The following is a 56,888-nucleotide window of genomic DNA, read 5'->3' on the forward strand; positions in this document are numbered from 1 at the left end:
AGCATCGTGATGTCGATCGTCCGCTGACGTTGGACGGCATCGTGCTCGCGCGCGATGCCTTCGATGAGGTCTGCGGGAAAGAGGAAGTCAACCGACGGCGTATGAGTGTTGGAGAGAGTTCAGGTATCACAACCTCTCTCTACGCGGTTTCTGAAGATAACTTCATCATGACGCTGGCGTCTGTCGGTTTCGCTCCTTAACCGAACACAGATGGTCGTTCGAGAATCAAAGATTCTCGTGATCACGGAAATCTATGATTCCCGGACGACCCCGAGGCACTCGCCTTGTTCATCTGTAGACCGCCCATCGTTCGATCAGCATGAGTAGTGGGCGTCGGACCCGCCCTAATAAACCACTCAGTACAGCGGAACGAAATACTACGTCAAACACCAATATACTGTCGGATTCTCACCTAACTTATCAATAAAATACACGCTCTTCCGTAGCATCAAAATACGGGGGTTACTGGACGAAGCCTTCTTATTGGTTGATCCTGTCCTATCTTAGGATGAGTCACGAGTCAAATCGGAGCCACCAGCAGGAATTTCGGACAGAAGGCGGCACCCATGATTCGTTAACGGTCGAAAGCGGCCTCGAAGCACTGCAGTCAAATTCGGAGTTTCACGGCACGGTCGAACCACTCGACGGACTCGAGGAACTCGAAACCTGTGAACACATCGCGTTATTCCACAAGACCCGCGAAGAACGCTTCGCAACGGTTGCGCCATTCATTCGGCAAGGGATCGAGCAGGGCGAGCGAGTCATGTATGTCATCGATGATCTTCCGAAGTCCGTAATTCTCGGAGAACTTCGCGGCGGTGATGTCAATATTGATGCCGCCCTCGAATCGGGCCAGTTGACGTTTCACTCACTCGAGGAAACCTATCTCCGGTCCGGACGCTTCGATCCCGATGATATGATCGACGTCTATGCTGAGGCGATCGACGAAGCGAAAGCAGAGTATCCGGGGCTTCGCGTGACTGCGAGCACGAATTTCATCCTCGACGAGCAGGCGACGATCGCGGATTTTATGGCCTACGAGAGCCGGGTGAACAAACTCTTCCAGGGTGAGGACTGTATCGCCCTCTGCCATTACGACTGTAATGCGATTCCGGCAGAGACGCTCGTGGACGTCATCCGAACACATCCCCACATCGTATACGACGATACGGTCTGTCACAACTTCTATTACACACCGCCGGAGGAATTCTTCGAACCCGATGAATCGATCCGAGACGTCGAACGAATGCTGAATACGCTGGTCGATCACTCCGAAGCACGGACCGAACTCAACGAAACGATCGAGGAACTGGAGGAATCGAACGAACGACTCAGGCGATTCGCCTACGTCGCTTCGCACGACTTACAGGAACCGTTACGGATGATCTCGAGCTATCTCCAGTTGCTCGAGTCCCGGTATGCGGACGAACTCGACGAGGAAGCACGCGAGTACATCGACTTCGCCGTGAACGGCTCCGATCGCATGCGGGAGATGGTCGAAGGGTTACTCGCGTATTCACGCATCGATATGGATGATGCGGAGTTCGAACCGGTCACGTGTGAAAATGTCGTTGAGGACGTGCTGACCGATCTGCAAGTACAGATTGACGAAACGGATGCCACGATTCTCGTCGGATCGTTACCCACCGTCGTCGGCAACGCCCAACAGCTCGAACAACTCTTCTCGAATCTGATCTCAAACGCAATCAAGTACAGTGGCGATCAGCCGCCGCACGTCGAAATTTCCGCCGAGCAGCAGGGCGACCGTTGCGTGTTTTCGGTCGCCGATAACGGAATCGGTATCGACCCGGAGTATGTCGATCAGATCTTCGAGATTTTCAACCGACTGCACTCGAACGACGAGTTCCAGGGAACTGGCATCGGCCTCTCACTGTGTCGAAAGATTGTCAACAGTCATGACGGCGACATTTGGGTCGATACGGAACCAGGGGACGGAACGACGTTTTACTTCACCCTTCCCACGGCCAGATAGAGGCCCCATTCAACGCACATGGTCACGGAACCGTTAAACGGGTTGGTGGTCGAGGATAATCCTGGCGATATTCGGCTTATCAAAGCCGGATTCGACGAGAGTAGTGTCGACGGTTCGCTTACCGTCGTCACCGATGGAGAAGAAGCGCTCGACTATCTCTATCAGCGAAACGGGTACAGATCCACGGGAAAACCGGATTTTCTGTTCTTAGACCTGAACGTCCCCAAAAAGACCGGTAGTGACATCCTTGAACGAATAGACGGTGATATTGATCTTCGCTCGATCCCAATACTCGTTCTCACAGGCTCGCGGGCCGATAACCACGTCCTTGAAACGTATCGGATGGGGGCAGACGGATATTTCGTGAAACCAGTCGACCCGAACGAGTTCATGTCGCTTGTGGAAACAGTGGTGGATACCGTTAGCTCCTCGGGAGCGCTCCCTCCGGGCGAATTTGCAGGTATTGATCACGGTAAGTAAACAGATAGCGTTATCGCCTTCGAAAGGCGTTGCAGCCGCTGTAAACGGTGCCTATCGATTCGTAAGGACCTCGGTATAATTGTTCTGCCAGTGTAACTTCTCCGTACGTTCTCTATTACAAATACTAGATATCGGGACGGAATACGCAGAGTAACAGCTGATGCACGATCTAACTGGATTTCAGCGAGACCTGCTGTACGTAATCGCCGGCACCGACGAGCCGTCTGGACAGGACGTAAAGACGGAGGTCGGGTCGTACTATAGCTCCGATATCAATCACGGGCGACTGTACCCGAATCTGGATACCCTCGTCAACAAAGATCTGGTTGAGAAGGGTGAACTGGACCGACGGACCAACTACTATGAAATCACCGAAACGGGCCGCCAACAGATTCAGGAACGCCGCGAGTGGGAAGCACAGTACAGGTGACGAAATCGTCGGAAACGGGTGTGGCGAGTACCGTCCTGCGAGATGGCGCCACGGAGAGGGATTCGTGGACGCTCACGCGAGCGACGTGACGGAGCGAGTTTCTGGCCACCCGGACGTCGGGCGCACGACCGCTCGGAATCGAGTGCTCGAGCGCACTCCGCAGGCGACCGCGGAAAGTAGCGGTTGGGTTCCACTCCTGTACGTCGTTCAGTCCGGACTCCGCGTAGCGCTCCAGTAGGGGCCCACTACGCGTCGTTACTCCCTTCCTTGGGACGTATCACGAAGCTGCGTTCAGTCAGCGGTTTGGGTCTCGAGCCACGATTCGAACCGCTCGACGGCCGCCGTGGCGATCGCGTCGCCGATTCGGTCCGGTGAGTCGGTCAGGTCCCAGACGTAGGTGCCGTCTCGAGTAACCGTTACCCAGTCGACGTACTCGCCGCGATCCAGTTCGAGCAACAGCTCTTCGAGCGTGTCGTCGTCGAGGCTGCAGCCGAGTGCGTCCTCGATGCGGGCGGTGAGTTGGGGCGTCGTTGCCAGAACGCGCCCGTCGCTACTGTTGGTCGGTGGTCCGGACGTCGGTGTCGGCGGGGAGGGCGGCCGATCGGTCATCGTCGAGACACTGGTTGTTCTTCGAGTACTATTAATACTGGTGGTAGTCACGAGACCCTGATTGTGTCGTCGTCAGACGGTAGTTAGAAAGATGACACATCCGTTGCCGATGCTCGAGGAGTTCGTCGCCCGAATATTCGACTGAGAGCGACGATCCCGTAGCCGCCACCCTGAAGCGTTAGTACGTGGCGACCGTCTGGGCCAGCATGCCGACTGTCTACGCTGCACTCCGGGACCGCCTCCTCGTCTGTACGAGCGACGACACCGACGCGACGGCGTGGACGACGACCCCTCGGCTCGAGGGCCACGACCTCGAGTGCGTGGCGGCCTCGCCCGCCGAACCGGATCGAGCCTTCGTCGGAACGTTCGAGGACGGTCTCTTTCGTTCGCGGCCAACAGACTCGGACGAACACGCCTCCGAGTTCGAACGCCTCGAGACCGATTTCGTCAGCGACGCCGTGATGTCGCTCGCGATCAGCCCCCACGATCCGGACGTCGTCTACGCGGGCACCGAACCGAGTCGCGTCTATCGCTCGACGGACGGCGGCGACTCCTGGACTCACCTGCCGGGACTGACTGACCTCCCCTCCGAAGACGAGTGGTACTTCCCCCCGCGACCGCACACCCACCACGTGCGCTGGCTCGAGGTCGATCCGTTCGATCCCGAGCGGCTCTACGTCGGGGTCGAGGCCGGCGCGTTCGTCCTGAGCACGGACGGCGGCGAGACGTGGCGGGAACGACCCGACGGCTCGCGCCGAGACAATCACACGCTGGCGACCCACGCCGACCGAGAGGGCCGCGTCTACACGGCGGCCGGCGACGGGTACGCGGAGAGCGACGACGGCGGCGAGTCCTGGAGCCGTCCCCACGACGGCCTCGAGCACACCTACTGCTGGGGGCTCGCCACCGACCCCGGCGACCAGGACTCGGTCATCGTCTCGAGTGCCCACGGCGCCTCGAGCGCCCATACCGCGGACTCTGCCGACTCGTACGTCTACCCCCGTACCGACGGCGATCCCTGGGAACGTCTAGATGACTGCGGGCTGCCGATGGGTGACGGCGTCGTCCGTGCCGTGTTCGAGACGACCGACGAGGACGGCGTCGTCTACGCGGTGAACAACAAGGGACTGTTCGTCTCAGAGGACTTCGGCGGTCGCTGGGAGCGACTCGATATCGACTGGGACGAGGGACTCGAGACGCAGGCGCCTCGAGGGCTGGCCGTGCTCGACACCTAACGGTTGATCGATGTCGCGAACCGGTCCTCGTGGCGCCGGTGTTCGAACAGCGAGGCGATCGCGACGGCGTGAACCGGAGCGACGAGCGCGCTGGTCAGGAACGCGCCTGCGACAGGAACGCTGGCGAGGAGCCACGCGCTGGTCCCGAAGATGACGACCAGGGCGAAGACCGACCAGCCGTCGCCACGAACCCAGACACCGCCATCCCGGATCGCTGTCCAGGGGGATGCGCCAGCGGCAATAAGTCCGGGTGTTGGAAAGAGCAACACCATCGCGGCGAGCAGTAGTGCCAGCGGAACGAGTCCGAACAGCCCCGTGCCCTGGGGGACGATCGAGTCGAGAAGCCGGTGGGCGAAATCGACCGTGACTACGAACCCGAGATACGACGGAAGCGGTCCGAACTGCGCCTCACCGTCCAGTAACCGTGTCAGCGTGAGCGCGCCTGCAAGCGCGACCACGAGCAACGACAGAACGTGCAGTCCGAGTCCCCAGACGAGGTACGGCAGTTCGAGACCGATAAACGACTCGAGGGACACCGACATCCGGTTCACGCCGGTCGGGTAGCCGACGTACTCGAGTGAGAGCGTCGCTTTGTCGAGTCCCGCGTACTCGAGAGCCGGGATCGGATCGCGCAGTCGGAGCGCGTCGATGGTGGCGAGAACGAGCCCCGCGACGGCGAACGGGGCGAATAGGCTCGGATTGCGGAGCAGCCGGTCGATGGCTGCTGAGAGGACGTGTGGAACGGACCACGCTCGACGGTCGTACTCCTCACCTCGGTCGCGCGCCACGATTAGGTCGCCTCCTCGAGGGCTAGCAGTCCCTCGTCAACGACGACGTACAACACGCCGTCGCCGACGATCGGTTGCCTGAAGTAGGTCGCATCCTCGTAGGTCCATCGCCGGTTGCCAGTCTGGGCATCGATCGCGACCAGTTCTGTGGCTTGGTTTCCGAGGTAGACGACGCCGTCGGCGACGACCGGGTCTGTGCCATGGCTGTGATCGACAGTCCACTCTTGCTCGCCGTGCTCGAGGTCAATCGCGTGCAGCGATCCCCTGCCGTCGGTGACAAACACCGTGCCGTCGGCGACGGCGGCGCTGCCGTCGATAGCGTTCCCGTCGTGGGTGTACTCCCACCGAACGCTTCCGTCGGTTCGGTCGAGCAACACGACACCCTCTCGATCGGGAACGACGAGCCCCGCTTCCGTCACCGTCGGCGGACGGAAGTTACGGTAGTTCAAGGCACTTTTTGCGTGAGGTTCGGGGGTAACACTCCAGTGTCGGTCGCCCGTCTCGGCATCGAACGCGACGACATCGCCGGGCCGACTCGAGACGTAGACGGTTTCGTCGCGGACTGCCGGCCGGTGGGAACCGGTCGACCGCGGTTTGCCGACCGTCTGCTCCCACCGGATTCGGCCACTGCTCGCGTCTAACGCGGCGACACGGTCGCTGTCGGGGACGACCGCGTACACCGACTCGTTTGTCGCGACCGGCGATGGACCCTGTGGCGGGAAACCGGACCAGCGCTGCCCCTCCTGCCCGTGGCTGTGCCACCGCTCGGTACCGATCGACCATCCCAGGGCCTCGTAGCCGCCGCTGGCACTCAGCCCGTAGATACCTTCTCGGCCGGTGACGGCGAGCGTATCGCTCCGGTAGGCCCTTGCCGTGGCTCGAGCCGGCGACGACCAGTAGTGCCCGTCTCGTCCGAATCGAATCTCGCCGATGTCGCGATCGAACGCGACGACTGACTGGTGGCCCACGGCGTACAGTGTCTCGCCAACGAGGATCGGTGCTGTCTGCCTGTGCATGCGCATACTCGAGTTCGTCTCTTGCCACGCAACCTCGACATCGTCTCTCGGACCCGACGCGTCGGGACTGTGGCCAGTCCCCGCCGGGTCGTACCGCGCCATCGGCCACTCGAGTCGATCGGCGTTCGTCGCGCCAAGCGTTACGTGGGTCCCGGTCAGGGCGACGGCCGTTGCACCGACTCCAGCGAGAAGTCGTCTTCTGGAGGGCATTGCTGCCGTTGGCTTGAGATAGTTAGCACATGTGTTTTTCGAACGATCAATACAGGACAGAAACGAATAGCACTTGTTCCGCGTCACCACCCCGTGTTCGATTCGGGAGATGTCTATCGGCCGCTTCGAAATCCTTTTAGGCGCTACACGGGGATAGTAGAGTAACTGAGTGATATCATGGACGTCGACATCATCTCCGAAACGGAGAACCCCATGTTGCATCGAACCGACGTGACCTTCGAACTGACCCACGAGGACGCGACGCCCTCGCGCCTGCAGGTTCGCGACAGTCTCGCGGCCAAACTGAACAAGGACGCCGACGAGGTCGTCATCCGCAAACTCGACACCAAGTTCGGGATGCGAAAGACGGTCGGACAGGCCAAAGTCTACGACACGGCCGACTACGCCCGTGACGTCGAGCAGGACCACATGCTCGAGCGCAACAAGATCGGCGCCGAGGATGCTGACGCTGACGCCGAAGCGGAAGCGGAGGAGGCCTAAAATGGCTCGTCACGAAATCTATAACGACGACGGTACCACGGAGCGCGAACAGTGCCCCCGCTGTGGGGACGCCTTCCTCGCCGATCACGGTGACCGCACCCACTGCGGTAAGTGCGGTTACACCGAGTGGGAGTAAGGCGATCTGCTGAGCACAAGTAACGCATATCGGAAACGCGAACGGGGAACGAACTGAGTCGTGAGCGGGCGACCTGCCGAGCGGAGTACAACGACCCGCGAGCACGTTCCGGCCGTTTCTCCGCCGACAACCGATCGCACAGTGAGACCAAACCGTGAGTTCTGACACCCGTATCCTCGGAATCGAAGGCACCGCCTGGGCGGCCAGCGCGGCGGTGTACGATTCCACAGCCGACGACGTGTTCATCGAGAGCGACGCCTACGAACCCGAAAGCGGTGGGATCCACCCCCGTGAGGCCGCCGAGCACATGCACGACGCGATCCCGCGCGTCGTTGAGTCGGCGCTCAAGTACGCTCGGGAAACTGCCGACCGCCCGGCCGGCGACCCCCAAGTAGACGCCGTCGCCTTCTCGCAGGGCCCCGGTCTCGGCCCCTGTCTGCGCATCGTCGGTACGGCCGCGCGCGCGCTAAGTCAGGCTCTCGACGTGCCCCTCGTCGGAGTCAATCACATGGTCGCCCACCTCGAGATCGGCCGACACAGCTCCGGCTTCGATTCGCCGGTCTGTCTGAACGCGAGCGGGGCGAACGCACACCTGCTGGCCTACCGGAACGGTCGCTATCGCGTGCTCGGCGAGACGATGGACACCGGCGTCGGCAACGCGATCGACAAGTTCACCCGTCACGTCGGCTGGTCTCACCCCGGCGGCCCGAAAGTCGAGGCGGCCGCCGAAGACGGCGAGTACGTCGATCTTCCCTACGTCGTCAAGGGGATGGACTTCTCGTTTTCGGGGATCATGAGCGCGGCGAAGCAGGCACACGACGAGGGCGTCCCCGTCGAGGACATCTGTTTTTCCCTTCAGGAGAACATCTTCGGGATGCTCACCGAGGTCGCCGAGCGCGCGCTCTCGCTGACCGGCAGCAACGAACTCGTACTGGGCGGGGGCGTCGGGCAGAACGACCGTCTGCGCGAGATGCTCGCGGAGATGTGCGCCCAACGCGGTGCGGACTTTCACGCTCCAGAGCCCCGATTTCTGCGGGACAATGCGGGCATGATCGCCGTGCTAGGCGCGAAGATGTACGACGCCGGCGACACGCTCGACCTCGAGGAATCCCGCGTCGATCCGAACTATCGACCCGATCAGGTGCCGGTCACGTGGCGTGCGAGATCTGAGCGAAGCGAAGATCTCGAAGATGCGAGCGGTAACGCGAGGAACCGCGAGCAGAGCGACGAGCCCGAACTCGCAACCGGTCGTGGCGCCGAAGCCGCCGAAACACGGGTCCGCGGCGCGGAGGCAGTCGTCGACCTCGAGGCTGACGCGGGTCGCGTCACGAAACAACGAGAGCCGAAGACCTACCGACATCCGGAACTCGACGACCGACTCCGCCGGGAACGGACGACTCTCGAGGCCCGCCTGACCAGTCTCGCCCGCCGGCACGGGGTCCCGACGCCGGTTCTTTCCGACGTCGACCCGCTCGAGGCGCGTCTCGAACTCGAGTACGTCGGCGAGACCGATCTCCGCGAGAGGCTGACCCGCGAGCGCGTTCGCGATGTCGGCCGGCATCTTGCGCGACTCCATCGGGCGGGGTTCGTCCACGGCGATCCGACGACGCGAAACGTCCGCGTCGGGCGCAGTGGAGCTCCGCCGAACGAGCGAACGGGCGAAGCCCGCGAGCAGACTGACGGTCGAACCTACCTCATCGACTTCGGCCTCGGCTACCACACCGACCACGTCGAGGACTACGCGATGGACATCCACGTCTTCGACCAGAGCCTCGTCGGCACCGCGGACGATCCCGCGGAACTGCGTGAGGCCGTCCGCGAGGGGTACCGCGAGGTCGGCGACGAGCGGGTGCTCGAGCGCCTGCGGGACGTCGAGGGGCGCGGTCGGTACGTGAACGCACACGACGAGAAAGCGGACTCGGCGGAGTGAACCGTCCCACGTTCGTCGGAGTCGGAATCAAAATCGGAATCGGGAACGTTCTTGCCGCGCCGATTCGAGTAGTCGCTAATGAGCGACATTCTCCTCGCCGGATACGAACCGTTCGGCGAATTCGAGCGAAACCCGGCACGACAGCTCGCGATCCGACTCGACGGCGACAGGATCGGCGACGCAACCGTCATCGGTCGGGAGTTCCCGGTCGTATTCGATCGGCTCCGTCCGGAACTCGAGGCCGCCGTCGACGAACACGACCCCGAAATCGTCTGCGGGCTCGGACTGGCCGCCGGCCGGAACGCACTCTCGCTCGAGCGCGTCGGAATCAACCTCCGGGATACCGGCGGAATTCCGGACAACGACGATCGAGAACCGGTCGACCAGCCGGCCGTCCACGACGGGCCGAACGCGTACTTCACGACGCTCCCGGTTCGATCGATGAAAGAGGCCATGCTCGAGGCGGGTGTGCCCACAACGCTGTCGACCGACGCCGGAACGCACGCCTGTAACAACTTCCTGTATCTCACGCGGCATCTCGCCGAAACCAGCGACCGAGCGTTTCGGGCGGGGTTCGTCCACGTGCCGTTCTCGCACGAGCAGGCGGCTGCACGCGACGACGGCGAGCCGAGTCTGGCGCTCGAGGCGATGCGGGATGGACTTCTCGCCGGGCTCGAGGAGGCGGTTGGAACTCCTTGACGCCGTCTGGGCTGGCTTCATCAGGTCTCGGCGTTGATTCCAGAGATGGAGACGAGCACCCAATACTCATATTAGGGGACACCGTACGTTCGTCCATGGCAGACAAACCGACTTCCGGAGAGATTCTCGGGGTACCGTACAACTTCGAACGACCCAGCATGGGCCGCATGATCTCGTCGTACTGGCAGCCAGGCGAAGGGATGCTCGTCGAGAAACCCTTCGGCGTCGGCTACACGTTGAACCTCGCCAACTGGCGCTCGTGGATCGTCGTGCTCGTCGCCGGTGCCCTCCTCTGGCAGCAAGAACAGGGGACGGCCGAACAGAGCCAGGAGACGGAAGACGAACCCGTCGAAGTCATCGTCGACGACGACGAATCGGGCGACTAGCGCTTCGTTCTTCGCTTCACCGCGTTTTCATCCAGTAGCGCCCGCTCACCCATGCGTGTGCGCGGATCTACCTCGAGGCTGGCACAGAGCGGCGGAACGCAACCGACGACGCTTTCCCCTCCCCGAAACGTCCCACGCGTATGGCCATTCGATTCGTCACGGGCAACGAGGGCAAGGTCCGCGAGGCTCGCGAGTACCTCTCGAGTACCGACAGCGTCGAACAGATCGAGTACGATTACACCGAGATTCAGAGCGACTCGCTCGAGGAGATTGCCACTCACGGAGCCCGGGAGACGTTCGAAGCGCTTGACAGCGACGAACCGGTAATCGTCGACGACACGGGACTGTCCGTCGAGGCCTTCGGCGGGTTTCCGGGGCCGTACTCAGCCTACGTCGAGGATACCGTCGGCGTCGAACGGCTCTGGCGGCTCGCGAGCGAGGAGGAGAATCGACGAGCGCGCTTCGAGACGGTTCTCGCATATGCCGACGAGCACGGCACGGAAACGTTCGAGGGGACGGTCGTCGGGACGCTCGTCGCACCTCGGGGCGAGGGCGGCTTCGGCTACGACCCCATCTTCGAGTACAACGGCCGGACGCTGGCCGAAATGAGCACCGAAGAGAAAAACGCGATCTCCCATCGCGGCCGCGCACTCGCGGCATTCGCGGACTGGTACGCCGACCGAGAGGCATAGCGTCGGATCGATCGCCGCCGTCTCATTCCCGCGATACGGAGAGTCTGGACCACCTGACCGAACAGCCGTCGGCAACCATTTCTCGAGCGCCGAGCCCTGATCGTTGCCGTTGTCTCGGGCGGCACTGAGGAACTGAGAAATTGAGACGCGTTCGTGTGAGACCGAACCCTCGCTCGAGTCCGAACGTGCGAGTCGAGCCGTTCGATGGGGAGTTCCGGGCCGTGAGCGCTCGTTAGTCGTCGCTTTCGACGGGGGCGTTGGTGGACTCGCCGTCGGACTGAGGGTCGCCGGTAGCCGCCGCTTTACTATCCACGCTGACGCCTTCCCAATCGTGATCCGCGTGATACCCCTCGCGTTCCTTCGCGCTGGGCGCGACCCGGATGAACGCCGCTTTCTCGCGAGCTTCGGGGATCGTGTGGCCGCCGCAGTAGGAGAGCCCGGACTGAACGCCGGCACAGAACTCCCCAACGACGTCGGCGACCGGGCCCTTGTACGGCGTTAGCGCCTCGACACCTTCGTCGGCCCGAACGTTGTTTTCCTTGTCGTCGCGCTTTTCGGCGGCGGTCGTGGTCGCCATTCCCCGGGAGCGCTTGTACCGCGTTCCGTCGACCTCGACCACTGCGCCGGGCGCTTCCTCGGTGCCCGCGAAGAGGCTGCCCAGCATGACGGTGTCGGCTCCCGCCATGAGTGCCTTCACCGCATCGCCCGAGGAGCGGATCCCGCCGTCCGCACAGATCGTGACGTCTAGCCCCTCGGCTGCGTCCGCGCAGTCGTCGACCGCGGTCAACTGGGGGACGCCGGCTCCCGCGACTTTCCGCGTGGTGCAGTGCGAACCCGGACCGATGCCGACCTTCACGCAGTCGGCGCCGGCGGCCGCGAGATCCTCGACGCCGGCGGGAGTCGCGACGTTGCCGGCGACGAGATCGACAGCCGGAAATTCGGCTCGCAGCCGTTCGACGGCCTCGAGCGTTCGCTCGAGGTGTCCGTGGGCGACGTCGACGACGATCGCGTCGACACCCACCTCGACGAGCGCGCCGCTGCGGTCCACGTAGTCTTCGTTTATCCCGACGGCAGCACCCACTCGTTCGCCGGCGTCGCGGACTCGCCGGATCTGTTCGGCCTGTTCGTCGGGCGTCAGAAACCGGTGGAGGACCCCGAACCCGCCGGCCCGCGAGAGTTCGATCGCCAGTTCGGCTTCCGTGACGGTGTCCATCGCAGCGGAGACCAGCGGCGTCTCCAATTCGATCGACGGCGTCAGAGCCGCCGAGAGATCGACGTTACTCCGGCTATCGACGGGCGAACGGTTCGGAACGAGAAGCACGTCCCCGTAGCTCAACCCGGTACGTAGATCGTTCATGACCCTCCAACCCTCACCGCCGCTCGCAAATAAACGTCTCGGCCGCTTACCACCTCGTGTCGCGGCCCCGCTGTAACGCTCTACTCTCGTGGGTCCCGATCCGGCCCTGGATACTCGCCGCCTTCGACCGCCTCGTAGAGGCTCGCGGGATCGAACAGTCGGGCGAAAGCGTCCGGCGGGCGGACGCTGACGGAAACTCGAGGCTGAAGCGTGAGCCCGGCTTTCGCCGACCGAAGACGCTCCTCGTACGACAACAGGTGTGCCGCTCGACCCTGATAGGCCGACGCCAGCGCCGGATGATCGCCTTCGGGTTGCTCCACCACGACCCGATCCGCCTCGAGCCGTTCCCGATGGTCGGCCGCGAGTCCCGGATCGGCGAGTGTCGCGACGAGTTGCTCCGTCCGCTCGAGCAACGGATCGCTCGCGACGAGTTCGACCCAGGAGTGGCCCCGGACGTGGTCGAGTGCATCTCGAGCGTCGCCGCCGACCAGCAGGTCGGCCGCGAGCACGTCGCTATCCGCGACGACGCGGGCGGGATCGGGCTGGTTAGCCATCCTTGGCCTCCCCGTCGGTGGACGGGTCGTCGCTCGCCGCTCGAACCGCCTCGAGGTCGACGTCGTACTCCGCGCCGCGATCGAAGAGTGAACCCCAGCGTGCTGTCATCGGCGGCTCTTGGGCCCGCGGGGAGAAAAGCGCGGGTATCTCGCCCGCCTTACGGCTGAGTGGGATTTCGTATAGCCATAATCGATTCATAAGGTCGGAGATCGGAGACGGCGACAGCTGAGCCGCGCCTTCTGACAGTCTGTCCGTGTCGAAAACCTCTGCAAAAGGGGCCGACTCGAGTGCTTTCGCTGGCTACTCCCGCCGCGAGAGTAGCCAGAACGCGACGGCCCCGAGCACGAACGCGACACCGACGTTGACCGCGAGGCCGACGGCCCCGACGCCGAGGACGACCGCGAGCGATCGGTGGCCGCGAACGGGTTCGAACGCGGCCCGAGCCAGTTCGAGTGCGACCACGACGAGCAAGACGGCCAGAACGGCGAGCGGGAACGCGGCTAGCAGCGCGCCGGTGGCGACGAGCGCCAGCGCGAGGTAGCCGACCCCGAGCAGGACGTTCGCACCCCCGGTTCGCGCCCCGAAGGCGTACTTCCCCGCGAGTCCGCCGCTGCCGTGACACATCGGGACGCCGCCGATCGGAATCGCGGCGAGGCAGGTGACGCCCATACTCGACGAGAGCGCGTCGGGCGAGATATCTCGATCGTACAGATCGCCACAGAGCAGGGCGGTCGCGATCGCCGCGTTTCCGACTGTCATCCCCAGCTGGGCGACGGTTCCCTCGAGCGCGCCGACTGAGAGCGTCGGCGTCCCCGCGGGAAAGAGCGCGAGTTCGGGCACGCAAGGCGTCGGAACGCCCGCGGTTACGAGGGCTGCGACGCCACCGAGTCCGAGAACGAGCAGTACGCTCGAGTGGCGATAGCCGACCGCCGCCAGCAGTCCGACGATCGCGAGTCCGGCGACGGCGACCGGGAGATTGCCCGCAGAGAGTCCGACCGCCGCCTCGAGTAACAAGAGGGCAACGGCGAACTGAACCCCGCGGATTACCGGTTCGCCGATGACCCGCTGGAGAGCCCCGAGGAAGCCGAGTCTTCCGACGACGATGAGAACCCCACCCGCGAGCAACCCGGCAGCGGCGAGTTCGGGGTAGGAAAGCGAGCCGACGATTGCCAGCCCGATCAGCGCCTTCATCGGCTCGACCGACAGCGGCATCCCGTAGTACAGCCCCCAGACGATCTGAAAGACGCCGAAGCCGACCAACACGTGAGGGAGGGACACGCTCGTCGTCGCCGCGAGAGCGACGATCAGCGGCAGTACCGTAACCGAATCTCCTAGCGCACCCGTCAGTTCACTCGTCGAGAACTCGAGGCCGAATCCGGACGCAGAACTGGACGAGTAGGCCATTTACAGCCGCTATGGTTGAGAGTCACTTTACTGTTGTCCGTGCCCAAAACCGGTTTCGATCCGTCTCGTTCGGAGGGGGATCTGGTTACGGGCCGATACCGGCCCGCGGAGCTATCTCGCGAGCGTCGACTCGAGGGCCGCTTCGAGGACGGTCTCGAGGTGCCGTCGCTCGTCGTTCGGAAGCGGCTGCAGCGGTCGTCGGAGTTCGCCGGCGGGTTGACCGCGCATCTCGAGAGCGGCTTTGATCCCGGGAACGCCGTACTCGGCGGTCACCGCTCGGTTGAGTTCGACGAGCGCGGCGTTCTGTTCTCTGGCCGTATCGGCTCGCCCGTCCCGGTGTCGGTGCCAGATCTCGCTCGCACGCGCGGGCGCGACGTTCGCCATCGCGAGGACGCCGCCGTCGGCTCCGACGTCGAGCCCTGCCGCGTACACGCTCCCGCTACCGACCAGCACCGAGAACTCCTCGTCCGCAGTCCGGGAGACCAGCCGCTGGAGGGACTCGAGGCTGCCACTCGAGTCCTTGATCCCGGCTACGTTGTCGTGGGCGGCGAGCGATGCGGCGGTTTCGGGCGCGAGTGCGTGGTCTGTAAACTTCGGAACGCTATACAGAAACACCGGAACCGGGGACTCGTCGGCGAGGTCGCGGTAGTAGGATTCGAGTGCTTGGTCGCCGGAGCCGTAGTAAGACGGCGTGACCACGAGCGCCGCGTCGGCACCCGCCTTCGCGGCGCGTTCGGTGGTTTCGAGGGTCGGTTCGAACCCTTCTTGGCCCGTTCCCGCGAGCACCGGGAGGTCGGTCGTTTCGGCGACCGTTTCGACGACCGATACGCGTTCGTCGGGCGTCAGAAGCGGTGCCTCGCCGCTCGAGCCGCAGGGGACCAGGAAGTCGACGCCCTGTGACTCGAGCCAGTCGGCGACGGTCTCGAGTCGGTCGTGATCGATTCGGCCGGAGTCGTCGAACGGTGTGACGAGCGGAACGCCAGTGCCGTGCATGAACGCGCATACGGTGGTCGGTGCTAAGGGTCGTGCGGTTGTCCGTTGGGACCTCCCTGCGAAACGACTTTGAACTATCCTGGACAACGAATAGTGTGAATATCCGTCACTTCGAGGGGGTTGCCGACGCGCGGGCGATACTCCGTACCAACGTGCTGGCGTGGCGCGAGGCCTACCGCGACCTGCTACCGGCGGCCGTCCTCGCGGAGCGGGACCCGGAGCCGGCCGAAGACCCGATTCGCGAGTACGCCGATCAACTGCGAGCCGATCGGGACGGAATCTACGTCGCGGAAGTCGACGGTGCCGTCCGCGGGTACAGCTATTTCCGATGGGGCGAGGAGACGAAATCGTTCGTCGGCGAGAACGAAGCGGGGCTCAAGGAAATCTACGTCGCCCCCGACCACTGGGGCCAGGGGGTCGGAACGGCACTGCTCGAGCGCGGCCTCGAAGACCTTCCAGAGCGAATCGACCGGCTGAAACTCGAGATGCTGGACGGCAACGATCTCGGCCACCGGTTCTACGCCGCTCGCGGGTTCGAGCGAACGGGGTCCGACGAGTTCGAAATCGCCGGCAAGCCGTATCCGACGGCGATCTACACGCTCGAGTTGTAGCGTTGTCGCCGTCGACGCGAAGCCGGCGCGGATCATCATCGCTAAGACGGCTCGGTCGGACGGTTCGACCGTGAGCGACCTCGGCAAGATCGATCGGCAGTTCTTCGACCGGCACGTCGCGCCGAACCTCGGCGCGGATCGCAGCGACGTCGCGCTCGGACCGCAACACGGGGTCGACTTCGGCGTCATCGATATCGGCGGGCAGGCGCTGGTGACCGCGACTGACCCCCTTTCGATTCTGCCGTCGTTGGGATTCGAGCGCGCGGCCCGGTTCGCCCTCGACCTCGTGTTAGCGGACGTCGCCGTCAGCGGCGTCGAGCCCTCGCATCTCTCGATCTGTTTTACGCTTCCCGAGACGATGTCCGACGAGCAGTTCGCGACGGTCTGGGAGACCATCCACGAGGAGTGCGTCGACCTCGGCGTCTCCGTAGTGACGGGGCACACGGCCCGGTATTCGGATCCCTCGCATCCGTGGGTCGGCGCGGCGACCGCGATGGGCGTCGGCGACCACGACGAAATCGTCCGCCCGGACGGCGCGAGCGAGGGTGATCGACTGCTCCTGACAACGGGCCCCGCCGTAGAGGCGGTCGGGTTGTTGAGCACCCTGTTCGGCGACCAGTTGGACCTCCCCGCTGGCGTCGTTTCCGATGCCCAAGATCGCCTCGAGGAGGTCTACTGCGTCCGCGACGCCCTCGCGGCGGCCGCCGCGGGTCCCGTGACGGCGATGCACGACGTGACGGAGGGCGGGCTCGCGGGCGCGCTGAACGAGATGGCCGACGGGGCGAGCACTCGGTTCGCGATCGACCGCGACGCGGTGCCGATGCGTCCCGGCGTCGAAGAAGTCTGTGAGGCCCTCAAGATCGACCCGTGGGCGGCGACCAGCTGCGGATCGCTACTGATCGCCGTCGATCCGGCGGGCGCAGACGACGTAATCGGAGCGCTCGAGGATCGCGGTACCGTCATCGCCGAGATCGGCCGCGTCGGGGCGCCGAGCGGTGTTAGTGGCGGTGGCGGTAGCAAAGAGGGCGACACCGACGGCGAGGTGCTCGTCGATGGGGAGCCACTCGAGCACCCGACCGTCGACCCGTCGTGGGCGGCCTACGCCGAACTGGCCGGCGAGTAGTAACCGACGGCGATTCCGTCGTAGACTACGGCGACGTTAGGAGTCTTCGAGATACTGCAGAACGCCAGCAACGTCTCCCTCGAGGCCGACGCTGCCCCACTCGGCTCGAAGCTCGTTGGCCATCTCCGTCGGATCGTCGGTCGTTTGGGCGACCCGTTCGACGGCGTCGACCCACTTCGGGAGCAGGTGCTCGTAGGTCTCGAGCCGGACCGTCGCGTCGGTCGCGACGCCGTAGTGGGGGTAACAGATCGTCTCGGGGTCGAGCGCCCGGAGCTTCCGGACGGTCTCGACGGCGTCCTCGAGATCGAAACTCGGGGGCTGTGTCGTCGGATAGATCTCTCCGCCGAAGTGCATTCCGGCGGCGTCGGCGGCGAACAGCGTCCCCGTCGTCTCGTCGAACAGACAGGCCTGATGGGGTGCGTGGCCCGGCGCGTCGATCACCTCGAGGAGGCGGTCGCCGAGGTCGATCGCGTCTCCGTCGGCGATCGAACGCGTCCGCCCGGCGGGGACGAGCTCCGGATCGCCGTAGGGCTCCGGCATACCGATGGCGTCTTCGACGCTCCGTTTCAGCTTCGCGAGGAGCTCCGGATCCGTGAGGAAGTCGACGCCGCGCTCGTGGCAGTGGACGGTCGCGTTCGGACAGGCCGACGCCAGCTCCCCCGTCCCGCCGGCGTGGTCGAGGTGGACGTGCGTGGGAATCAGATGCGCGAGGGCGTCGCGGGCGATACCGAGTTCGTCCAGCGCGCCGAGGATCGCATCAGGGGTCGTGTCCGCCGTCCCGGTATCGATCACTGCCGGCTTCGGCGCGTCGAGGACGTACACCGCGAGCTGTCCAGGCTGGTCGAAGAGTCGCCCGTCGACGCGGTAGACGTCGGTCGTCCCGGGCACGCGCTCGATATCGAGGTCACGCTCGGTCACGACCCGATACTGTCCCTACGGTAACTTGAATCCACCGCGGGCGGTGCAACCCGCTCGCCGAAACCGCCGTCCCCAGCGACGTTCCGTTTTTCGGACCATCACCGCTTAGTATAACCGCAGAATACACTCGGCTATGAGAACGCCCGCACCCGACAGCCGACCCGTCGCGCTGACGATCGCCGGCAGCGACTCCGGCGGCGGCGCCGGCATTCAGGCCGACCTCGCGACGATGGCCGCTCACGGCGTCTTCGGAACGTCCGCGATCACCGCCGTCACGGCCCAGCACACTCGCGGGGTCGAGTCGTCGCACGTTCTGCCGCTCGAGGAGATCGAAGCGCAGATCGACGCCGTCACCGGCGACTTCGCGGTCGGGGCCGCGAAGACGGGGATGCTTGCGACGACCGAAATCGTCCAGACTGTCGCCGACCGCGCGGCTTCGTTCGAGTTCCCGCTGGTCGTCGACCCCGTGATGGTCGCGACCTCGGGCGACCGGCTGCTCGAGCCCGAAGCCGAACGCGCTTACGAGGAGCTGCTCGGTGCGGCCGCGCTGGCGACGCCGAACGCCGACGAGGCTGAAGTCCTGACCGATATCACGGTCGCAGACGAGGACAGCGCCCGCGAGGCCGGGGAGGCGATCCTCGAGACGGGCGTCGACGCGGTGCTGGTAAAGGGGGGACACGTCCCCGGCGAGCAGGTACGGGATATCCTCGTCACCGAGGACCGTACCCGATTGTTCGAACACCCGCGAATCGGCACCGACGCGACCCACGGCTCGGGCTGTACGCTGGCCGCGGCGATCGCTGCCCGCCTCGCGAAGGGCGACGAACTCGGGATCGCCGTCGAGGGGGCCACGGACTTTCTCGCCCGAGCAGTGCGGTACTACTACGACGTGGGCGAGGGTCACGGCGCGGTCAACCACCTCGTCGAACTCCGGAACGAAGCCGGTCGAGAGCTGACCGCCGAGGAAGTGCAGGCGGTCGTCGACCGCTTCGTCGAGCGCGACGTCTCCGCGCTCGTTCCCGAGGTGGGGATGAACGTCGTCGGCGCGACGCCGTACGCCGAATCCGTCGCCGAGACGGCGGGCGTAGAGGGCCGGATTACGCGGACGCTTTCGGGAGTCCACCCGAACCGCGGCGTCCGATTCGGCGCCTCGAGTCACGTGGCTCGATTCCTCCTCGCAGCGCGGGAGTTCGTGCCGGAGCTGCGATTCGCCGCGAACTGCCGCTTGGACCCGGCGATCGAGGACGCACTCGAGTCGCTCGAGTGGTCGGTCGCGGAGGACGATCGAACGGCTGTCGATGCGACCGCGAGCGGCGCGATGGACTGGGATCTCGGGACGGTCTTCGGGGGCCGCGAGAATCCTCCCGAGGCCGTAATCGACCGCGGCGATACCGGGACGGAAGCGACGACGAAACTCGTCGCGAGCGATCCCGAGACGCTCGCCGACCGAGTGCTCGCGCTGGACGAGGAGGTGTCGCGATGACCGCAACCGCAAGCGACCTCGACGTCGGGATCATCCTCCCCCAGTACGGCACCGCGTTCGAAACGATTCGGGAAACCGCATTCGAGGCCGAATTGCTCGGGTACGACGCCGTCTGGCTCGAGGACCACTTCCAGTCGTGGATCGGCGATCCGCGCCGGAACACCCACGAGTGCTGGACGACGCTCAGCGCGATCGCCGAAGCGACCGACGAGATTCGTCTCGGCACGCTCGTCACGAGCCAAGACTACCGCCAGCCCGCCCTACTGGCGAAGATGGCGGCGACGGTCGATCACGTCAGCGACGGTCGACTCGAACTCGGCCTGGGCGCGGGCTGGTACGAAGACGAGTACGACCGGTTCGGCTACGAGTTCCGGGAGCCGCCGGCCGAACGGCTCCGTCGGCTCGCCGAGACGGTCGAAATCCTGCAGGGGCTGTGGACCGAGGAGGCGTTCAGCTACGAGAGCGAGCACCTCGACGTGGACCTCGAAGACGCGTTCTGTGAGCCCCGGCCGATCCAGGAGCCACACCCGCCGATCTGGATCGGCGGCGGAGGCGAGGCGTTCACGCTGCGGTACACCGCCGAACTGGCCGACGGCTGGAACTTCGGGACCCTCGACCCGGAGGGGTTCGCGGAGAAACTCGAGATTCTCCGGGAGCACTGCGATGACGACGAGCGATACGACGAGATCCGCAAATCCGCCGAACTATTCGTTTTCGTCGGCGAGACAACCGAGGAGGCCGAGCGCAAGCGAGCGTCGTTCCGGGAGACGCACCTTCCGGAGGAACCGACCGAGCCGCGGGAGTTCTTCCTCTCGGGATACGTCGAGACGGCCCCGACGGGGACCCCGTCCGAGGTGCGCGACCGACTCGCGGAGTACGCGGACGTCGGTATCGAGACGGTCATGCTCTCGGTTCCCGACGCGACCGCAGATGGAGACGACAGCCTGGCACTGCTGGCCGACGAACTCCTGGCGTAGGCCTCCGGCCCCCGGTGTAGGATCCGAACGCTCATTCACCAGGGCGACGAGAGATAACGCATGGTCGAAAGTCCGTTCGACGTCGAGATTCGCGTCGGCGAAGTGCTCGAAGCCGAGGCGTTCCCGGAGGCGAACAAACCGAAGATGACCAAACTCCGGATCGACCTCGGCGAGGAACACGGGGAGGTCCAGTCCGCCGCACAGTACGATCACCATTACGACCCCGACGAACTCGAGGGACGGCAGGTGCTGTGTGCGACGAACCTCGGTTCGGTGCGGATCGCCGGCTTCAAATCCGAGGTGCTGACGGTCGGCGTGCCGGACGACGAGGAGTTTCCGGTACTCGTCGAACCGGAGCAACCGGTCTCGCTCGGCAGTGTGTTGTTCTGATCGGCCGGACGGAACTCCGTGAGAACCGGTCGCGCTGCCGGAGCCGTCGCCGTCGGAGACGTCCACAAAAGCCTTGCATGCTATCGAGCTTCGCAAACCGGTGATTCGCTCAACGGCCGCGAATTCGGGAACGACTTCCCATCGACCACTGTCTGTCAGTCCGCGGTCGAGACGCGGAGCGAGGCGCACCACCAACAACTCGAGGCGCACGCCGAGAAACGGGAGGCAGTTCGGTCGGACCTCGAGGAGAGTCTCGACGATCTCGCGACGGTCGCGAACCGGATCAAGGACGGGACGGGGGAAATCAGCGAAGTCGCAGACGAACAGTCGGCGTCGGTGGCGGAGATCGCGAGCGAACTGTCCGACCTCGGTCCGACCGTCGAGGAAATCGCATCGAACACGGAAGAGGTGAGCGCGACGACCGAACACGCGGCGGAGACCGCCGTCGTTCGGCGGACGGACAATCTGCTGGCCTCAGCGCCTCGACTGAGGCTGCAATCACGGCGGAGACTGCGGCACTCGCCGCCACGAACGCGGAGGGCAACCCGCTGCTCACCGACCTCTCTGGGATGGACGAACGATCGACAAAGTCTGGTCACGTCGAGAATATCTCCTCACTAATCGTGTTTGTTTGTACACTTGGGTGCGTTAGGAGAGTATAATCCAACACATCGTGGATGAAACGATAAGACCGTAAAGCTATCTGTCCGGCAAAAGTCACGATGAGTATGGGTGGTGAACCGCCGCCGGCCGACGGGGCCAATATCGAGGGCGAGTCGCCCCAGGCCGAACCGACCCTCGAGACCGACGAAGCGACGATTACCGACGACGCCGAACTCGAGCGAACGCTCGGACTCTCGGGCGGTCTCGCGATCGGCATCGGGACGATGATCGGCGCGGGTATTTTCGTTTTCCCGGGACTGGCCGCCGGACGGGCCGGGCCCGCCGCGGCGGCATCGTTCGCTATCGGAGCCGTCGTCGCCTTGCTGGTCGCGCTGCCGGCCTCCGAACTCGCCACCGCGATGCCCAAGAGCGGCGGCGGCTACTACTTCATCTCGCGAGGGTTGGGGACGCTCGCGGGGGCCGTCGTCGGGCTGTCGCTGTGGTTCGGGCTCGTCTTTGCGACGGCGTTCTACCTCGTCGGTTTCGGCTACTACGCCGTCGATACGCTCGCCGAACTCGGGATCGCGGTTGGCGAGGGGCTGGTCATCCCGATCGCGTTGCTGTTCGGCGCGGGCTTTACGATTCTCAACGTTACGGGGACGGAAAACGCGGCGAAGCTCCAGAACGGAATCGTCGCGTTGCTGTTGTCGATCCTCGTCGCGTTCCTCGGCTACGGCGGCCTCGATGCGGTCGGACTGATCGGTGACCCGGCGACGCCCGAACAGTTCGCGCCGTTCGGCCCGGTACCCGTCCTGACGACTGCAGCGCTCGTGTTCACGTCGTATCTCGGCTTCGCACAGGTGGCCACCGTCGCCGGGGAGATGAAAGATCCCGGCCGGAACCTCCCGCTGGCGATGGTCGGGTCGGTACTCGTCGTCGGCGTCTTCTACGTCGTGACGATCTTCGTCGCCACGAGCGCGTTCGGGTCCGAGCAACTCTCGCAGTTCGGCGAGACGGCCATGGTCGAGGTAGGTCGCCACTACCTCGGTGCTGCCGGCGCGTTCGCCATCGTCTTCGGCGGCCTGCTCGCGACGATGTCCAGCGCCAACGCGTCGGTTCTGAGCACCTCTCGAGCCATCTACGCGGTCTCGAGGGACGCTCTGCTCCCGAAACGGGCGAGTCGGATCAACCTCCGCTACGGCACGCCACATGTCGCCCTGGGGCTGGCCGGCGGCCCGATTCTCGTCCTGACCGCGACGGGCGAGGTCGAACTCCTCGCCGAGGTCGCGTCCTTCCTGCATCTCATCATGTACGGGCTAATCTGCGTGGCGCTGATCGCACTGCGTCGAAACGAACCCGACTGGTACGACCCCGATTTCCGGGTCCCCGGCTACCCCGTCGTTCCGGTCCTCGGAGCGATCTGCAGTTTCGCGCTGATCGGATTCATGCAACCCGCATCGCAGATCGTCGGCGTCGCCATCATGCTCATGACCGCCGGGTGGTACGCCTATTACGCCCGGGACGTGAATCTCAAGGGAGAACTATGACACGAGTGCTCGTTCCGCTGGCGATCCTCGAGGGCGAATCGGCGTCGCCCGGGCTGACGACGCTGCTCGAACCGGTCGACGTGACCGTACTGGGTTACCACGTCCTCCCGGAACAGACGCCGCCAGATCAGGCGAGAGCGCAGTACGAAGATCGAGCGGTCGACGCGCTCGAGGATCTCACGTCGACGTTCCGCGTCGGCGGCGGCCACGCCGATCACCGGCTCGTCTTCACTCACGATCGGGAGCAGTCGTTCGATCGGATCGCCGCGGAAACGGCGGCCGACGCCTACGCAATTCCGGGAACGAGCGGCCAGGTCGACCGACTCCTGGTGGCGCTGACGGGCGACGTCGCCGTCGACCGAATCTGCTCGTTCGTCGGCGACCTGATCGGCGCTCGCGAGATCGGCGTTACGCTCTTTCTGGCGACCGACGACGAGGAGGGCGGCCGCGACTTGCTCGAGGCGGCCGCTACCACGCTCTCGGCGCGCGAAGTCGACGTCGAAACGGAACTCGTCGTCGACGCGCCGCCGTTCGAGGCGCTGCTCGAGGCGGCGGCCGTCCACGACGCCATCGTCGTGGGTGAACGAGCGCCGTCGCTTCGATCGTTTCTCCTCGGCGAGGAGGCCGAACGCATCGCCGTCGAATCGGTCGCACCGGTGCTCGTCGTTCGTGATATCGAGCGCGACGGCGCGAGCGAACTCGAGTGACGGCCGGAACCGACGCCGCCTGTTCTCGAGCGGCGTCAGGAGGGGTCGTTGGTTGTGGCGTTGGTAGCGTCGGCGTCGCTCTCGCCGTCGAACGTATCCACGTCCCCGTCGACGATCTCTTCGTCGTCAGTTTCTGCGCCTTCGCCGGTCCCGATCTCGGCGTCCCCTTCGAGGTACTCGCCGCGAATCACGAGGACCGGGTCGACCGTCCGTTTGGCCAGCCGCTCGGCGCGGTCGCGGAACACGTAGCGGCGGATCGACGGCCGACTCTCGCCGACGACCAGCAGGTCGTGGTCCTCGGCGGCCTCGAGGATCGCCCCCGTGGCCGAGTCGTCGACGACGACGCTGGTCCCGATACGATCGGCGTCGATCCCTTCGTCGACCAGCTCCGAGCGTGCCGTCTCGAGGAGCTTCGAACCGGCTTCTCGCCGTGATTCGCTCGAAGCAGCGTGAAAGAGCGTTACGTCGATATCGGTTCCGTCGAGTACCGTCCGGACCAGTCGCGCGATGTAGTCAACGTTGACGTCGCTTCGGAGCGCGACGAGCATCGTCTCGAGGACGGGGGCGGGGTTGAGTACCAGCACGGCATCACACGATTCGGCCACCGTGACGCGTTCGAACGTCGTCAGCCGGTCGTGGGTGAACACCACACGCGACGTAACGTCGCAGCCGGCGTCTTCGAACACGCTCCGGAGCTCGTCGAGTTCGGCTCGCACGCGGTCGCCGTACTGCTCTCGCGCCTGTTCCGGCGCGGTCTGATCGGGTATCTCGCGGTAGCCGAGCAGGACGACCGGAATCGATGCGAAGGCGTCGACGACGGCCTGTGGAACGCTCTCTCCCTCGAGGACGTCGACCGGAACCAGCACGCGATGGTCGCGGGTGACGGTCATGACTTGGTGGTGTCTACCTCTCCAACGGTCAGCGTATTATATCCCCGCCAGTTCGTAGACGGCGGTATTTGAGTCGCGGTCTCGAGCGGTCGTGGCTCCTTCCCTGCGGACGAGCCACTGATCACCCCGCGGATCCCGCAGGGTTTTTGCGGTGGAAGGACAGTCACCGGGTATGACAGAGGCGACGGGTATCGTCGGGGAGTTCTTCTCGCTCAAGGAAGAGACCGACGCCGACGTGCTGACGATGCAGTGTGGTGACTTCTACGAGTTCTTCGGCGAGGACGCCGAACTCGTCAGCGACGAACTCGACCTGAAAGTCTCTCAGAAATCCTCTCACGGGTCGTCGTATCCGATGGCCGGTGTGCCGATCGACGATCTCACGCCCTATCTCAAGGCCCTAGTCGAGCGCGGCTACCGCGTCGCCGTCGCCGACCAGTACGAAACCGACTCCGGTCACGCACGCGAGATCGTCCGCGTCGTGACGCCCGGCACGCTGCTCGAGACGACCGACGCGGACGCACAGTACCTCGCGGCCGTCGTCGACGGCTCGAGTACGGCCGGTAGGGACGGCTACGGCCTCGCGTTCGCCGACGTGACGACCGGCCGCTTTCTGGTCGCCGAAGCCGACGACGCCGCCGACGCGCTGACGGAACTCTACCGGTTCGATCCCGTCGAGGTGTTACCCGGCCCCGAGGCTCGAGGGGACGACGATCTGCTGGGTCAGGTTCGGGAACGGATCGACGCCGCACTCACGCTCCACGAGACGGAGCGCTTCGCGCCGAAACGCGCCGCTCACGCCGTCCGAGAGCAGTTCGGCGAGGAGACCGTCGACCGACTCTCGGTCGGCGATCCCGCCATCGCGGCCGCCGGCGCGATTCTCGACTATGTCGAGGAAACCGGCACGGGCGTTCTCGCCTCGATGACCCGCATTCAGGCCCACCACGGCGACGACCACGTCACGCTCGACGCGACCACCCAGCGCAACCTCGAGTTGACCGAGACGATGCAGGGCGATCGGAAGGGATCGCTCTTCGCGACGATCGACCACACCGAGACCAGCGCCGGCGGCCGCCTGCTGAAGGAGTGGCTGCAGCGTCCGCGGCGGTCGCTCGAGGCCCTCGAACGCCGACAGGAGAGCGTCGCGGCGCTGTCGTCGGCGGCGCTGGCCCGGGACGAACTGCAGGACGCCCTGGACGAGGCGTACGATCTGGCGCGGCTGGCGTCGAAGGCGACCCACGGAAGCGCGGACGCGCGGGACTTGCTGGCCCTCCAGAACACGCTCGGCGTGCTTCCGGAACTCGCCGACGCGATCGCCAACGATCCCGATCTCGCCGACTCGCCGCTGACCGAAATCGTCGACCGGCCGGATCGAGAGGCCGCAGCGAGCCTGCGGGAGACCCTCGAGGAAGCCATCGCCGACGATCCGCCGTCGACGGTCACCCAGGGAGAACTTCTCCAGTACGGCTACGACGACGAGTTAGACGAGGTGATCGACCGCCACGAAGCGGTCAAACGGTGGCTCGATAGCCTGGCCGACCGCGAGAAGAGCCAGTATGGCCTGAGTCACGTGACCGTCGACCGGAACAAGACCGACGGCTACTACGTTCAGGTCGGCAAGTCGGCCGCTGATGGGGTGCCGGATCACTACGAAGAGATCAAGACGCTGAAAAATTCCAAGCGCTTTACGACCGACGAGTTGGAGACGAAAGAGCGCGAAATCCTTCGGCTCGAGGAGCAACGCGGCGACCTCGAGTACGAACTCTTCGAGGAGCTACGCCAAGAAGTGGCGGCGAACGCCGAACTGCTCCAGGACGTCGGCCGCACGCTGGCGACGATCGATGCGCTCGCGAGTCTGGCGACCCACGCCGCCGAGAACCGATGGGTTCAGCCCGGACTGCACCGCGAGGACCGTCTCGTACTCGAGCAGGGTCGTCACCCGGTCGTCGAGCAGACGACGGAGTTCGTGCCCAACGACGTGCGGATGGACGAGGACCGCGGCTTTCTGGTCGTCACCGGCCCTAACATGTCCGGGAAGTCGACGTACATGCGACAGGTCGCCTGTATCGTCTTGCTCGCACAGGTCGGCAGCTTCGTTCCCGCCAAGGAGGCCGAAATCGGGCTCGTGGACGGGATTTTCACCCGCGTCGGCGCGCTCGACGAACTCGCGCAGGGCCGGTCGACGTTCATGGTCGAGATGAGCGAACTCTCGAACATCCTCCACACCGCGACCGACGAGTCGCTGGTCATCCTGGACGAGGTCGGCCGCGGAACCGCGACGTACGACGGAATTTCGATAGCCTGGGCCGCGACGGAGTACCTGCACAACGAGGTGCAAGCGAAGACGCTCTTTGCGACTCACTACCACGAACTGACCGGCCTCGCGGAAAAACTGCCTCGCGTCGCCAACGTCCACGTCGCCGCGGATGAACGAGACGGCGATGTCACGTTCCTTCGGACGGTCCGAGACGGCCCGACCGACCGCTCGTATGGAATTCACGTCGCCGATCTGGCGGGGGTTCCGGACCCCGTCGTCGACCGCTCGAGGGACGTCTTAGAGCGCCTGCGCGAGGAGAAGGCTATCGAAGCCAAAGGCGGCTCCTCGAACGAGCCCGTTCAGACGGTGTTCGACGTCTCGAGCGGCCAGTTCCGCGGCCCGGCCAACGCCGACGGCGGCGAACCCGCCGAGGAGGAAAACGGCGAAACCGTCGATGCCGACGCCAAGGCCGTCCTCGACGATCTGGAGAGCCTCGACGTCAACACGACGCCGCCGATCGAACTCGTCTCGAAGGTTCAGGCGTTACAGCAGCGACTCGAGGACACCGAATAACTGCTGGTCCGATGTACCAGCGTCAGCTTTCGCGACGACATCAGTCACCCGGTGCGGGCTCCTCTACCACGGTCCGCGTCGTGTGAGCCCGCTTGGCCGTGACGACGAAGCCGAACGTCGCGACCACGATGAATCCGGCGGCGAGGAAAAAGCCGGCCTCGGTGGTGACGAAATCCATCGTCGTGCCGATGAGTACCGGTCCAGCTACTTGTCCGAATTTCCAGGAGAGTGACCGCAACGACATCGCGCTCGCGACCGAGTCGTACCGTTCTCCCTCGTCGACGAACAGCGACATACTGGCGGGGAGACGGATGGAGTCCGCGATGCCGAGCAGCGAGTAGGCGGCAAAAAGCGCGAAGAACGCGCCACCAAGCACCTGGGTGTCGCCGAGGAACGATACTTCGATCGGATCGATCCGCCCCTCGGCGTAGGCCGCCAACGGGATCGCGGCGGTGCCGATTCCGTACAGGATGGCTCCGCCGGCGACGAAGTAGTGCTCTCGTCCGTAGCTGTCGGTGAGGTTGCCGACGAGTCCCTGCGTGAGCGCCTTCGTGAGCTTGCCGCCGGCCATGATCCAGCCGATGGCGAACGCCGAGATGCCGAACGTCGTTCGCGCGTAGATGGGGAGAAAGATGATCACCGCCATCTTGCCGAAGCTGAACATGAACCGAAAGCCGACCAGCGCTCGGAGCATGGGAAGCCCGAGAAGCGATCGGAACGTCTCTACGCCGCCTGCTTCGTCGGGATCCTTCCGTCCGCCGGGGTTGTCACGGAGGAAGGCGAACACGAGAACGAAGGTTCCGAGCGTAACCATCGAAAGGACGACGTACGTCGTGGAGAACCCGTACGCGTACAGGAGATAGCCCCCGACCAGATCACCGGCTAGCGAGGAGATCGATGCGAACTGGTTGTAGGACCCGAGCCACCGGCCCTGTTGGTCGTCGGGGCTGATTTCCCCGATAATCGTCGCGCCGGTGATCCAGAGGACGCTGGCTCCAAGCCCCTGGAGCATCCGGATGAGCACGACGTGGGCGGCGTTGTTCACGAGCATGAAGCCGACGAAAACGGCGATGTTGATCAGAAATCCGACGAGCAGATACCGCTTGGCGTTCCCGGTGTCGACTTTCCGTCCGAGAGGCAACACGATGAGTAACTGCACGACCGCGAAGGCGGTCCCGAACAGGCCCTCGACGAACCCCGTCGTTCCGAAGAGGTCGGCGTACAGTGCCAGCGCGATTAGAATTGTCGAATACGCCTGACTTCTGGCGAACGCGGTCCCGGCCAGCGCCGCGAACTCTCGATTCTTCAGGAGGGCGATAGAGGTGAACCGTGTCACTCGACTCGACCTTTCGATTCGAAACAACCAGAGGGGGTCTAAAAATCTCTCGAACTCGCGTCGGAAACGGCGCAGTCGTCAGCCATCGGTAGAATTTTGAGCGGGGAGAAACTCGTTACCACGATGCACGAACCGGACTTCGACGTTGCTGGACAGACTGCAATCGTCACGGGTGCCAGCCAGGGAATCGGGAAGGCAATCGCGGAGACGCTCGCCGCGGGCGGCGCGAACGTCGCGATCTGTTCGCGATCGATGGACCGAATCGGTCCGGTCGCCGAGGGAATCAACGACGCCGCTGTCGACGGCGAGGCGCTCGCGGTCGAATGCAACGTCCGCGAACGCGAGCAGGTCCAGAACCTCGTCGACGAAACCGTCGAGACGTTCGGCGACGTCGACGTGCTGGTCAACAACGCCGGCGGGGAATTCGTCGCGAACTTCGAGGACATCTCGGCTAACGGCTGGGAAACCATCGTCGACCTCAACCTGAACAGCACTGTCCACTGCACGCAACTCGCCGGCGAAGTCATGCGCGAGGGCGACGGCGGCGTCATCATCAACCTCTCGTCGGTCAACGGCCAGCACGCCGCGCCCGGCGAGAGCCACTACGGCGCGTCGAAGGCGGCGATCATCCGGCTGACCGAGACGCTCGCCGTCGAGTGGGCCGATGACGGCATCCGCGTCAACTGTATCGCACCGGGCCTCATCCAGACCCCCGGCGTCGCCGAGACGCTTGGCATCGACAGCGAGGCCATGCCGCCCCGCGAGAAAACCGACCGGCGTATCGGCCACAGCGAGGAAATCGCCGATATCGTCCAGTTCCTCGTCAGCCCCGCCGCCTCCTTCATGAACGGCGAAACCGTGACGGCGAAGGGCGTTCCACGGGCGGGGAACTCGATGTCGCAGGATCTGGGCCTCGAGTAACGACCTGCCCTCGAACGACCGGGACGTTATATTTTATCAACCATTGTTTCGAATAGCGGGGCATGCCCTCCAGACGGACCGTACTCGGTCTCTCGAGCGGTGCGGCGATAGCAACGACTGCCGGCTGTCTGGGAACCGTCCGCGACCGATTTGAGTCGGACCCCGACGTCCTGTTGGAGCGAATCGTCGTTACGAACCTGACTGAGACGGACCGTTCCGCCGAACTCGCCGTCGTTCGGGACGGCGAGGTCGACCTGTGGCAAACGTTCGATATCGAAGGGAAAGCGGGACAGACCGTCGATTCACAGCGAATCCCCATAGACGAACTCGGCGAACCGGTCGAAGCGTACGAAATCGGCGCGAACGTTGCAAACGTCGGCACCAGGTGGTTCGATCTCGACGACGCGGTGTCCGAGGCCACGACTGACCGGTGTCAGGAGGCGGACAAGTCGATACAATTCTACGTCGAGATTCGATCCGACGAGTGGATCGGATCGATCGTTTTCTGCGAGTGATACGGATTGCTGTAACTATGTACCGCCGATCACCAGGGACGTGGTCGGTGATCGGCGGTCATTGACTACAGTAAACCGTATGAGTCACGAAGATCGGAATCGACGACCTGCAGTCAATTCACGTCCGATCGCACAGTAGTCGTGCGATCCGTGACATGAACAGCAGGTACGCTTTTGCGCTTACCGAAAAATCCTCCCGATATGGATCTTCCCGAGGCACTCTCCGGAATCACCACACCCCTCGTGACGCCGTTCGAGGATGGATCAAGCCAAATCGACGAAGACGCCTTCACCGACCTGATTGACCACCTCCTCGAGGCCGGCATCGACGGCGTTTTCCCCTGCGGAACGACGGGCGAGTTCGCCAGCCTCTCACGCGAGGAACACTCCCGCGTCGTCGAACTCGCGGTCGAACACGTCGACGGCGAGGTACCGGTACTCGCCGGTGCAGCAGCAACGAGCGTTCACGACGCAGTCGCCCACGCGGAAACGGCAGCCGAACTCGGCGCCGACGCCGCGGTCCTCACCCCGCCGTACTTCCACACGGCGAACGCGCCCGAAGGGAACCAACGATTCCTCAAGCAGGTCGCCGATCGCTCTCCGCTGCCGATTCTCCTCTACAACATCCCGGTCTGTACCGGTCAACGGATCGAGCCCGAGACGCTCGCGGCCGTCGCGACCCACGAGAACGTGATCGGAATCAAGGACTCGAGCGGCGACCTCGAGTACTTCCTCTCAGTCCTCCGGAACACGCCCGACGAGTTTCTCATGCTGCAGGGGTACGACGCCTTGCTCGTCCCCGCGCTGCGGATGGGTGCCGACGGCGGCGTGAACGCGCTCTCGAACGTCGCTCCCGAGGAGTACGCCGAACTGTACGAGACGGCCCACACCGAGCGCGGCGAGGAACTGCAGGATGCCATCGCCCCGCTGTTCGACGCGTGTGGAAGCTACGGATTCGGGCCGGCGACGAAGACCGCACTCGAGTACCGCGGCGTGATCCCCTCGGACGCGGTTCGGCCGCCGCTGGTCGAGGTGCCCGAAGACGGCCGGGCAGCGATCGGCGAGAGCGTCGACGGACTAGTCGAGTCAGGAGACTAATAGGTCCTCGGATCGAACGACGGGGTGATGACCGCCCTCGAAGGTGATTCGGACGGTGGAATGACTCGCGATCCCGGTTCCGGTTCCGATTCCGATTCCGACCCCGTTCCCCCTCCCGATCCCGCCCCCACCGACACTCTCGAGCCCGAAACCGGCGTCGACTGGCCCGCCGCACTCGCACTCTATCTCGCGTCCGTCGCAGCCGTGATCGTCGGCGTGATCGGGGTGACAGCCGGCGGCTCGAGCGACGTGATCATCGGCCTCGTTCCGACCGCGATCACAGGCGGCGTCCTCTGCGGGGCGATCGTCGCCAGAGCGAACCCCGACCTCGCGCTCCGACTCGGTGCCTGGCGCTGGCGCACCGTCGCGCTCTGTCTCCCGGCGGTGGCCATCGCGGGCGGCGTCGTCGCCCTCGCGGCGTTCGGTCGCGTTCCGGGGAACTGGCACGTCCCGCTCGCTGCTGCCGCACTGATCGGAATCGGACTGTCGGGGCGCCTCCTCGCGCTCGTCGCCCGCGATACGTACGTCGGCGCGGCGATCGACCGCGAGCGGGCGGCGACCACGACCTGGACGTGGCACCAGTCGGGGACCCACACCGGCATGCTCGGACTCGGGCTGGGGCTGCTCGCGGTCGCGGCGTTCGTCACCGTTCATCGGGGCCAACCCCCGATCCGAACGCTCTTCGCGGCGTCGCTCTGCGTGGCGTTCGGCTGGGAACCGACCGTCTCGATTCCGAAACCCGGTGGCGACGCGATCACGCTTTCCCCGTTTCCGGGCATGGCGTACGAACGCGGCGAACTCCGCGCCTACGAGGCCGGCCTCGTCTTCGAACCCAAGCTGATCCCGTCCTACCGGCGGTTCGTTCCGTGGGATCGGACTAGCGATCGCCGACTGACCGACGAGCGACTCGTCCTCGAGCGCCGCGTTTGCCCCGATATCCGCTGTGACCGGTCTCACATCGATGACCCGGAACGCGTTTTCAAAGCCCTCGAACCGGACGGTCTCCAAACCACAGATTAACTTCGCTCGAGTGAGACCGAGAGTCGTGAACCGAACGCACGGACTCGAGGACGCGGGCGAGCGCGACCGACGTCGCTCCTGGCCCCGATCCGATCCTCGATCCGACGTTCACCCGCCCATCGAGCTATGACCGAAGACACACCACAGGACACCCACATCCACCAGCTAGACGAGGATACCGTCGCCCGCATTGCGGCCGGCGAGGTCGTCGAGCGACCCGCCAGCGCGGTGAAGGAACTCGTCGAGAACAGTCTCGACGCCGACGCCGATACGGTCGACGTGACCGTCGAAGACGGCGGTACCGAACTCATCCGAGTCGCCGACGACGGCCGCGGGATGAGCGAGGCCGACGTCCGCGCCGCCGTCCGCGAACACACGACGAGCAAGATCGACGGCCTCGAGGATCTGGAATCCGGCGTCGCCACCCTCGGCTTCCGAGGCGAGGCGCTGCACACGATCGGTTCGGTCTCGCGGGTGACTATCGAGTCGCGACCTCGAGACGGAGACGCGGCCGGCGGCGCAGGGACGAAACTCGTCTACGAGGGCGGCGAGGTGACGACCGTCGAACCGACGGGCTGTCCGGCGGGAACCATCGTCGAGGTGGACGACCTTTTCTACAACACGCCGGCCCGACGCAAGTTCCTCAAGACGACGGCGACGGAGTTCGCCCACGTCAATCGCGTCGTCACGCGCTACGCGCTCGCGAACCCGGGCGTGGCCGTCTCGCTGACCCACGACGGCCGCGAAATATTCTCGACGACCGGACAGGGTGATCTGCAGGCCGCCGTTCTGTCCGTCTACGGCCGCGAAGTCGCCTCGGCGATGATCCCCGTCGAGGCCGAGGGTGACGACCTGCCACCGGGCCCCCTCGAGTCTGTCTCCGGCCTCGTCTCCCACCCCGAGACGAACCGCTCGAGTCGGGAGTACCTCGCTACCTACGTCAACGGGCGCGCCGTCACCGCCGACGCGATCCGCGAGGGGATCATGGGCGCGTACGGCACCCAACTCGGCGGCGACCGCTACCCGTTCGTCACGCTCTTCCTCGAGGTCCCCGGCGACGCCGTCGACGTGAACGTCCATCCCCGAAAGCGGGAAGTGCGGTTCGACGACGACGATGCCGTTCGCCGACAGGTCGACGCGGCCGTCGAATCGGCACTGCTCGAGCACGGCCTGCTACGCTCGCGGGCCCCGCGCGGGCGGTCGGCTCCCGACGAAGCGCGACTCGCTCCCGAGAGCACTCGAGGAACGGAGAACGGTTCTATCGACGAAATAACCGCGCGGGATCCCGATGATTCGCCATCGGATACCGGCTCGAGCGCCGTGAACTCGGCTGCTACAGGCTCGAGTAACGAGGGCCCGAACGATACGGACCCGAGCGAGTCGGCACCCGCGGCCGACGATGCCGACTCGAGCGTGTCGTCTCGGACCGATTCAAACTCGCGCCGCGAACCGGCCCACCACCAGTCGGTCGATGTCCGGGATAGCGGGGTCGCGGAGACGGACGTCGATTCGACGGCCGACTCGGGCGGGGGCGGGACTGCGAGCGACCCTCCATCGTCCGATTCGAGTACCGGCGCATCCGACAGCCCGGACAGGAACACCGACACGGCGACTGAGCCGGCGGCGACGCGTGGCGACTCGAGCCCGGATCGGGCTCGAGGGCGGGACCGAAACCAGGATCCAGGCCCGAATTCGGACCAAAATCCAGACTCGGAACGCAAGTTCACCCCCGAGACCGAACAGCGAACCCTAACGGGCGAGGCCGCAACCGGCGACAGAAATGACTTCGACTCGCTGCCATCGCTGCGCGTGCTCGGGCAACTCGACGACACCTACCTCGTCTGCGAGACCGACGACGGACTCGCCCTGATCGACCAGCACGCCGCCGATGAGCGGGTGAACTACGAACGCCTGCAGCGGGCGTTCGCGGCCGACCCCGCGGCGCAGGCGCTGGCCTCGCCCGTCGAACTCGAGTTGACCGCCGTCGAGGCTGAGGCCTTCGAGAGCTACCGCGAGGCGCTCTCGCGGCTCGGTTTCTACGCCGACCGCATCGACGATCGGACGGTGGCCGTGACGACCGTTCCCGCCGTGTTCGAGGAGACGCTCGAGCCCGAGCGGGTTCGGGACGTGCTGGCGTCGTTTCTCGACGGCGACCGCGAGTCGGGCGCAGAGACGGTCGACGCGTTGGCCGACGAGTTTCTGGGTGATCTGGCGTGCTATCCCTCGATTACGGGCAATACGTCGCTGACGGAGGGATCGGTGGTCGACCTGCTCGCGGCGTTAGACGACTGCGAGAACCCTTACGCCTGTCCGCACGGGCGACCGGTGATCGTCCGGTTCGACGAGCGCGAAATCGAGGATCGGTTCGAGCGGGATTACCCGGGTCAGTAGGGGTATCGGAGCCGCTGAAACGATTTACACGACGATCGTGAAGTCGTCATGCGTCGGGTGGACGGTGACTTTCGGTGGCTGCTATCGTCCGCCAAGAGTACGGTCGATCCGAACTGACTAACTGGCCGTACTGAACGCTGTCGATCGTCTCTGTGGCAGATATGGCTAATTCAAGCTGGCCGCTTAACTCCGTTTGGCGCGCAGAGCCAGCTATGAACGTGCCCACCGATCGACTCTTGATAATGATCATCGTCGCGACCGGTTTCGCCGTCGTCGTCGGCGGCTGGGCGGCGTCCCTCGTCCACGCCGAGGCGACGGGGATGGCAGAGGTCGGGCTTCGAGTCGTAATCGCCGCTATCTTCTTCGCGATTCTACTCGGGTTCTGGCTCCTGTTTTCCGGTCTCGACCGTAACACGGCCTAATCGCTTCCGCCACGCTCTTTCGTTTTCTTTTTCGAGCCGATTCCGCGAGCGCGAGTATCGCCACCGATACGCCCCTCGAGGCCGAACTCATCCCCATGACCGCCGTGCGCGAACTCGACGGCGCGAACGCGGGCGGACAGTTCGTTCGAACCGCGCTCACGCTCTCGGTGCTGAAGAACCGACCCGTTCGAATCGCGAACGTCCGCGGCGATCGGTCGACGCCCGGACTCCGCCACCAGCATCTGGCAGTTCTCGAGACGCTGGCCGAACTCTGCGACGCCGACGTGTCGGGAGCCGAACTCGGTGCCGAGACGATCGAGTTCGATCCCGGCCTCGAGTCGACCGCGGGGGCGAGCGACTGGCGCGGTCAGGGGCCGGGCAGACTCCCCGGCGGGGAGTACGCCGTCGATATCGGCACCGCCGGAAGCGCGACGCTGCTGTTCGACACCCTGTTGCCGCTCGCGTCGGTGCTCGAGTCGCAGCTGTCGGTGACGGTTACCGGCGGGACGGACGTGTCGTTCTCACCGCCGCTTGACTACTCGCGGCACGTCAAACTCCCGCTCCTGCGTCGGATCGGGCTCACGGCGGTGTACGAGGTCGACCGCCGGGGGTTCTTCCCCGATGGCGGGGGTCGGGTGACGCTTCACGTCGCCCCCTCCGAACTCGAGTCGATCGATCTCACCGAACGCGGCCCGCTCGAGGGCGTCCGACTCTACTCGACCGAGTCGGAATCGCTCGCGGATCGGGACGTAGCCTTCCGACAAGCCGAAGGAGCCATCGAGCGACTCGCACTGGAGGAGCACGGTCTCGAACTGCTCGAGCGTCGGGAAACCGCGGTCGCGAGTCCGTCCCCAGGGTCGGCGATCGTGCTCCGCGTCGATCACGGAACGGGGATCGCGGGCTTTGCGGCGCTGGGCGAGCGGGGAAAACCGGCCGAGCGCGTCGGCGAGGACGCGGCCGACGCGGCGAATCGATTTCTCGAGGATGCGGCCGACCAGCCGGCCCCGGTCGACAGACACACGGCCGATCAGTTGCTCGTCTATCTCGCGCTCGAGGGCGGCCGCGTCCGAATTCCCGCCGTGACCGACCACGTCGTCTCGAGTTGCGAGTTGCTCGCCGAGTTCGGTGCATCGGTCGAAATCGAACGCACTGACGCGCCCGCGGACGACGAACCGGCGCTCGTCGCAGTCGATTCGCCGATCGACCTGTAGCCGGAGGCGGTCGCGTCTCCCGCGAACGTGACGGACGTTCGACAGACCGCCACAACTTATGCCACAGCCGTTCGTTGGGTCGAGCATGGCTGACGTAGACACCTGCAGTGATCCGGTCTGGAGGGCCGAGCCGTGAGTGACATCGTCACCTTCGGCGAGACGATGTTGCGGCTCTCGCCGCCGGCAAACGAGCGACTCGAGGACGTCGACGAGTTCGAGGTTCGTGCGGCCGGGGCGGAGAGCAACGTTGCGATCGCCGCCCAGCGACTGGGAGCGACGGCGACCTGGCTGTCGAAAATTCCGGAGACGCCGCTCGGCCGGCGCGTCGTCGGCGAACTCCGCCAGCACGGGATCGAGACCGACGTCGTCTGGAGCCACCGCGGTCGACAGGGAACCTACTATCTGGAGCGAGGGGGCAAGCCGCGGGGAACGAACGTGATCTACGATCGGGAACACACCGCGATTTCGACGGCGGAGGCCCGCGAGTTCGACGCCGACCGCATCAAGGACGCTCGCGTCTTCTTTACGTCCGGGATCACGCCGGCGCTCTCCTCGACCCTGCGAGAGACGACGGCGAACCTGCTCAACGCGGCCAGACAGGGCGGGACGACGACCGCTTTCGACTTCAACTATCGGCGCAAGCTCTGGTCGCCCGAGGAGGCGCGGGAAACGCTGACGAGACTGTTTCCGGGCATCGACGTACTCGTTATCGCCGCCCGAGACGCCCGGACTGTCCTCGGCTTCGAGGGCGACCCGCGACAGCTCGCGCACAAACTCGGCTCGCAGTACGACTTCACGACCGTCGTCGTCACCCGCGGCTCCGAGGGCGCAGTGGGCTGGCACGACAGCGTCGTCCACGACCAGGACGCCTACGAGACGGAAACCGTCTCCCCCATCGGCACCGGCGACGCCTTCACCGGCGCGTTCATCGCTCGCCGCCTCCACGGCGACGACGTCCCCAAGGCCCTCGAGTACGCCGCGGCGACGGCCGCGCTCAAGCGGACCATCCCCGGCGACGTCGCGCGGGTTTCCAAGGAAGAAGTCGACGCTATCGTCAAGGAGGGCGGGACGGAGATTTCCCGGTAAGCGGCATTCAACGCTTCGTACGGTCGAAATTGGGCGGGCGGTACGACTCGAGTAGTCGCCTGATACGGTTTACTGTAGTCAATGACCGCCGATCATCGACCCCGTCCCTGGTGATCGGCGGTAACTAGTTACAGCAATCCGTATGAGAGGCGGGTGATCCGGGTGCCAGCCGAGACAGTTTGACGGATTTGTCAGAACTTCTTTTATAAGACTCTCCGAAATTCGGGGTACGATGAATCGAGGTGTTACGCTCGTCGTTGCACTGCTCGTGGTCACCAGCGCCGCCGGAATGGCGATGGGGGCCAGTGCAGGTGCGACGACGCCGACCGAATCGGAAGCGAGTACGAACAATCAAGGAAGCGAAGCGTACGCCGGTGCACACATCGCGTTCGACGTCGAGAGTAACGCGATCGCTGACTACCAGATCGGCGGCGAGGAGACCTTCTCCTCGGTCGCCGTCCAGTCTCAGAGCGAGACTGAGACCGAGGCCGGTCTCGGCGCTGACGTCGACCTCGAGACGATGACGACGCTCGAGGCTGCCGACCTCTCGCTCGCCGCACAGTCACGGACGAACGCGCAGGTGGAGGCCCAGAGCGGTGCGACGCTCTCTGCCCACGACACCGAACGCGGAACCCTCGTCGTCGAGAGCGGCGGCGAAGACCAGTACGTGAAGGCGGAACTCGGCGCCGGCGCAACGGCGTCGGACGACGGTGACCGCGTTCGCGTCGAAACTGACGGTCACGAGGGCACGTTCATCGTCGTCGGCGACGGTGAAGTGACCGTCAACAGCGAGGGCGACGTGACCGCCGACCTCGAGGCCGACTCGACGCTGGCGTTCCGTGCGTATGCGGACGGCGAGCGCGACGAGAACGCCGAGTACGAGGAGTCGCTGATCGCCGACGGGAACGCGGCAGTCGAGGTCCACGTCGATCAGCGCGACGGCGAGGCGGTCGCCGACGTGGCTACCTACGGGCAGGAAACCAGCGCTGCGGTCTCCCAGGAGACCCAGAATCGGGTCGACGTGACCGTCGACCGCGCCGTCCACGAGGGAACGGTCGTCGTGACGACCGTCTCGGAGGAGGCCGTTGGAAGCGTCGAGGATCTCGAGGTCCGCGTCGACGGCGAGGCCGCGGCCGAAGCCGCCTCGCAGACCGAACTCGAAGGGGCGATCGGCGGCGACGAGTCGCGGTATCTGGTCGCCCAGCAGGCCGATGCGTCCGCCGAGGCGACGCTCTACATCGCGATCAATCACTTCTCCGAGCGAACGGCGACGATCGACGGGAGCGACGACGGCGATGAGACGAGCGGCGATACCGACGCGGCGGGCGATGACGCCGACGAAACTGACGCGGAAGATAGCGACGAATCGGACGACGCGGACGGCGAAGAGGGCGACGACGCGGGTGCCGGCGACAGCGTGCCCGGCTTCGGCGTGGGCGCGGCGCTCGTCGCGCTGCTCGGTATCGCAGCCGCACGCGTCCACCACTGACCCGTCGACCTCCGCACTTTCGTGAGTTCGCGATTTCCGATCTCGCAGAACGTCCGTTTCGGACGAACGCCTTTTTGTATCGACGCTGTACCACGGCTATGGTACACGTTGCGATCGTCGGCGCGTACGGCAGCGCGGGCGTTGCCGTCGCCGACGAACTGCTCGAACGTGCCGACGATTTCGACACTCCGCTCGAACTGACGCTGATCGACGACGGCGATCCCGGCGGCGGACTCTGTATCCTCCGCGGCTGCATGCCGAGCAAGGACGTGCTCTCGGCCGGCAAGCACCGCTATCAGGCGCGTCACGACGACCGTCTCGAGGGCGTCCCCGAGGTCGATCCCGAGGCTGTCGTCGCCCGGAAGGACGAGCACGTTTCCGGGTTCGCCGAGCATCGACGGAGCCACGTGCACGGCCTCGCCGAGCGCGAGGACGTGGAACTCGTTCGCGAGACGGCCCGATTCGTCGACGACAGGCTGCTCGAGGTCGGCGAGCGACGGATCGGTCCCGACTACGTCGTGATCGCAACCGGTTCCGTACCCAACATTCCCGACCTTCCGGGCATCGAGGGGGTTTCGCCCCGGACGAGTGCGGACGTCCTCGACGCGACCTCGTTTCCCGACTCGGCCGTCGTGATGGGCCACGGCTACATCAGTCTCGAACTCGGCCCCTACCTCAGCGAGGTCGGCGGCGTCGACCTTACCGTGATCGAACACGACGACCGTCCGTTAGACGAGATGGAACCGGCCTACGGCGAAACGCTGCTCGACCTCTACCGGGACCAGTTCGATATCGAGGTACTGAGGAACACTGACGAGCGGCGCGTCGAATCGACCGCCGACGGGGGAGTTTCCGTGCTCGTCGATCAGCACGGCGAGGAACGCACCATCGAGGCCGACGAACTGTACTGTTTTACCGGTAGACGGCCCAATCTCGACGGATTGGGACTCGAGCGAACGCGACTCGAGCCCGAAGACGGCTGGACCGAGTCGACGATGCAGGCGGTCGACGACGACCGCGTGTTCGTCGTGGGCGACGCCAACGGCCGCGAACCGATCCTGCACGTCGCCAAAGAACAGGGGGTTGCGGCCGCCGAAAACGTCGTGAATCACGCGACAGGCGAGGACCTCGAGCCCTACACGAACGTCCCCCACCACGTCATCTTCTCGGGGCTCGGCACGTATCCGTTCGCCCGTCTCGGTCACACGCCCGCGACGGCCGCCGAGTCGGATATGGAGTCCATCGTCGTCACCCGCGAGGCGTCCTCGGACGGCGTGTTCAAGACGAAAAACCACCCCGAAGGGCGGGCGACGCTGATCGTCGACGCCGACGACGGTAGCGTGATCGGCTTTCAGGGCCTACACCTCCACGCCGACGTGATGGCGAAGACGATGCAGGTCGTCGTCGAGATGCGACTCGACGTGCGCGAGGTACCCGATCGGGCGTATCACCCCACGACGCCCGAAATCCTCGACGGCCTGTTCCGAGACGCCTGTGCCGAACTCGCGGATCGACAGGAGTGTGTCGGGAGCGATGATTCGCGCGATATGGCGCTGTAACGCCGTGCTATCACGGATCCAGAAATCTTTATGCTTCTTCGTGGCCTATCTTCCTCGATCATTCATGAGCCCCTTTGACGACATGGACCGCATGTTCCGCGAGATGGACCGCACGTTTGCGCAACTCCGCTCCGCCTGGCTGACCGAGTTCGGCACGCCGCGGGCTGGACCTGCACTCGAGAGCGGTTCCGGTTCCGATTCCGACTTCGATTCCGATCATGATTCCGCTCTCGCCAACGACGTGATGGGCCGACCGATTGCCGGTCACGACACGATCGCCACCCTCGAGGACGAGGGTGACGCGTACGTCTACGTCATGGATCTCCCGGGCTTCGAGAAGACGGATATCGATCTCACGTTCGACGACGGACTGCTGGCGATTCGCGCCCACACGGATGTCGAGAACAGCGTCGACACCCACCGCACCGTTCGATCACGCCGGGTCAGCCGACAGATTCCGCTCCGGAAGGACATCGTCGCCGACGAGATCACGGCGACTTACCACAACGGCGTCCTCGAGGTCCACCTCCCGATCGTCGAGGACGACCAGGAGGATCACCGACACCGAATCGACATCGAGTGAACCCTGTATCGACTTCACCCCGCCGCCGAAGCGGGTGAAGATGGGCTTTCGCCTTGCCCCGCTGTAGGACTCTCGAGCCGCGTAACCGCCTCTGACAGGCCACTGTCGGCTCGTTTTCCATCCCTCGTCGCACACGACGCTACCGTCAGCGGTTGCTCCGTTCGCGATTGCTGGTATCCGCTGACGCGACGACACGTCCCACTCGACTCGTCTCGTCGATCGCATCTCGTCTCCGCGCTTCGGACGGGAAGACGTTCGATAGTCGTGGTCTGTTCAGGACCTGATACTACGATACGTATCACGATCGAACTATATCCGCACTGCTCGGGGTTCGAACCATCGATCTTGAAATATCTGTCTGGAACGTATCAATACCGGTACAACCAATCAACGGCCGGCCGCGACCTTTTGGCCGCTGGTGTGTTACCCGCACTCGTGACTCGAGACGTCCGGCAGGCGACGGTCGACGATGTCTGGGCCGTCCACGAGACGGCGCGCGAGAGTTGGCACGCAGCCTACGACGAGATTCTCGGTCCCGAAACGGTCGACGATATCGTCGACGACTGGTACGCGATCGGAGATATCGAATCGTCGATCACCGACGCGATCGGGCGCGAGGACGTCGCGTTCCTCGTCGCGGAACCGGCAACCACGACCGAACCCGGGGAACTCGAGCGCGAGTGCTGTGGCTTCGCACACGTCGTTCCGTGGCCCGAAAACCCCGCGGTCGGCTACCTCGCGCGACTCTACGTCTCCCCTCCCGCGTGGCGAGAGGGAACCGGGACCGCGCTGCTCGAGGCGCTGACGGCCAGACTCGACGACTCGTTCGACCGGGTTCGACTGGCCGTCCTCACGGACAACGACATCGGCATCTCGTTCGCCGAGTCGACGGGGTTCGAACACGTCGAAACACGAGCGACGGGGCTGGCCGACGGCCTCGAGGAGTACGTTTACGAAAAACCGATCTGACCGACCGGGATTCGCGCTCGAACCGCCAGAGGTTTTGTCCGATACCTCACATGATGGGGCATGGCCCGGACCGTCCGACAGGCAACGCCGGAGGCGGCGACGACCGTTCGCGAGATCGCACGCGAGAGTTGGCACGCGGCCTACGACGGGTTTCTCGGTGCCGAGCGCGTCTCGGTGATCACTGATGACTGGTATTCGGTCGAGGGGCTCGAGGCCTCGATCGCCGACGCGACGGATCGAAACGACGCCACGTTCTCGCTCGCGCTCTCGGAACCGCTGGACAGTCCAGAAGGGAGAACGGTCGAGGGGTTCGCCCACGCCAGCGCCCCGGACGACGACTCGGTCGCCTCTTTGCACCGACTCTACGTCCGGCCGAGCGCGTGGGGCGACGGGGCCGGCACTGCGCTGCTCGAGCGGGTCGAGACCGACCTGCAACCGGCGTGTGATCGACTTCGACTGACCGTCTTCGCGGACAACGAAATCGGGGTCTCGTTCTACGACTCGTCCGGCTTCGAGCGAATCGACATACGGGAGAGGGATCTGGGCGACGGTCTCGAGGAGTACGTTTACGAAAAACCGCTCTGAGAGCCTTCGATCGAAACCCCGTCGTCGTTCGCTTTGCTCAGTTCCCCCCGCTCACAGCGTCTTCTCGGCCTCGTCGTCGTCGACGACTTCGATCCCGCGGTTGTTGACCGCCATCGGGTCGAGACCGACCTCCTGCAGGAAGTTCTTGTACTCGCGTTCGCACTGCTCGGCGTCTTTTTGCTTGTCGCTGGCGCGATCACAGAGTTTGACGAGGTTCTCGGGGACGTCGTTCTGGTAGACGATCCAGTGGTTGATCAGGTCCGAGAGGCGGCGAATGGGGCTTGTGAAGTGGCCGTAAATCTCGAAGTTCAGCGCGTGGTGGCCGCCGAACGGGTCGTCCATGTACTTCGCGCGGGGCATGACCTTCATCACGGCCCACTGGATCTTGTCGAGCTGGCGGGCCGGCGCTTCCTCGAGCGTTGCGTTGACGGCTTTGCGGGGGTCGTCCCACGTGCTGCCGGGGATCGAGACGCCGTCCAAGTCCTGAATCTCCCGGAGGGCTTCGGACCACTCGTCGGGGCTCGGCTGCGGGTGGACCCGGTACATCGCGGAGACGCCGCGATTCCACATGAGTTCGTGTGTGACGGCCTTATTGGCCTTTAGCATGCACTCCTCGATGATGGTGTGGGCGCGGTCCCGTGCGGGGTTCAACACGAGCGAGCCGTCCTCCTTGCGGATCTCGTGCATCCGATCGGCGACCTGGTGGACCAGCTTGTTCTCCTCGTGGAGCGGCGCGTCGGGATCCTCGAGGCGGTTCTCGGCCTGCGAGTAGGTCAGGCGCTCGTCGGATTCGATGACGGACTTGTAGATCTCGATGTTGTCGTAGCTCAGGGTCTCCTTGTCGAGGTGCATCTCGACGGTGTGGGCCAGTCGATCCTCGTTGGGAACCAGCGAACAGACCGTCTCGGCCAGCACCGGCGGGAGCATGTGGATCGTGTAGCCGGGGAGATAGACCGTGTTGGCTCGTTCGACGGCCGAGTCCCACATTGCGGTGTCGGGGTTGACGTAGTGGGTCACGTCGGCGATGTGAACCCAGAGGACGTACTCGTCCTCGCGCTCTTCGATCGAGATCGCGTCGTCGAAGTCCTGGGCGTCGATGGGGTCGGTCGTCCAGGTCGTCAATTCGCGGAGATCCTTCCGATCGTCGATCTCGTCTTGAATCTCGGCCTCGACGCCGTCGGTCCGTTCTTTGGCTTCCTCGAGAACCTCGGGCGGGAAGCCGTCGGGGATCTCGAACTTCTCGAAGAGGTCCTCGCGTTTGTTCTCGAGGTGGCGGGCGAGGTCCTCGCTAATCTCGACGGGACCCTGCCCTTCGGCCGTGCCGGCTTCGGCCTGTGTATCGTCGCTCATAGGGTGGCGTACGGACGAAAGGGTGAAAGTCGTGTCGGGATGGGAACGTCGTCGAAGATTCGGTCGAGCGCCGAAACGGGCGCGGGAACTGATAGTAACGACTGCAACTATTACCACCCTGACCGCACCGTTGCCGTGCGATCAGATGTGCAGTGGCTACTATACCAACTGCGAACCCATCACCCAGCCAGAACCGGTATACGGGTCGAGGGCAATAGACCACTAGTTCGGCTATGTCCTGGCAGTACACTACGCAGATCGTTCCCTACATCGGAGTTCTCCTCCTGGCGATGGTGGTCTCGGCGACGCTGGTCGTCTACACCGTTGTGTGGCGAACAGATGCGCTGGACGACTCGAGCGTCCGCGCGTTCGTCGGTCTGAACGCCGGCTGTGCGATCTGGTCGGGCGCGTACACGCTGCAGTTGCTGAGCGTCGACCTGCTGACGAAGCGGTTCTGGTTGGGCCTCGCTTTCGTCGGCTCTATTCTGGTGGTGGTCTCGCTGTTCGCCTTCGCCGTTGCGTACTCGGACAACGAACGGTGGCTCACCCGTCGAACGCTCCTCGCGGTGACGTTCGTCCCCGTCGTGGGGTTCGTCCTGCACGCGACCCAGTACCGAAATCTGTACGAACAACCACTCGAAACCACGGTTGTCGATGGGCTCGTCGTTCTGGAACGAACGCTCGGACCGGCGGCGGTTGTCACCGTCCTGTTCATGTACGGGCTCGTTGTCGTCGCTGCGGGGTTCTTGCTGAAGACTGTGTACGACTCACAACGCGTCTACCGGGTGCAGTCCATTGCTGTCCTGATCGCGATCCTCGTTCCGTTCGTCCCCAACATCGTGTGGGCGCTCGGCCTGGGTCCGATGGGTAACCTCGATCTGACGCCCGTCGCGTTCACCGTCTCCGGTGTCGTGTTCGCCGTCGCCATCTATCGCCACCACCTGTTGGATATCGCTCCCGTCGCTCGCACTGCAGTCGTCGAAGATATGCACGACGGCTTTCTCGTGATCGACGAAACCAACCGTATCCGTGACGCCAACGCGGCCGTTCGGAGTATGCGGGGGACCGACTCGATCATCGGTCGGGACGTGACCGCGGTATTCCCCGATATCGCTTCGCTCGTCGGCGACGATGCCTCGACGGAGCAGACCGAAATCGTCGTCGACGGCGAGGGCGGCCGCCGACTCTTCGACGTGCAGGTCCAACGACTCTCGACCGCCGACGAGATTCGGCTGCTCCTCCTCCGCGACGTCACCAAGCAACACGCCGTCGAACAGCGGTATCAGTCCTTCATCGAGAACGCGTCCGATCTCATCACGATGGTCGACGAGCGCGGGATCATCCGCTACCAGAGTCCCTCGAGTGCGACCGTGCTGGGATTCGAGTCCGCCGAACTGGAGGGGCAATCCGCGTTCGAACTGGTCCATCCCGACGACCGAGCGGCACTTCTCGAGCAGTTTCGGAGCGGACTCGACGCGGAGGTCGCCGTCGATCGGGCGGAGTACCGCCTCCGAACCGCCGATGGCGAGTGGCGAGACGTCGAGACGATCGGGAGCAACTTGCTCGAGGATCCGTTCGTCGAAGGGATCGTCCTGAACACGCGCGATATCACGGACCGCAAGCAGCGCGAACGCGAAATCCGTCGGTCCAACGACCAACTCGAGCAGTTCGCGGACGTCGTCAGCCACGATCTCCGAAACCCGCTTAACGTCGCACAGGGCTACCTGGAACTGGCCAGCGACGACGTCGACTCCGCGTACCACGACGATATCGAACACGCCCACGACCGGATGGCGGCGATCATCGAGGACGTGTTACGCCTGGCTCGAGAGGGGCAGCCGATCGACGACACCGAGGCGGTCGATCTCACCCGCGCCGTCGACCGTGCGTGGATGAACGTCGATACCGGCGAGGCGACCCGGTCGGTCGCAAGCGAACGACCGATCGACGCCGACGAAGAGCGCCTCGTGCGTCTGCTCGAGAACCTGTTTCGGAATTCCGTGGAGCACGGTTCGACGAGCCAGTCAGATCCCGACGACGCTACGGCGGCGGCCGAACGAGGGATCGATCCCGTCCACGTTCGAGTCGGGACCACTCCTGAGGGGTTCTTCGTCGAAGACGACGGGCCGGGCATTCCGGTCGACAAACGCGAACGAGTCCTCGAGTACGGCGTGACGACGTCGTCGTCCGGAACCGGGTTCGGGCTCGCCATCGTCGACGGGATCGCCGAGGGTCACGGCTGGACGCTCCGAATCACCGAGAGTGCCGACGGGGGTGCTCGGTTCGAGTTCGACACTGAAGGGACGGCAGAAACGCCACCACCGAACCAGGACACGACCGCCGTTGACGAGGCGTGAGAAACGCCCACTACGAGCGTCGTCGATCGTGGATCACGAGCACATCTGTGGTCGTCCCGGTGTGAGACGGACTGCTGTACCGGCGTACCGGTGCGATCCCAGATCGGCCGTGGGTGATGGTCGTACCGGTACCGATTACAGCAGGCCGTCTACATCGGCCGTCAGGACTCTTCCTCGAGCGTGCCGTACCGATCCTCGACGGTTTCCAGATAGCCGGCGAGAAACGCGTCTCGATCGGCCCCACCGGCCTCGCACTCGACGAGGATGTCCTCGAGTTCGTCCCGCGGATGATGACACAGGTCGCCGTGGCAGGATTTACAGAGGTGCTCGAACTCCTTATCGCTGCGATCCCAGCGATCGCCGTGCTTGTCGTATTCGCGGGCCATCGACCGGGTTACTTGGTCGCCACAGGCGAGACAAGTGACCGTCTCAGTGCGGTTCCGGGAAGGCCACATGACTGTGACGACACCGTGCTATTACTTAGCAATTATCTCATTCCTCGTCGGATCCGACTATCACGTTGCCCGATTGGTCGGTTCGACGGATCGTTTCCGCTCGTCTTATACGGATTGCTGTAACGATTCACCGGCGCAACCGCCGCCCGGGTCGCGGTTGCGCCGGGAATGACTTACAGTAAACCGCCTTAGTCCCGTTCGATTCCGTCCGCTCGGGCGCTCCCGTCTCCGTCGGCGGTGACGGACTTCCGTCCGGACCCGGAGTCGGGTTCGGGCGCCGTTTGGGGCACCTCGAGCGGACCGTCGGGATCGATCACCGTCCGTTCCGGGATCGGCTCCGCGGACGGCGGGCGGCGCGCGACCAGTCGCTGAAAGCGGGTGAGATCCCGCGGTTCGTCGGTCTCGATCTCCTCGTACTCGATGACGATACGGTCGCCCTCGGGAAAGATCCTGAAGTAGTTCAGCCGAAACGAGGGTGCGTAGACGCCGGGGAGCCGCGAGAACCACGTTTCGGCGTGCTGGAGCTTCTTCAGCCAGGTTCCGGTGTTGACGACGGCGCGGTCGCCCCACTTCGTCAGCGACGCTCGGTGGGTGTGGCCGTAAACGTAGACGGCGACGTCGGGGTTGGACTCGAAAACGTCTCTGGCCGCGTTCAGGAAGGGCTGGTCGCCCTGTCCGACGCGGACGCCCGAAAGCATGACGCCGAAGCGATCGAGGGTGTGACTCAGGTCGCGTCTGAACAGCCACAGCGGGATCGCCAGCAATAGCAGGACGACGATGATCACGATATTGATCGCGATAATGAGTTCGAGCACGATGTCGGCGATACCCAGCGCGTGGAGCACCGGATTGTCGGTGAACAGCCACGACGGGACGACCCCTGCGACCTCGAGGATCGTTCCCGCCAGGTAGAGCAGCGTGAGGTTGAAAAACAACAGCAGCGGGACGACGATCGCCCGCAGAAACGGGCTCATCTCCCGGTAGAAGTAGTTCGAGAGGAGCCAGCGCGGGAGTTCCTCCATCGGCGCGACCGACTGGATATCGCGCAGCCAGTCGCCTCTGGCGCGTCCGGAGTAGCGGCCCGCGGCGGCGACGATCCGCTGGACGACGAAGTAGCCGACCGGGAGCGCGTCGGGGTTTCCCCAGTCGGACAGCCGGTTGTTCGCGTCGTGTTGTTGGCCGTGTTCGATCCAGAGCAGGGGGCTCCCGTCCGCGCCGTCACCGACATCGACCTCGCGGGTGATCGCGATCACGGGCTCGAGCGTGACGTTGAACTCGGCGAGCCGATCGATGTGGGCTGGGTAACAGGCGAGATCGTAGTCGTGGTTGCCCGGGATGAGGGTGATGTCGATCTCCTCGCCGGTCGCCCGGAGCTGTTCGAACACCCGCGGGTGGTCCTCGATCACGCGCTCGAGTTTCGCCGGCCCCGTCACCTCGGCGTACTCCCACAGCCCGAACGCGTCGCCGTTGATGATCAGTTCGACGTCGCCGCCGCGTTCCTCGAGATCCGCGAGAAATGCGAGCAGTTCCGCCTCGAAGTCGAGCGCCGTGAGCTGCTCGTCGCCGCCCATGTGGAGGTCGCTGATAAAGACGTACTCGCGGGCCATTGGGGGAATCGAGCATCGTACCATGCGCGGTCGGTTAGTGGTTTCCCCGGTCGCGGCCCGTCGAACGCTTTCAGTTTCCGTTCGGAAGGTCCTCCACTCGCTGGTAATACCGGACCCACAGCATCTGCAGCGGGGCGATCACCACCGGGACGAAAAACGCCAGCGTGAGGTTCACGGCGGCGACGCCGATCGAGAGGGCGAAGACGGACGGGGAGATCAGCCCTCGAATCGTGATCAACGACGCGGCTCGAGCACTGATCTCGTCGGTGGTATACCCCGCTCGAGCCGCGTAGGCCCAGACTGCGGTCATGAGCACGCCAACCAGCACGAAGTTGATCGCGTACAGCGTCCAGGCGAACTGCGTTCCGTAGACCCCCATCAGCTCCGTCGGGTAGGGGAGAAACGAGATCGAAAGCAAGAACAGCAGGTTCAGCCACAGCAGGATCCGATCGTGAGCCGCGATGTATCGAAAGAGGTTGTGGTGGATGATCCAGTAGAGGCCGACGACGACGAAACTCAAGAGGTAACTGATCAGCAGCGTCTCCTGGGCGGCCAGCGCGGCCGGAAGTTCGGACGCGGAGACGTCCGGCACTTCGAACTGCAACACCAGTAGCGTGAGCACGATCGCGAACACGCCGTCGCTAAGCGCCTCCATCCGATCCGTATCCGCGCCGCCGAGCGTCCTGACCATACGCGGGCTCTCCACTCGGAACGACGAATACGCTGCCCCGGTTCGCTCGCGTTGAACGATCCCGATGGCGCGGTTGCGAGGGATCGAATTCGGCGGAAACGAAGTCGATGGATCTTCGACGTGCCGTCACGAATCTAATCTGTTAAATGCGTACGGGAGATAGCACGGGTATGCAGGTCAAGTCTCGACACCACCTCCGGAGTGACGCGGTTCGGGAACTCGAGCGCACGCTCGAGGAGCAACTCGGCGTTTCGCCCGACGGCGATACCTACGAGCGCGTCGAATTCGAGAACACCGACTGGGAAGTCATCCTCATCGACGGCGAGCCCCAGGTCGCACACTTCGACGAGGAACCGTTCCTGACGGTTCGCGGCGCGAACGCCTACGAACCCGAGCGGAGACTGGTGACGGTCGACGCCGGCGCGATTTCGTTCGTCAGCGACGGCGCGGACGTGATGCGACCGGGGATCACGGCGGCCACCGACGACATCTCGCCGGACGACCTTGTGGTGATCGCCGAGGAGTCCCACGGGAAGGTCCTCGCCGTCGGCCGCGCTCGCGTCGAGGGCTCGGAGATGGCCGGCGATGAGGGGAAAGTCGTCGACTCGCTGCACCACGTCGGGGACGAACTGTACGAGTTCGCCGGCTGATCGCGTGCGGATTTCGGCGGGTACTGACTCGTTTTCCCGACGATAGCGAGACGGTAGTGGCCGGCTTCGAGCCGAGAGTGCCATTACTCGCTCTTGCTCTTGCTCTCGCTCTGCCCCTCGTCGTCACCCTCGAGTCGGCCGACGAAGAACACCCATCGCTCTTCGTTATCGGCGAACTCGTTGCTCCTCCCCCACTCGTCGGTGATGGTAAACCCCGCATTTCGCAGTTGTTCGTGCGTCGTTTCCGCACCGGCGATGTGCCACTGCATCTCGACGCCGCTATCGAGCCAACTGGGATTCGACCCCTGCCATTCGGTCGTCCCTTCCGACAGGAGAAGTCGCCCGCCCGGACACAGCACGCGTGCGAACTCGTCGATGACCGCTTGGTGGTCCTCGAGGGGAACGTGAATCAGCGAGTGGAGCGCGGTGACGGCATCGCACTCGTTTTCTCGAATCGGGAGCCGGGTCATATCCCCCTGGATGAACGCCGCGTCGGGGGCGTTCTCCGTCGCCAGATTGAGCTGTTCGCGCGAGAAATCGACGCCGACCGCGTCCACGTCGTCCGGGGCCGCTTGCAGGACCGGCGTTCCCTGTCCGCAGCCAGCGTCGAGAATTCGTGCCGGCGTCGTGAGCCGGTCGAGAAACGGAGCCAGTATCCCGGTTTCCGAGCCGTCCTCGGACTGTGCCGCCGCATACGACTCCGCCAGTTCGTCGTACCCCCGACGAATCGTCTCCTTGTCGACCATCCGTTCCGAATACCGGTTCTTCATACAAATACTTTGACGGGTTCAGGATCAGTCGTTTCGGCACCCGAACCGGCGGGAACGGGTAACCGAACTCACATACGAACTCGATCTCGACCTCGAACTCGAACCACGAACGGGGAGCGGAACCTCCCGCAGCGCGGCGGGAACTACTCCGAAACTTCGTCCAGCGAGTCTTCCTCGTAGGCCTCCTCGTATCGCTCGAGCGTGTCCTCGTAGCCCGTGACCGCGAGTTCGTAGGTTCGTCGCAGGTCGGAGATCGGCGTCTCCGTCGCGTCCACCCGAAGGTTGTTGTACGGCGGCGTCACGTCGTACTCCTCGGTCGTCTCGACGATGACGGCCGCGCTCTGTACGGTTAGCCCGTCGCGCTTGTCGCCGCCCTCAAGGTCACCTGCGGCGAGCGCGTCGATCAGCCGCTTTGCGAACGGATCAGGCCCGTCGCCCGTCCGCGGACTGCCGCTGGTGTCGTCGGTCGTCTCGTGAACGGCGTTCGACTCGTAGGTTTCCGCTGTCGTATCGATCACCGATTCGCCGGTCAGGAGGTTTCCGGCGACCGTGTAGTGTTCGTCTCGACGGTGGCCGTACCAGTCGCCGCACTCGTCGCCGGAGAACGCGAAGCTCCCGTCGGCGTCGACGCCGTGAAGCTGGCGCTGGGGCGCGCCCTCGTCGGCGTTGAGCAGGGCCTCGAGCGCGTCCTCGACGGCCAGTCCGTCGTCGACGTACGCGATTCCTCGTCGACCGAGTTCGACGTTGACCAGGCTCTGGGTCGCGACGGCGCAGTTCTCGCTGACGAACGGACAGAGGGTCCCGACGCCGGGCAGTCGGGTCGTCACGGCGACGCCGAAGCGGTCGTGCTCGTCTCCGTCTTCGTTCGTGTATGACTCGCGGGCGCAGATACTGAACGTCATATCGGAGGCACAGAGCCGACCGTAAAAAAACGAGCGCTGCCGGCAGATCAGTACGCGCGCGTGTCGCTCGTCTCGTTGCCAGCCTCGTCGGAGACTACGAGCCGTACTCCGTCGGGTTCAGCGTCCGATCGGAGTTCGTGTTCGCCCGACGCGCTCGAGCCGCCGACGCTCGAGGTTACGCTATCGAGGACGGTTCCGTCGTCGGCGACGAGTTCGCTCGTCACCGACGCGAGGTCGCCGTCTTCGTCGGAGACCGCCCAGTCGACCTCGGCGCGGTTCCACCGACCGGTACTTCTGGTGGAGACGGCGAACTCGTCGATAGCGGGTTCCGACTCGGAGTCGGTCTCGTCGTCATCGTCGTCATCGTCGTCGTCGTCGCTGTCGTCCAAGCCTAGCGCGTCGGCGACGTTCAGCCGACCGGCGCCCTGCTCGTTGTCGTCGAGGCCGATGTCGTCCGCGGCGTCTTTCAACTGCTGGCGGACCTCTTCGCGGTCGGTGGTGCCGGCGGCGATGATCTGTGCGGCGCCGCCGGCGACGTGGGGACTGGCCATCGACGTCCCGGAGAACTCGTCGTAGTCGTCCCGCGGAATCGACGAGAGGGTGTCGACGCCGGGTGCGGCGAGTTCGACCTCGGGACCGGTCGACGAGAAGTCCGCGAGGTCGTCGTTCTCGTCGGTTGCGCTGACCGCGATCACTTCGTCGTAGGCGGCCGGATAGCCGACGCAGTCGGTACACTCGCCGTCGTTGCCGGCCGCCGCGATCATCGTGACGCCCCGTTCGGCGGCGTAGGCGACGGCGTCCGCGACGACGTTGCTCTCGTCGCCACCGAGACTCATGTTCTGGACCTCGTGGCCCTGGTCGGCCGACCACTCGATCCCCGCGGCGATGTCGTCGTACGCTCCCGAACCACAGCAGTCGAGGACCTTTACCGCGTGCAGGGTTGCGTCCGGTGCGACGCCGAGGACGCCCTCGCCGTCGTCGGCCGCGCCCGCGGTTCCGGCGACGTGGGTGCCGTGATCGTTGTCGTCGTCCCACTCCGCGTAACAGGTGTCGATGTCGTTCGGCGAGCAGAAGAACCCGCCGCTGCAGTCGTCCTGGCAGGCCGCGTCCGTCGCAGCCCACCCTTCGCCGAGGTTCGCCTCGAGCGTCTCGTGCTGGGGATCGATTCCGCTGTCGATGATGGCGATGCTGACGCCGTCGCCGGTCGACCCGTCGTCGATGGCGACGTCGGCATCGACCTGTTCGATGCCGTACGGGGTCGTCTGCTCGAGTGCCTGCATTCGAGCGTTTTTCTCAACGTACCGAACGTTCGGGTTGTTTTCGAACGCCTCGAGCGCGGCATCGGGGAACTGGCCGGATACGGCCCGTCCGATCTCCCCGAAGTCAAGTTCGCGTCGGACGGAGTCCGCCGCCTCGCGGACCGTCTCGAGGCCACGGTCGGGTGCGATTCCGACGACGTAGTCGTCGACTTCTCCGGAGCCCGCCGTCGCGTGACCCGCCAGCGCAGTTCCAGCGACACCGGCACCGACGCTTCGCAGAATCGTTCGTCGTGAGATGTTCTCTTCTGTCATGGTAATTCAAACCACATCGAACATCACACGAATTGATATATAAAATTACGCCAATTACTAGTATAACTATGGTTAGTTGGACATAATGTTAGTTTGTGTGTCACTCCGTCTCCGACCGAGGTCACCGTTCGGCGGAAACATTCCGTCTGACGTAAGAACTATACTGGCGGCGACGGTGGGTTACGCCAATGGGACTCATGAGCAAAATTCTCGGCGGGGGCGGTTCCCGGACTGCCGAGGATTACGTCGAACTGGACCTTGACGACGTCTCGGCGAGTTCGGCCGACGCAGCAATGCAGGTACACATTGCCGAAGTCAGCGGCCAGGCCGACGCCATCGACATCAAAGACGCGGTGTACGACGGTGACATCGTCATCGCGGATATCACGCGCCTCCGAACCGAGGACAGCACCGTCGAACACATCGTCGACGAACTCCGACAGGTCGCCAACGAGGTTGACGGCGATATCGTGCGCAAGGGCGAGGATCAGATGATCATCACGCCCACCGGCGTTCGGATCAGCCGCGAGAAACTGGGTCAGCGCGCCTGAACTGCTCCGACAACCGCCGTCTACAGTACGACGAGCGGTGTTGAGACGGCGTCGAGCCGATAGCTTTCGTTCAGCGCGTGGCGGTGCGTTTTTCGGTCGGTCGGAATCCCTTCCAGCGTCGACTCTCGGCGGGTGTTTTCACCGGGTGGGAATTCTGTTGTCGGGTTATTACGACGGGGGTGCAATACATTCGCATGACTGGGTTTCGAGCAACAGTCGTCGTCCGTAATCCCACAGCGTGCCCGATCGCCGAGGTCTCATCGACGACCGACCAGTCGGTTACCTCCGTCACGCGATCGCGAACGTCGACGGACGGGACGGTCGTCGAGGAGTTCGGTGTCGCCGCCGGATCGGCAGTTCCGGATGTGTCCGGCACCAACGCCGAGACCGAATTACTGCCCATCCAGGCGAACGATCACGAAGAGATCTATCGGTTCGAACGTGACGCGGCCGCCGACTGCGCCTGTGAGGTAATCGAGGGAACCGGAACGCCGGTCTCATCGGTCCGAGGCCAGGACGGATCGCTACTCGTGACATTTCGAACCCTCGAGCTGGAGGCGGTCGCCGATATCGTCGACGAGCTCCGGGCCCAGTTCGACGGCGTCCTGGTCGAGGAACTCACGCAGGACCACGAGGAGGAATCGACGGATCCGGTAATCGTCGATCGTTCCAGACTCACGACGCGACAGCGAGAGATCGTCGAGACGGCCCACGAGATGGGGTACTTCGAGTATCCGAAAGGCGCGAATGCGACGGCCGTCGCCGAGGAACTCGGCATCGCCCGGTCGACGTTTACCGAACATTTGGCCGCGGCACAGACGAAACTGTTGGACGCGCTCCTCGAAAAACAATGAACAATAATGCACTCTCCCGGTAATAGCTGACCGCTCGTCGAAATCCGGCCCCGCATTCCGCCGTCAATTGTTCGACCGTCCGCAACGAAACGGAGACATCGTACGTCTTTGGCCGTGACAGCGAACAAACGACAATACTTTTCCAGTGGGGTGCGAAACCTCCACTATGGCTGACGATCTCAAGAAAGGACTGGAGGGAGTCCTTGTTGCAGAGTCCGGACTCAGCTCGATCGACGGTGACGAGGGTCGATTGATCTATCGAGGGTATCCGATCGAAGATCTCGCCCGAGGCGCGAGCTACGAGGAAGTCGTCTATCTCCTCTGGCACGGCGACCTTCCGACCGCGGACGAACTCGAGGAGTTCACCGCCGCGCTCGAGGAGGAACGCGCAGTCTCCGAAGACGTGCTTGCGATGATGGAACGTCTCGCCGCAGCCGACGAACAGCCGATGGCCGCACTCCGGACTGCGGTCTCGATGTTTTCGGCGACCGAGCCCGAAGACGACGCCGAACCCGCGGATCTCGAGGCGACGCTCCGGAAGGGACGCCGGATCACGGCCAAGATTCCCACCGCGCTCGCGGCCTTCGAACGCTACCGGCTCGGAGAGGAGCCGGTCGATCCCCACCCTGACCTGGGACTCGCGGCGAACTTCCTGTACATGCTGACCGGCGAGGAACCGAGCGACATTCACGCCGAAACCTTCGATCAGGCCCTCATCCTGCACGCGGACCACGGCCTGAACGCGTCGACGTTTACGTCGATGGTGATCGGCTCGACGATGGCCGACATCTACAGCGCCGTCACCGGCGGCGTCAGCGCGCTCTCCGGGCCGCTCCACGGCGGCGCGAATCAGGACGTCATGGAGGTCCTCTTCGAGATCGACGAGAGCGACCTCGATCACCGCGAGTGGGTCGAACAGGCCAACGAAGAGGGGCGACGGATCCCCGGCTTCGGCCACCGCGTCTACAACGTCAAGGATCCGCGAGCGAAGATCCTGCAGGAACGCAGCAAGGAACTCGCCGAGAACGGCGAGGACAAGTGGTACAACTACACCACGACGATCGAGCAGTACCTCTCCGAAGACCAGGGGCTCGCCGAGAAGGGGATCGCGCCGAACGTCGACTTCTACTCCGGCTCCGTCTACTACCAGCTCGGTATCCCGATCGACATGTACACCCCGATCTTCGCGATGAGTCGCGCCGGCGGCTGGGTCGGCCACGTCCTCGAGTATCAGGAGGACAACCGCCTCATCCGTCCGCTGTCGCGGTATACGGGTCCAGAGGATCAGGAGTTCGTTCCGCTCGAAGACCGGTAGCGATAGCGATACGCACAGTCCCGTTCCGTCGAAGTGGACCGTTTTGACGATCCCGTTCGCTCGATAGCAGCGTGACCGCTCGAGTCAGTTGTCTGCAAACGATACGAGCAAGCGTCTGGAGACCGAACGCACTCCCGTGCAAGTTTTCGTCTACGGTACGTTGACCGACCCGGAGCAGGTCGCGACGCTCCTCGGCAACGGCTCGGGAGAGTACGAATTCGTCGGTTCGGCGACGCTCGAGGGATTCCACCGCGCTGACGGCGAGTATCCGACGCTTCTCCCAGGCGGACGCGTCGAGGGACGACTGCTCGACGTCGACGAGCAGGCACTCGAGCGACTTGACCGGTACGAAGGCGTCGACCGCGGGCTCTACGTCCGGGTTGCAGTACCGCGATCGGACGGCTGCGGAGACAGAGACAGAGACGGAGACGGAGACGGAGACGGAGACGGAGACAAAAGTGGAAACAGAGATCGAGATGGAAGCAGAGAACCGGTCCGGATCTACGTCGGCGATCCGGCACGACTCGGCGTCGATGCCGACGTCCCGTGGACCGACGGCCGGTCGCTTCGCGGGGCCGTTCAGCAGTACGTCGAGAGCGGCAATATCGTGATAAACCGTCACGAATGACGGCCGTCTGCCGACTGTCTGACAGCGGCTTCAACCCGCTCCAGTACGGCGATTTCACTTCCACTCCGGAGGCATGAACTTTATATGGTCTGCGGCCTCTTCTTCACTCGCACGTCACACGCCGTGCATTCCCTGTATACCCTGTCGTGTTACCGCGGTGGTAGCACAGTTCTGTCGGGCGCTCGGGCCGGACGACTGGTTCACCACACCCCGACAGTCTTACAATACGTCCCGAGTAGACTGGCGTATGCTCGAACTATCCGCTATTCTCGAGGCTCGCGAACGGGTGCGAGAAACGTCCCGACACACGCCGCTCGAGTACTCGCATACCTATTCGTCGATGACCGGTGCCGACGTCCGGTTGAAGCTGGAAAACTTCCAGCGAACGGGCGCGTTCAAGATTCGCGGGGCAACCAACCGGATCGCGACGCTTTCCGAGGCGCAAAAAGACGCCGGCGTCGTCACCGCCAGCGCGGGCAACCACGCGCAGGGCGTTGCGCTCGCGGCCACGC

General features: G+C 64.5%; 57 protein-coding genes (1 of these 57 running past the window's edge). 40 read left to right on the forward strand and 17 right to left on the reverse strand.

What is annotated here, in order from left to right:
• The 4 genes from GS429_RS22680 to GS429_RS13270 form a co-directional block, all read left to right on the forward strand.
• Window positions 1-200 (forward strand): hypothetical protein (locus GS429_RS22680; protein WP_207709077.1); only part of this gene is annotated, 200 nt, incomplete at its 5' end.
• 308 nt (window positions 201-508) lie between these two features.
• Window positions 509-1,993, forward strand: coding sequence for a sensor histidine kinase (locus tag GS429_RS13260; RefSeq protein ID WP_160065854.1), 1,485 nt, complete (start codon window positions 509-511; stop codon window positions 1,991-1,993).
• A 45-nt stretch (window positions 1,994-2,038) separates the two neighbouring features.
• A complete protein-coding gene (locus GS429_RS13265; RefSeq protein WP_160065855.1) occupies window positions 2,039-2,473 on the forward strand; it encodes a response regulator in 435 nt (144 codons plus the stop codon).
• A gap of 160 nt (window positions 2,474-2,633) precedes the next feature.
• Complete coding sequence (locus GS429_RS13270; protein WP_160065856.1) at window positions 2,634-2,903, forward strand: PadR family transcriptional regulator; 270 nt, start codon at window positions 2,634-2,636, stop codon at window positions 2,901-2,903.
• A gap of 291 nt (window positions 2,904-3,194) precedes the next feature.
• Here GS429_RS13270 and GS429_RS13275 read toward each other — a convergent pair whose 3' ends face one another.
• Window positions 3,195-3,512 (reverse strand): hypothetical protein, encoded by a 318-nt coding sequence (locus GS429_RS13275; RefSeq protein ID WP_160065857.1) that lies wholly within the window; start codon window positions 3,510-3,512, stop codon window positions 3,195-3,197.
• 206 nt (window positions 3,513-3,718) lie between these two features.
• On the opposite strand from GS429_RS13275, the gene GS429_RS13280 reads away from it, so the two are divergent.
• Complete coding sequence (locus tag GS429_RS13280; RefSeq protein ID WP_160065858.1) at window positions 3,719-4,747, forward strand: beta propeller repeat protein; 1,029 nt, start codon at window positions 3,719-3,721, stop codon at window positions 4,745-4,747.
• Here GS429_RS13280 and GS429_RS13285 read toward each other — a convergent pair.
• Both GS429_RS13285 and GS429_RS13290 read right to left on the reverse strand, forming a co-directional pair.
• Window positions 4,744-5,535: a hypothetical protein gene (locus GS429_RS13285; RefSeq protein WP_328821385.1), complete on the reverse strand. Its 792-nt coding sequence runs from the start codon at window positions 5,533-5,535 to the stop codon at window positions 4,744-4,746. The two genes, GS429_RS13280 and GS429_RS13285, sit on opposite strands and share 4 nt — an antisense overlap.
• 2 nt (window positions 5,536-5,537) lie before the next feature.
• Complete coding sequence (locus GS429_RS13290) at window positions 5,538-6,761, reverse strand: PQQ-binding-like beta-propeller repeat protein (RefSeq protein ID WP_160065859.1); 1,224 nt, start codon at window positions 6,759-6,761, stop codon at window positions 5,538-5,540.
• 177 nt (window positions 6,762-6,938) lie between these two features.
• On the opposite strand from GS429_RS13290, the gene GS429_RS13295 reads away from it, so the two are divergent.
• From GS429_RS13295 to GS429_RS13320, 6 genes are all read left to right on the forward strand, one after another.
• Window positions 6,939-7,262: a 30S ribosomal protein S24e gene (locus GS429_RS13295; RefSeq protein WP_160065860.1), complete on the forward strand. Its 324-nt coding sequence runs from the start codon at window positions 6,939-6,941 to the stop codon at window positions 7,260-7,262.
• Between the two features lies 1 nt (window position 7,263).
• Window positions 7,264-7,398, forward strand: coding sequence for a 30S ribosomal protein S27ae (locus tag GS429_RS13300; RefSeq protein ID WP_235920806.1), 135 nt, complete (start codon window positions 7,264-7,266; stop codon window positions 7,396-7,398).
• Window positions 7,399-7,552: 154 nt separating this feature from the next.
• Window positions 7,553-9,328, forward strand: a complete 1,776-nt coding sequence (locus GS429_RS13305) for a bifunctional N(6)-L-threonylcarbamoyladenine synthase/serine/threonine protein kinase (RefSeq protein WP_328821386.1) — start codon at window positions 7,553-7,555, stop codon at window positions 9,326-9,328.
• A 78-nt stretch (window positions 9,329-9,406) separates the two neighbouring features.
• Window positions 9,407-10,027, forward strand: a complete 621-nt coding sequence (locus tag GS429_RS13310; protein WP_160065862.1) for a pyroglutamyl-peptidase I — start codon at window positions 9,407-9,409, stop codon at window positions 10,025-10,027.
• A 95-nt stretch (window positions 10,028-10,122) separates the two neighbouring features.
• Window positions 10,123-10,413, forward strand: coding sequence for a DUF5808 domain-containing protein (locus GS429_RS13315; protein WP_160065863.1), 291 nt, complete (start codon window positions 10,123-10,125; stop codon window positions 10,411-10,413).
• 140 nt (window positions 10,414-10,553) lie between these two features.
• The gene (locus tag GS429_RS13320; RefSeq protein WP_160065864.1) at window positions 10,554-11,105 is read left to right on the forward strand and encodes an XTP/dITP diphosphatase; all 552 of its coding nucleotides are present in this window, start codon (window positions 10,554-10,556) and stop codon (window positions 11,103-11,105) included.
• A 232-nt stretch (window positions 11,106-11,337) separates the two neighbouring features.
• Here the strand turns inward: GS429_RS13320 and GS429_RS13325 are convergent, their stop codons facing one another.
• The 4 genes from GS429_RS13325 to GS429_RS13340 form a co-directional block, all read right to left on the reverse strand.
• Entirely contained in the window at window positions 11,338-12,462 is a 1,125-nt protein-coding gene (locus tag GS429_RS13325; RefSeq protein WP_160065865.1) for a guanosine monophosphate reductase, read from the reverse strand.
• 80 nt (window positions 12,463-12,542) lie between these two features.
• A complete protein-coding gene (locus tag GS429_RS13330; protein WP_160065866.1) occupies window positions 12,543-13,016 on the reverse strand; it encodes a DUF7384 family protein in 474 nt (157 codons plus the stop codon).
• A 301-nt stretch (window positions 13,017-13,317) separates the two neighbouring features.
• Window positions 13,318-14,421: a putative sulfate/molybdate transporter gene (locus tag GS429_RS13335; protein WP_160065867.1), complete on the reverse strand. Its 1,104-nt coding sequence runs from the start codon at window positions 14,419-14,421 to the stop codon at window positions 13,318-13,320.
• Between the two features lie 111 nt (window positions 14,422-14,532).
• Window positions 14,533-15,414: a dihydrodipicolinate synthase family protein gene (locus tag GS429_RS13340; RefSeq protein WP_160065868.1), complete on the reverse strand. Its 882-nt coding sequence runs from the start codon at window positions 15,412-15,414 to the stop codon at window positions 14,533-14,535.
• Between the two features lie 95 nt (window positions 15,415-15,509).
• Between GS429_RS13340 and GS429_RS13345 the strand changes: the two genes are divergently transcribed.
• Window positions 15,510-16,025: a GNAT family N-acetyltransferase gene (locus GS429_RS13345; protein WP_328821387.1), complete on the forward strand. Its 516-nt coding sequence runs from the start codon at window positions 15,510-15,512 to the stop codon at window positions 16,023-16,025.
• Between the two features lie 70 nt (window positions 16,026-16,095).
• Window positions 16,096-17,148, forward strand: coding sequence for an AIR synthase family protein (locus GS429_RS13350; protein WP_328821388.1), 1,053 nt, complete (start codon window positions 16,096-16,098; stop codon window positions 17,146-17,148).
• 36 nt (window positions 17,149-17,184) lie between these two features.
• On the opposite strand, the gene GS429_RS13355 is transcribed toward GS429_RS13350, so the two are convergent.
• Window positions 17,185-18,066, reverse strand: a complete 882-nt coding sequence (locus tag GS429_RS13355) for an MBL fold metallo-hydrolase (protein WP_160065869.1) — start codon at window positions 18,064-18,066, stop codon at window positions 17,185-17,187.
• A 133-nt stretch (window positions 18,067-18,199) separates the two neighbouring features.
• On the opposite strand from GS429_RS13355, the gene thiD reads away from it, so the two are divergent.
• The 6 genes from thiD to GS429_RS13385 all read left to right on the forward strand — a co-directional run bounded on the left by thiD (window position 18,200) and on the right by GS429_RS13385 (window position 23,773).
• Window positions 18,200-19,549: a bifunctional hydroxymethylpyrimidine kinase/phosphomethylpyrimidine kinase gene (gene thiD / locus GS429_RS13360; protein WP_160065870.1), complete on the forward strand. Its 1,350-nt coding sequence runs from the start codon at window positions 18,200-18,202 to the stop codon at window positions 19,547-19,549.
• Entirely contained in the window at window positions 19,546-20,526 is a 981-nt protein-coding gene (locus GS429_RS13365) for a TIGR03560 family F420-dependent LLM class oxidoreductase (protein WP_160065871.1), read from the forward strand. The genes thiD and GS429_RS13365 overlap by 4 nt, the downstream gene beginning before the upstream one ends.
• A gap of 60 nt (window positions 20,527-20,586) precedes the next feature.
• The gene (locus GS429_RS13370; protein WP_160065872.1) at window positions 20,587-20,916 is read left to right on the forward strand and encodes a tRNA-binding protein; all 330 of its coding nucleotides are present in this window, start codon (window positions 20,587-20,589) and stop codon (window positions 20,914-20,916) included.
• 18 nt (window positions 20,917-20,934) lie between these two features.
• Window positions 20,935-21,537 (forward strand): methyl-accepting chemotaxis protein, encoded by a 603-nt coding sequence (locus tag GS429_RS21890; RefSeq protein WP_201294015.1) that lies wholly within the window; start codon window positions 20,935-20,937, stop codon window positions 21,535-21,537.
• 107 nt (window positions 21,538-21,644) lie between these two features.
• On the forward strand, window positions 21,645-23,066 hold the full coding sequence (locus tag GS429_RS13380) for an APC family permease (RefSeq protein WP_160065873.1): 1,422 nt from the start codon (window positions 21,645-21,647) through the stop codon (window positions 23,064-23,066).
• A complete protein-coding gene (locus GS429_RS13385; RefSeq protein ID WP_160065874.1) occupies window positions 23,063-23,773 on the forward strand; it encodes a universal stress protein in 711 nt (236 codons plus the stop codon). Before GS429_RS13380 ends, GS429_RS13385 begins: the two co-directional genes overlap by 4 nt.
• A 35-nt stretch (window positions 23,774-23,808) precedes the next feature.
• On the opposite strand, the gene GS429_RS13390 is transcribed toward GS429_RS13385, so the two are convergent.
• The gene (locus tag GS429_RS13390) at window positions 23,809-24,663 is read right to left on the reverse strand and encodes a universal stress protein (RefSeq protein WP_160065875.1); all 855 of its coding nucleotides are present in this window, start codon (window positions 24,661-24,663) and stop codon (window positions 23,809-23,811) included.
• Window positions 24,664-24,835: 172 nt separating this feature from the next.
• Between GS429_RS13390 and mutS the strand changes: the two genes are divergently transcribed.
• On the forward strand, window positions 24,836-27,490 hold the full coding sequence (gene mutS / locus GS429_RS13395) for a DNA mismatch repair protein MutS (protein ID WP_160065876.1): 2,655 nt from the start codon (window positions 24,836-24,838) through the stop codon (window positions 27,488-27,490).
• A 40-nt stretch (window positions 27,491-27,530) separates the two neighbouring features.
• On the opposite strand, the gene GS429_RS13400 is transcribed toward mutS, so the two are convergent.
• Window positions 27,531-28,826, reverse strand: a complete 1,296-nt coding sequence (locus GS429_RS13400; RefSeq protein WP_201294016.1) for an MFS transporter — start codon at window positions 28,824-28,826, stop codon at window positions 27,531-27,533.
• Window positions 28,827-28,949: 123 nt separating this feature from the next.
• Here GS429_RS13400 and GS429_RS13405 point away from each other — a divergent pair, with 123 nt between their 5' ends.
• From GS429_RS13405 to GS429_RS13465, 13 genes are all read left to right on the forward strand, one after another.
• Window positions 28,950-29,747: an SDR family NAD(P)-dependent oxidoreductase gene (locus tag GS429_RS13405; protein WP_160065878.1), complete on the forward strand. Its 798-nt coding sequence runs from the start codon at window positions 28,950-28,952 to the stop codon at window positions 29,745-29,747.
• Window positions 29,748-29,809: 62 nt separating this feature from the next.
• A complete protein-coding gene (locus GS429_RS13410; RefSeq protein ID WP_160065879.1) occupies window positions 29,810-30,262 on the forward strand; it encodes a hypothetical protein in 453 nt (150 codons plus the stop codon).
• A 201-nt stretch (window positions 30,263-30,463) separates the two neighbouring features.
• The gene (gene dapA, locus GS429_RS13415; RefSeq protein ID WP_160065880.1) at window positions 30,464-31,360 is read left to right on the forward strand and encodes a 4-hydroxy-tetrahydrodipicolinate synthase; all 897 of its coding nucleotides are present in this window, start codon (window positions 30,464-30,466) and stop codon (window positions 31,358-31,360) included.
• Between the two features lie 27 nt (window positions 31,361-31,387).
• Window positions 31,388-32,380, forward strand: a complete 993-nt coding sequence (locus GS429_RS13420; protein ID WP_160065881.1) for a hypothetical protein — start codon at window positions 31,388-31,390, stop codon at window positions 32,378-32,380.
• 126 nt (window positions 32,381-32,506) lie between these two features.
• Complete coding sequence (gene mutL / locus GS429_RS13425; RefSeq protein ID WP_160065882.1) at window positions 32,507-34,771, forward strand: DNA mismatch repair endonuclease MutL; 2,265 nt, start codon at window positions 32,507-32,509, stop codon at window positions 34,769-34,771.
• A gap of 212 nt (window positions 34,772-34,983) precedes the next feature.
• A complete protein-coding gene (locus tag GS429_RS13430) occupies window positions 34,984-35,193 on the forward strand; it encodes a hypothetical protein (RefSeq protein WP_160065883.1) in 210 nt (69 codons plus the stop codon).
• A gap of 95 nt (window positions 35,194-35,288) precedes the next feature.
• Window positions 35,289-36,404 carry an RNA 3'-terminal phosphate cyclase gene (gene rtcA / locus GS429_RS13435; protein WP_160065884.1) on the forward strand — a complete coding sequence of 372 codons (1,116 nt, stop codon included), beginning with the start codon at window positions 35,289-35,291 and terminating at the stop codon, window positions 36,402-36,404.
• A gap of 132 nt (window positions 36,405-36,536) precedes the next feature.
• On the forward strand, window positions 36,537-37,490 hold the full coding sequence (gene kdgK1, locus GS429_RS13440) for a bifunctional 2-dehydro-3-deoxygluconokinase/2-dehydro-3-deoxygalactonokinase (protein ID WP_328821389.1): 954 nt from the start codon (window positions 36,537-36,539) through the stop codon (window positions 37,488-37,490).
• Window positions 37,491-37,722: 232 nt separating this feature from the next.
• Entirely contained in the window at window positions 37,723-38,979 is a 1,257-nt protein-coding gene (locus tag GS429_RS13445; RefSeq protein WP_160065885.1) for a PGF-CTERM sorting domain-containing protein, read from the forward strand.
• A gap of 98 nt (window positions 38,980-39,077) precedes the next feature.
• Complete coding sequence (locus tag GS429_RS13450; RefSeq protein ID WP_160065886.1) at window positions 39,078-40,538, forward strand: dihydrolipoyl dehydrogenase family protein; 1,461 nt, start codon at window positions 39,078-39,080, stop codon at window positions 40,536-40,538.
• Window positions 40,539-40,602: 64 nt separating this feature from the next.
• The gene (locus tag GS429_RS13455) at window positions 40,603-41,121 is read left to right on the forward strand and encodes an Hsp20/alpha crystallin family protein (RefSeq protein ID WP_160065887.1); all 519 of its coding nucleotides are present in this window, start codon (window positions 40,603-40,605) and stop codon (window positions 41,119-41,121) included.
• A gap of 435 nt (window positions 41,122-41,556) precedes the next feature.
• Window positions 41,557-42,090 (forward strand): GNAT family N-acetyltransferase, encoded by a 534-nt coding sequence (locus tag GS429_RS13460; protein ID WP_328821390.1) that lies wholly within the window; start codon window positions 41,557-41,559, stop codon window positions 42,088-42,090.
• Between the two features lie 60 nt (window positions 42,091-42,150).
• A complete protein-coding gene (locus GS429_RS13465; RefSeq protein ID WP_160065888.1) occupies window positions 42,151-42,675 on the forward strand; it encodes a GNAT family N-acetyltransferase in 525 nt (174 codons plus the stop codon).
• A gap of 51 nt (window positions 42,676-42,726) precedes the next feature.
• Here the strand turns inward: GS429_RS13465 and GS429_RS13470 are convergent, their stop codons facing one another.
• Window positions 42,727-44,025: an RNB domain-containing ribonuclease gene (locus GS429_RS13470; RefSeq protein WP_160065889.1), complete on the reverse strand. Its 1,299-nt coding sequence runs from the start codon at window positions 44,023-44,025 to the stop codon at window positions 42,727-42,729.
• A 233-nt stretch (window positions 44,026-44,258) separates the two neighbouring features.
• Here GS429_RS13470 and GS429_RS13475 point away from each other — a divergent pair, with 233 nt between their 5' ends.
• Window positions 44,259-46,382 (forward strand): histidine kinase N-terminal 7TM domain-containing protein, encoded by a 2,124-nt coding sequence (locus GS429_RS13475; RefSeq protein WP_160065890.1) that lies wholly within the window; start codon window positions 44,259-44,261, stop codon window positions 46,380-46,382.
• A 161-nt stretch (window positions 46,383-46,543) separates the two neighbouring features.
• Here the strand turns inward: GS429_RS13475 and GS429_RS13480 are convergent, their stop codons facing one another.
• The 3 genes from GS429_RS13480 to GS429_RS13490 form a co-directional block, all read right to left on the reverse strand.
• Window positions 46,544-46,837: a DUF7562 family protein gene (locus tag GS429_RS13480; RefSeq protein ID WP_160065891.1), complete on the reverse strand. Its 294-nt coding sequence runs from the start codon at window positions 46,835-46,837 to the stop codon at window positions 46,544-46,546.
• A gap of 188 nt (window positions 46,838-47,025) precedes the next feature.
• Window positions 47,026-48,444: a metallophosphoesterase gene (locus GS429_RS13485; protein ID WP_160065939.1), complete on the reverse strand. Its 1,419-nt coding sequence runs from the start codon at window positions 48,442-48,444 to the stop codon at window positions 47,026-47,028.
• Between the two features lie 70 nt (window positions 48,445-48,514).
• A complete protein-coding gene (locus GS429_RS13490; RefSeq protein ID WP_160065892.1) occupies window positions 48,515-49,135 on the reverse strand; it encodes a TMEM175 family protein in 621 nt (206 codons plus the stop codon).
• Window positions 49,136-49,305: 170 nt separating this feature from the next.
• Here GS429_RS13490 and GS429_RS13495 point away from each other — a divergent pair, with 170 nt between their 5' ends.
• Window positions 49,306-49,785, forward strand: a complete 480-nt coding sequence (locus GS429_RS13495; RefSeq protein ID WP_160065893.1) for an RNA-binding protein — start codon at window positions 49,306-49,308, stop codon at window positions 49,783-49,785.
• A gap of 83 nt (window positions 49,786-49,868) precedes the next feature.
• Here the strand turns inward: GS429_RS13495 and GS429_RS13500 are convergent, their stop codons facing one another.
• The 3 genes from GS429_RS13500 to GS429_RS13510 all read right to left on the reverse strand — a co-directional run bounded on the left by GS429_RS13500 (window position 49,869) and on the right by GS429_RS13510 (window position 53,028).
• On the reverse strand, window positions 49,869-50,531 hold the full coding sequence (locus GS429_RS13500) for a class I SAM-dependent methyltransferase (protein WP_160065940.1): 663 nt from the start codon (window positions 50,529-50,531) through the stop codon (window positions 49,869-49,871).
• Between the two features lie 167 nt (window positions 50,532-50,698).
• On the reverse strand, window positions 50,699-51,457 hold the full coding sequence (locus GS429_RS13505) for a DUF1028 domain-containing protein (RefSeq protein WP_160065894.1): 759 nt from the start codon (window positions 51,455-51,457) through the stop codon (window positions 50,699-50,701).
• A gap of 47 nt (window positions 51,458-51,504) precedes the next feature.
• Window positions 51,505-53,028, reverse strand: coding sequence for a S8 family serine peptidase (locus GS429_RS13510; protein WP_160065895.1), 1,524 nt, complete (start codon window positions 53,026-53,028; stop codon window positions 51,505-51,507).
• A 188-nt stretch (window positions 53,029-53,216) separates the two neighbouring features.
• On the opposite strand from GS429_RS13510, the gene GS429_RS13515 reads away from it, so the two are divergent.
• The 5 genes from GS429_RS13515 to ilvA form a co-directional block, all read left to right on the forward strand.
• A complete protein-coding gene (locus GS429_RS13515) occupies window positions 53,217-53,579 on the forward strand; it encodes a cell division protein SepF (protein WP_160065896.1) in 363 nt (120 codons plus the stop codon).
• A gap of 194 nt (window positions 53,580-53,773) precedes the next feature.
• On the forward strand, window positions 53,774-54,433 hold the full coding sequence (locus GS429_RS13520) for a helix-turn-helix domain-containing protein (RefSeq protein WP_160065897.1): 660 nt from the start codon (window positions 53,774-53,776) through the stop codon (window positions 54,431-54,433).
• A 166-nt stretch (window positions 54,434-54,599) separates the two neighbouring features.
• On the forward strand, window positions 54,600-55,748 hold the full coding sequence (gene citZ / locus GS429_RS13525; protein ID WP_160065898.1) for a citrate synthase: 1,149 nt from the start codon (window positions 54,600-54,602) through the stop codon (window positions 55,746-55,748).
• Window positions 55,749-55,884: 136 nt separating this feature from the next.
• On the forward strand, window positions 55,885-56,376 hold the full coding sequence (locus GS429_RS13530; protein ID WP_328821391.1) for a gamma-glutamylcyclotransferase family protein: 492 nt from the start codon (window positions 55,885-55,887) through the stop codon (window positions 56,374-56,376).
• 247 nt (window positions 56,377-56,623) lie between these two features.
• On the forward strand, window positions 56,624-56,888 hold the 5' end (the start) of the coding sequence (ilvA, locus tag GS429_RS13535) for a threonine ammonia-lyase (protein ID WP_160065899.1). Its footprint extends 947 nt past the window's final position; only the first 265 of its 1,212 coding nucleotides appear in the window; it begins with the start codon at window positions 56,624-56,626; its stop codon lies off the right edge, out of view.

Origin of the sequence: Natronorubrum halalkaliphilum, from assembly GCF_009834785.1 — an archaeon.
GTDB classification, from domain to species: Archaea; Halobacteriota; Halobacteria; order Halobacteriales; family Natrialbaceae; genus Natronorubrum; species Natronorubrum halalkaliphilum.

Excerpts from the sequence above, each read along its gene's own strand:
- GS429_RS13260 (WP_160065854.1), top strand. The coding sequence starts at position 509 with ATGAGTCACGAGTCAAATCGGAGCCACCAGCAGGAATTTCGGACAGAA.
- GS429_RS13270 (WP_160065856.1), top strand. The coding sequence starts at position 2,634 with ATGCACGATCTAACTGGATTTCAGCGAGACCTGCTGTACGTAATCGCC.
- GS429_RS13275 (WP_160065857.1), bottom strand. The coding sequence starts at position 3,512 with ATGACCGATCGGCCGCCCTCCCCGCCGACACCGACGTCCGGACCACCG.
- GS429_RS13280 (WP_160065858.1), top strand. The coding sequence starts at position 3,719 with ATGCCGACTGTCTACGCTGCACTCCGGGACCGCCTCCTCGTCTGTACG.
- GS429_RS13290 (WP_160065859.1), bottom strand. The coding sequence starts at position 6,761 with ATGCCCTCCAGAAGACGACTTCTCGCTGGAGTCGGTGCAACGGCCGTC.
- GS429_RS13295 (WP_160065860.1), top strand. The coding sequence starts at position 6,939 with ATGGACGTCGACATCATCTCCGAAACGGAGAACCCCATGTTGCATCGA.
- GS429_RS13300 (WP_235920806.1), top strand. The coding sequence starts at position 7,264 with ATGGCTCGTCACGAAATCTATAACGACGACGGTACCACGGAGCGCGAA.
- GS429_RS13310 (WP_160065862.1), top strand. The coding sequence starts at position 9,407 with ATGAGCGACATTCTCCTCGCCGGATACGAACCGTTCGGCGAATTCGAG.
- GS429_RS13315 (WP_160065863.1), top strand. The coding sequence starts at position 10,123 with ATGGCAGACAAACCGACTTCCGGAGAGATTCTCGGGGTACCGTACAAC.
- GS429_RS13320 (WP_160065864.1), top strand. The coding sequence starts at position 10,554 with ATGGCCATTCGATTCGTCACGGGCAACGAGGGCAAGGTCCGCGAGGCT.
- GS429_RS13325 (WP_160065865.1), bottom strand. The coding sequence starts at position 12,462 with ATGAACGATCTACGTACCGGGTTGAGCTACGGGGACGTGCTTCTCGTT.
- GS429_RS13330 (WP_160065866.1), bottom strand. The coding sequence starts at position 13,016 with ATGGCTAACCAGCCCGATCCCGCCCGCGTCGTCGCGGATAGCGACGTG.
- GS429_RS13335 (WP_160065867.1), bottom strand. The coding sequence starts at position 14,421 with ATGGCCTACTCGTCCAGTTCTGCGTCCGGATTCGGCCTCGAGTTCTCG.
- GS429_RS13340 (WP_160065868.1), bottom strand. The coding sequence starts at position 15,414 with ATGCACGGCACTGGCGTTCCGCTCGTCACACCGTTCGACGACTCCGGC.
- thiD (WP_160065870.1), top strand. The coding sequence starts at position 18,200 with ATGAGAACGCCCGCACCCGACAGCCGACCCGTCGCGCTGACGATCGCC.
- GS429_RS13365 (WP_160065871.1), top strand. The coding sequence starts at position 19,546 with ATGACCGCAACCGCAAGCGACCTCGACGTCGGGATCATCCTCCCCCAG.
- GS429_RS13370 (WP_160065872.1), top strand. The coding sequence starts at position 20,587 with ATGGTCGAAAGTCCGTTCGACGTCGAGATTCGCGTCGGCGAAGTGCTC.
- GS429_RS13380 (WP_160065873.1), top strand. The coding sequence starts at position 21,645 with ATGGGTGGTGAACCGCCGCCGGCCGACGGGGCCAATATCGAGGGCGAG.
- GS429_RS13385 (WP_160065874.1), top strand. The coding sequence starts at position 23,063 with ATGACACGAGTGCTCGTTCCGCTGGCGATCCTCGAGGGCGAATCGGCG.
- GS429_RS13390 (WP_160065875.1), bottom strand. The coding sequence starts at position 24,663 with ATGACCGTCACCCGCGACCATCGCGTGCTGGTTCCGGTCGACGTCCTC.
- mutS (WP_160065876.1), top strand. The coding sequence starts at position 24,836 with ATGACAGAGGCGACGGGTATCGTCGGGGAGTTCTTCTCGCTCAAGGAA.
- GS429_RS13405 (WP_160065878.1), top strand. The coding sequence starts at position 28,950 with ATGCACGAACCGGACTTCGACGTTGCTGGACAGACTGCAATCGTCACG.
- GS429_RS13410 (WP_160065879.1), top strand. The coding sequence starts at position 29,810 with ATGCCCTCCAGACGGACCGTACTCGGTCTCTCGAGCGGTGCGGCGATA.
- dapA (WP_160065880.1), top strand. The coding sequence starts at position 30,464 with ATGGATCTTCCCGAGGCACTCTCCGGAATCACCACACCCCTCGTGACG.
- GS429_RS13420 (WP_160065881.1), top strand. The coding sequence starts at position 31,388 with ATGACCGCCCTCGAAGGTGATTCGGACGGTGGAATGACTCGCGATCCC.
- mutL (WP_160065882.1), top strand. The coding sequence starts at position 32,507 with ATGACCGAAGACACACCACAGGACACCCACATCCACCAGCTAGACGAG.
- GS429_RS13430 (WP_160065883.1), top strand. The coding sequence starts at position 34,984 with ATGAACGTGCCCACCGATCGACTCTTGATAATGATCATCGTCGCGACC.
- rtcA (WP_160065884.1), top strand. The coding sequence starts at position 35,289 with ATGACCGCCGTGCGCGAACTCGACGGCGCGAACGCGGGCGGACAGTTC.
- GS429_RS13445 (WP_160065885.1), top strand. The coding sequence starts at position 37,723 with ATGAATCGAGGTGTTACGCTCGTCGTTGCACTGCTCGTGGTCACCAGC.
- GS429_RS13450 (WP_160065886.1), top strand. The coding sequence starts at position 39,078 with ATGGTACACGTTGCGATCGTCGGCGCGTACGGCAGCGCGGGCGTTGCC.
- GS429_RS13455 (WP_160065887.1), top strand. The coding sequence starts at position 40,603 with ATGAGCCCCTTTGACGACATGGACCGCATGTTCCGCGAGATGGACCGC.
- GS429_RS13465 (WP_160065888.1), top strand. The coding sequence starts at position 42,151 with ATGGCCCGGACCGTCCGACAGGCAACGCCGGAGGCGGCGACGACCGTT.
- GS429_RS13470 (WP_160065889.1), bottom strand. The coding sequence starts at position 44,025 with ATGAGCGACGATACACAGGCCGAAGCCGGCACGGCCGAAGGGCAGGGT.
- GS429_RS13475 (WP_160065890.1), top strand. The coding sequence starts at position 44,259 with ATGTCCTGGCAGTACACTACGCAGATCGTTCCCTACATCGGAGTTCTC.
- GS429_RS13480 (WP_160065891.1), bottom strand. The coding sequence starts at position 46,837 with ATGTGGCCTTCCCGGAACCGCACTGAGACGGTCACTTGTCTCGCCTGT.
- GS429_RS13485 (WP_160065939.1), bottom strand. The coding sequence starts at position 48,444 with ATGGCCCGCGAGTACGTCTTTATCAGCGACCTCCACATGGGCGGCGAC.
- GS429_RS13490 (WP_160065892.1), bottom strand. The coding sequence starts at position 49,135 with ATGGTCAGGACGCTCGGCGGCGCGGATACGGATCGGATGGAGGCGCTT.
- GS429_RS13495 (WP_160065893.1), top strand. The coding sequence starts at position 49,306 with ATGCAGGTCAAGTCTCGACACCACCTCCGGAGTGACGCGGTTCGGGAA.
- GS429_RS13500 (WP_160065940.1), bottom strand. The coding sequence starts at position 50,531 with ATGGTCGACAAGGAGACGATTCGTCGGGGGTACGACGAACTGGCGGAG.
- GS429_RS13505 (WP_160065894.1), bottom strand. The coding sequence starts at position 51,457 with ATGACGTTCAGTATCTGCGCCCGCGAGTCATACACGAACGAAGACGGA.
- GS429_RS13510 (WP_160065895.1), bottom strand. The coding sequence starts at position 53,028 with ATGACAGAAGAGAACATCTCACGACGAACGATTCTGCGAAGCGTCGGT.
- GS429_RS13515 (WP_160065896.1), top strand. The coding sequence starts at position 53,217 with ATGGGACTCATGAGCAAAATTCTCGGCGGGGGCGGTTCCCGGACTGCC.
- GS429_RS13520 (WP_160065897.1), top strand. The coding sequence starts at position 53,774 with ATGACTGGGTTTCGAGCAACAGTCGTCGTCCGTAATCCCACAGCGTGC.
- citZ (WP_160065898.1), top strand. The coding sequence starts at position 54,600 with ATGGCTGACGATCTCAAGAAAGGACTGGAGGGAGTCCTTGTTGCAGAG.